We start from the raw sequence: 57,216 nt of genomic DNA, 5'->3' as shown, positions 1-57,216 counted from the left end.
GAAGGCGAGCAGCTGCCAAGCGCGGAAGGCCCGCTGGCGATTCGTGGCACTGAAGGCCTGGTCCTCAGTTACGCCAAGTGCTGCACACCGATCCCGGGCGACCCGATTGTCGGCCACCTGTCTGCGGGCAAAGGCATGGTCGTGCACCTGGACAACTGCCGCAACATCAGCGAAATCCGCCACAACCCGGAAAAATGCATCCAGCTCTCGTGGGCCAAGGATGTCACCGGCGAATTCAATGTCGAGCTGCGCGTCGAGCTGGAACACCAGCGCGGCCTGATCGCTCTGCTGGCCAGCAGCGTCAACGCGGCCGACGGCAATATCGAAAAAATCAGCATGGACGAACGCGATGGTCGCATCAGCGTGGTCCAACTGGTGGTCAGCGTGCACGACCGCGTGCACTTGGCCCGCGTGATCAAGAAACTGCGCGCCCTGACCGGGGTGATTCGCATCACTCGCATGCGTGCGTAAGCCACTCATTACAAGGAGTCATTCATGACCAAAACAGTTATCACCAGCGACAAGGCCCCGGCCGCCATCGGCACTTACTCCCAGGCGATCAAGGCCGGCAACACCGTTTACATGTCGGGTCAAATTCCTCTGGACCCAAAAACCATGGAACTGGTTGAAGGCTTCGAAGCCCAGACAGTCCAGGTGTTCGAGAACCTCAAAGCCGTGGCTGAAGCCGCTGGCGGTACGTTCAAGGACATCGTCAAACTAAACATCTTCCTCACCGACCTGAGCCACTTCGCCAAGGTCAACGAGATCATGGGCAAGTACTTTGACCAGCCTTACCCTGCCCGCGCCGCCATCGGCGTAGCAGCCCTGCCAAAGGGTTCGCAGGTTGAAATGGATGCCATTCTGGTCATCGAGTAATACATCCGGCGCAGCTTTTTGAGGCTGCGCCGACTCCGTTTCTGAAAGGATTCCACCATGCGCCAAGCGCTAGCTCTCTCGCTGGTCGCCCTACTCTTGGGCGGTTGTGCCAGCAACCCTGCCGACCGTGACATCAGCGGCACCTGGATCAATCAAGTGGCGATCGATGCAGCAGCCAAAGGCGGCCCCCTGCGCGAAGCGCTCCAGGCCTATGGTCCGAACCTGGAATGGGACGTCAACACCAAGGCCGGCCAGGCCCGCTACACCAACGGTTTTGAAAATGTCGACGGCAAGCTGCTGGGCGAAGAGTCCGGCGCCTGGAAAATCGACTTTTATGGCAGCTCGGGTAGTGAGTTGAAGCGTGACGGCAAGCAACTGAGCCAGGTCGCCAGCGACAACGAACCAGAACAGGTCTTCGACCGCGCACTGATTCCTGTGCCGGACGGCGCACCGATGGGTGCCAGTTTTGAACGCGCACTGTATTCGGCCTACATGGGCGGTAGCTGGAAAGTCGTCAGCGGTCCCGGTGAAGGCAATACCGTGCAATTCCAGGCTGACGGCCAGGTTGCAGGTCTGCCGGGGGCGGATCGCTATGCCCTGTGCCTGGCCGGTGATTGCGCGTCGATGAGCGGCGGCAATGACAACATGTGGCTACAGGCGAATGGTCAGGGCAACACCTGGATCTTTGCGCGCAAGGGCAAGGAACTGGAAATCCTCCAGGCCGTGAACACCGCACAGGCGGATGAAATGCCGCAGTTCACCCCGGGTGATCGCAAGTGGTTGCTGGAAAAGCAGTAACCCGGCCTTAAAGCCAACGCAAAACCAATGTGGGAGCGAGCTTGCTCGCGATGGCGGGCTAACAGTCAACGATGATGTTGAACGTTAGGGCCTCAATCGCGAGCAAGCTCGCTCCCACATTTGGTTAGCGGGGTCTGGAAGTCAGCAGCGGCCTTCGAGAATCGCCGCATAACCTTCGCGATAGCTTGGGTACTTCGGCGTCCAGCCCAAGGCTTTCGCCCGAGCATTGCTGCATTGCTTACTGCCAGTGCGGCGCACGCTCGCGTCTTCGGCCCATTCGGTCACACCCAGATACTCACGCAACCAGTCCACCACTTCGGCTAGCGGCGCAGGCGCATCGTCCACACCGATGTAGACGTCATCCAGCGCCACACCGCGTCGATCAGCCTCAAGCAAAAACGCCATCAACCCCGCCGCATCGTCGGCGTGAATGCGGTTGCCGTACAACGGTGGATCGACGGCCACGCGATAACCCCGACGAACCTGCGTCAGCAGCCGTTCGCGCCCCGGGCCGTAAATGCCGGTCAAGCGCACGATGCTCGCCGGGATGCCGCTTTGGAGTGCCACTTGCTCCGCCTCTAGCATCAATCGACCCGAATAGCCTGTTGCAACGGTCGGCGAAGTCTCATCGACCCACTCGCCATCCTGCTGGCCATACACACTGCTGCTGGAAACAAACAGCAGGCGATTGGGCACCTGCCCGTAGTCGTTCAGCCAGTCCAGCACATGCTGCAAGCCCTGCACATAAGCAGCGCGATAACCGGCCTCATCGTGATCGGTGGCAGCCGCGCAATACACCAGGTAATCCACCGCACCGACTGGCCAGGTCGCCGGACAGTCTTCATTGAACAAGTCACCGGCAATGCCAATGACCCCCTGGGGCAAGCGTGAGATGTCACGCCTCAGGCCATGAACCTCCCACCCGCAAGCCAGCAATTGCGTAGCCAGACGGCTGCCGACATCACCGCAGCCGGCGATCAAAACAGAGGGCGCGGACATCAGAAAACTCCCATTGGAAAGGCACAGACTAGCGCCGGCAATGGACGAGCGGCTAGCAATGCAGGAAAAAAGATACTCTATTACTTTTGTTAACAAGAATTACTTGCAATAATGCCTGCCACTTTTGTTCTCGGCCTCACGAGGCCTGGAAGAGCATCTACCGTTTTTCTTTCTCAGGTCCGGCCAGCATGACACGCAATCAATTCCCCGCTTCGCCAACCAAACGACCTCGCGCCTGGAGCGCAGTGGCCGCCCTGCTGCTCAGCCTGATGCTGGCGCCGACCGCCGCTTTCGCTGACGCACAAGCGCCAGCCGCTCCAGCAGCCAATGCAGCCAATGCAGCTCCCGCTCCAGCCGATCATGTTACCCCGGCTGCAACCGACCCGGCCCAAGCCGTAGACACCGCCGCCGAAGACGTTCCGGAAGTCCTCGAAGCCGACAACACCCTGGGCATGGCCCACGACCTGTCGCCGTGGGGCATGTACCAGAACGCCGACATCATCGTGAAAATCGTGATGATCGGCCTGGCCATCGCCTCGATCATCACCTGGACCATCTGGATCGCCAAAGGCTTCGAGCTGATGGGCGCCAAGCGTCGTCTGCGCACCGAAATCGTCCACCTGAAAAAAGCCACCACCCTTAAAGAAGCCAGTGTGACAGCCACCAAGCAAGGCACCCTCGCCAATTTGCTGGTGCATGACGCCCTGGAAGAGATGCGTTTGTCGGTCAACAGCCGCGAGAAAGAAGGCATCAAGGAACGCGTCGCCTTCCGCCTCGAGCGCCTGGTTGCAGCCTGCGGTCGCAACATGAGCAGCGGCACCGGCGTGCTCGCCACCATCGGTTCCACCGCGCCGTTCGTCGGCCTGTTCGGTACCGTGTGGGGCATCATGAACAGCTTCATCGGCATCGCCAAAACCCAGACCACCAACCTCGCCGTCGTAGCTCCCGGCATCGCCGAAGCCCTGCTGGCAACCGCGCTGGGTCTGGTTGCCGCGATTCCGGCCGTTGTGATCTACAACGTCTTTGCCCGCTCCATCGCCGGTTACAAGGCGCAGGTGTCCGACGCATCGGCAGAAGTCCTGCTGCTGGTCAGCCGCGACCTCGACCACCTGCCGACCGAGCGCAGCTCGCAACCGCACATGGTGAAAGTGGGGTAATCGGCCATGGGCCTGCATTTGAGAGAAGGCGCAGACGACGATCTGGCCGAGAACCACGAAATCAACGTCACGCCGTTCATCGACGTGATGCTGGTGCTGTTGATCATCTTCATGGTGGCGGCCCCGCTCGCCACCGTAGACATCAAGGTCGATCTGCCCGCTTCCAGCGCCAAACCGGCGCCACGACCAGAGAAACCAGTGTTCCTCAGCGTCAAGGCTGACCAACGCCTGTTCCTCGGCGAAGACGAAGTGAAGGCCGAAGCACTCGGCGCCACCCTCGACGCCAAGACCAAAGGCAAGAAAGACACGACGATCTTCTTCCAGGCCGACAAAGGCGTGGATTACGGCGACCTGATGAGCGTGATGGACAACCTGCGCTCTGCCGGTTACCTGAAGGTGGGTCTGGTCGGACTCGAGACGGCAGTCAAGAAATGATCACGACGCGCCAAAAGCTGACGCGTTACAGCGCGAGCCTGGCCGTGGTGCTGGGCGTCCATGCGCTGGCCATTGCGCTGGCGCTGAACTGGACGTCGCGCCCACCGATCGAGCTGCCGCCGCAGGCGATGATGGTCGAGTTGGCGCCGGTGCCGGCCCCACCACCGCCGGCACCGCCGAAGGTCATAACGCCGCCACAGCCACCCGCCCCGGTGGAAGAACTGCCGATACCGAAGCTGGCTGAAGTGCCGAAGGCCGAGATCGCCGTGCCGAAACCGGTCAAACCCAAGCCAAAGCCTCAACCGCCCAAGCCTGTGGAGAAAAAACCGGAACCGCCTAAAGAGAAGCCGTCCGAGGAAAAACCGAGCGACGCGCAACCGACTCAGGCGCCAACGGAGAAATCCGCTCAGCCGGCACCGGGCCCATCACCGGCGCAGCAAGCGGCCAAGGCCAGTTGGCAAGGCACCCTGCTCGCTCACTTGGCCAAGTACAAGAAGTACCCGGCCAGTGCGCAGGCGCGGGGCAAGGAAGGCATGAACCGTCTGCGCTTCGTGGTGGATGCTGAAGGTAACGTGTTGTCGTTCGAACTGGTGGGCGGTTCCGGCACTGCCGATCTGGACCGGGCCACCCTGGAAATGATCCGCCGCGCCCAGCCGCTGCCAAAGCCACCGGCTGACATGTTGACCAATGGCGCCATCGAAATCGTTGCACCGTTTGTTTACTCGCTGGAAAAACGCCGGCGCTAAAACAGACACCGCCGCTCCCACAGGGTTATCCAGCAGCAGAAAATTCCGTGATCAAGCAAATAAGGCACCCGAAAAGGTGCCTTTTGCATATCCGCCAGCGGCAAACCTGCTTTGCCCTGTGTCACTCAACACACTCAGTCTGATAACGTGCGTCTATCGATTGCAGCCGGTATGCTTGGCCCGCAACTTCATGGACGCTTGCTATGACTCTTACAGAATTACGCTACATCGTTACCCTCGCCCAAGAGCAGCACTTCGGCCACGCGGCCGAGCGTTGCCACGTCAGCCAGCCGACTCTGTCGGTGGGCGTGAAAAAGCTTGAAGACGAACTCGGTGTGCTGATTTTCGAGCGCAGCAAGAGTGCCGTGCGCCTGACCCCGGTCGGTGAAGGCATTGTCGCCCAGGCGCAGAAAGTGCTGGAACAGGCCCAAGGCATCCGCGAACTGGCCCAGGCCGGCAAGAACCAGCTGACTGCCCCGCTGAAAGTCGGCGCGATCTACACCGTCGGCCCGTACCTGTTTCCGCACCTGATTCCACAACTGCACCGGGTCGCCCCGCAGATGCCGTTGTACATCGAAGAAAACTTCACCCACGTGCTGCGCGACAAACTGCGCAACGGCGAGCTCGACGCGATCATCATCGCCCTGCCGTTCAACGAAGCCGACGTGCTGACCCTCCAGCTCTACGACGAACCGTTCTACGTCCTGATGCCGGCCCAGCACCCGTGGACCCAAAAAGAATCCATCGACGCCGCCCTGCTCAACGACAAGAGCCTGCTGCTGCTCGGCGAAGGCCACTGTTTCCGCGACCAAGTGCTGGAAGCCTGCCCGACCCTGGCCAAAGGCAACGACGGCGCCAAGCACACCACGGTGGAATCCAGCTCCCTGGAAACCATCCGCCACATGGTTGCGTCCGGCCTCGGCATCTCGATCCTGCCGCTGTCGGCGGTCGACAGCCATCACTACGCTCCCGGCGTGATCGAAGTGCGTCCACTGACGCCTCCGGTGCCGTTCCGCACCGTGGCCATCGCCTGGCGCGCAAGCTTCCCGCGGCCGAAGGCGATTGAAATCCTCGCTGACTCCATTCGCCTGTGCTCGGTGGCCAAGCCGCAAGCACCGGTGGTTGCGGCCTAAGTCGCTGCCATGACCGAGTTGTCGCAAGTGTCGGTGACGGCACTCAAGGGTGTCGGCGAAGCCATGGCCGAGAAATTGGCCAAGGTCGGCCTGGAGAATCTCCAGGACGTGCTATTCCACCTGCCGCTACGCTATCAGGACCGCACTCGCGTGGTCCCGATCGGCCATTTGCGACCGGGCCAGGACGCCGTGATCGAAGGCACCGTCAGCGGCGCCGACGTGGTCATGGGCCGTCGCCGGAGCCTGGTGGTGCGCTTGCAGGACGGCACTGGCGGGCTCAGCCTGCGTTTCTACCATTTCAGCAACGCCCAGAAAGAAGGCCTCAAACGTGGCACGCGCATTCGCTGCTACGGCGAAGCGCGGCCCGGTGCGTCAGGGCTGGAGATCTATCACCCGGAATACCGCGCCATCACCGGCGACGAGCCGCCGCCGGTGGACGAAACCCTGACCCCGGTTTACCCGCTCACCGAAGGCCTGACCCAGCAGCGCTTGCGCCAGTTGTGCATGCAGACTCTGACGATGCTCGGCCCGACCAGCCTGCCCGACTGGCTGCCGACCGAACTGGCCCGTGACTATCAATTGGCACCGCTGGCCGATGCGATCCGTTACCTGCATCACCCACCCGCCGATGCCGACGTCGACGAACTCGCCCTCGGTCATCACTGGGCGCAGCACCGTCTGGCCTTCGAAGAACTGCTGACGCATCAACTGTCCCAGCAACGCCTGCGCGAGAGCATGCGTTCCCTGCGCGCGCCGGCGATGCCAAATGCCACCCGGTTGCCGGCCCAATATCTGGCCAATCTAGGCTTCGCTCCGACCGGCGCTCAGCAACGGGTCGGCAACGAAATCGCTTACGACCTCAATCAGCACGAACCCATGTTGCGGCTGATTCAGGGCGACGTTGGCGCCGGTAAAACCGTGGTCGCTGCCCTCGCCGCACTCCAGGCCCTGGAGGCCGGTTATCAAGTGGCACTGATGGCGCCCACCGAAATCCTCGCCGAGCAGCATTTCATCACCTTCAAACGCTGGCTCGAACCGCTGGGCATTGAAGTCGCGTGGCTGGCCGGCAAGCTCAAAGGCAAGAACCGCGTGGCCGCACTGGAGCAAATCGCCAGCGGCACGCCGATGGTGGTTGGCACCCACGCGCTGTTCCAGGACGAGGTGAAATTCAAGAACCTGGCCTTGGTGATCATCGACGAACAACACCGCTTTGGCGTGCAACAGCGCCTGGCATTGCGGCAGAAAGGTGTTGGCGGGCGGATGTGTCCGCACCAGCTGATCATGACCGCCACACCGATTCCGCGGACACTGGCCATGAGCGCCTACGCCGACCTCGACACCTCGATCCTCGACGAACTGCCGCCCGGTCGAACCCCGGTGAACACCGTGCTGATCACCGATACCCGGCGCGTCGAAGTCATTGAGCGGGTGCGCGGCGCTTGTGCCGAAGGGCGTCAGGCCTATTGGGTGTGCACGCTGATCGAAGAGTCGGAAGAGCTGACCTGCCAGGCCGCCGAAACCACCTACGAAGATCTCACCGCCGCCCTCGGCGAGTTGAAGGTCGGGCTGATCCACGGTCGCATGAAGCCCGTCGAGAAAGCCGCGGTCATGGCCGAATTCAAGGCCGGCAACCTGCAACTGCTGGTCGCCACCACGGTGATTGAAGTCGGCGTCGACGTGCCCAACGCCAGCCTGATGATCATCGAAAACCCCGAACGCCTCGGCCTCGCGCAGCTACACCAGTTACGCGGTCGAGTCGGTCGAGGCAGCGCCGCCAGCCATTGCGTGCTGCTTTACCATCCGCCGCTGTCACAGATCGGTCGTCAGCGACTGGGCATCATGCGCGAAACCAACGACGGTTTTGTCATCGCCGAAAAAGACCTCGAGCTGCGCGGCCCCGGTGAAATGCTCGGCACGCGTCAGACCGGCCTGCTGCAATTTAAGGTCGCTGACCTGATGCGCGACGCCGATCTGCTGCCCGCCGTGCGCGACGCCGCCCAGGCGCTGCTGGAGCGCTGGCCGGATCACGTCAGCCCGCTGCTCGACCGCTGGCTACGTCATGGGCAGCAATACGGCCAAGTGTGAGCATCGTCGCAGTTTCTGAGCCACCGTTCTGAGCAAGCTGGTTATACTCCTGCCATTGTTTTAAAACGGATACAGACCATGACCGAAGTTGCCCTCGCACCCGCCACCCCGCACGCTCCGTCGGTTATTCGGCTGATGCTGGGCAAACTGGGTATCGCCCACGAAGAAGTCCTCGACCATCACGGCCTGAACGCCGCACGCAAAGTGCAGGCTGTTCTGCTCGATGACGCCGTGGGCACGCTCATGGTGCTGTTCCCGCAGAACCAATTGCTGGACCTCAATAGCCTCGCCGAACTGACGGGCCGCCGCCTCACCGCCGTGTCGACCGAACGCCTGGTAAAAATGCTCGGCAAACACAACCTGAGCCTGCTGCCTGGCATGCCGGCGCTCACCAGTTCACCGTGTTTGTATGAAGAAAGCCTGCTGCGCGAGCCGAAGTTGCTGATCAACTCGGGTGAGCCCGGCGTGCTGCTGGAAGTCACCAGTGAAGACTTCAAGACCATGCTGACCAAGTCCAGCGCCGCCAACTTCGGCGAAGCCCTGACCAGCATCCGTCCGAACCTCGACCGCCCTCACGATGACCGCGAGGAAATCACCCAGGCCGTTCAAGCGTTCACCGCGCGGCGCATCCAGCAGCGCCTGGAAGAGACCATCGAGATTCCGCCGCTGGCCGAGACCGCGCAGAAAATCATCAAACTGCGCGTCGACCCCAACGCCACCATTGACGACATCACCGGCGTCGTCGAAACCGACCCGGCCCTGGCCGCACAAGTCGTGAGCTGGGCAGCGTCGCCGTACTACGCCTCGCCGGGCAAGATTCGTTCAGTGGAAGACGCCATCGTGCGGGTGCTGGGTTTCGACCTGGTGATCAACCTGGCGCTGGGCCTGGCCCTGGGAAAAACCCTGAGCCTGCCCAAAGACCATCCGCAACACACCACGCCGTACTGGCAGCAATCAATCTACACCGCCGCCGTCATCGAAGGCCTGACCCGCGCCATGCCCCGCGCCCAGCGCCCGGAAGCCGGCCTGACCTACCTCGCCGGCCTGCTGCACAACTTCGGCTACTTGCTGCTGGCCCACGTCTTCCCGCCACACTTCTCGCTGATCTGCCGCCACCTGGAGGTCAACCCGCACCTGTGCCACAGCTATGTCGAGCAACACTTGCTGGGCATCAGCCGTGAACAGATCGGCTCGTGGCTGATGCGCTACTGGGACATGCCCGAAGAACTGGCCACCGCGCTTCGCTTCCAGCACGACCCGGGCTACGACGGCGCGTATGCCGAGTACCCGAACCTTGTGTGCCTGGCGGTGCGTTTGTTGCGTAGCCGTGGCGTCGGCTCCGGGCCGGATGAAGACATTCCCGACGCCCTGCTCGAACGCGTAGGCCTTACGCGTGACAAGGCCAACGATGTGGTCAGCAAAGTGCTTGAAGCTGAAGTGCTGCTGCGCGAACTGGCTTCGCAATTCACCCAGGCCTAAAAGCATCGCGGGCAAGCCACGCTCCCACAAGGATCACCTAAATCCTGTGGGAGCGTGGCTTGCCCGCGATGAATCCAACTCGGTCTAACTGACAGACCTCAAGCCTTGGCTTTAGCCTTCGCCTTCCTCGGCTTCAAATACTTGGTCAACCCCTGAAACCAGATCACCAGCGCCGGGTTGCCCTTGATCTGAATCGACTTGTCCTGAATCCCCGTCATAAACGCCAACTGCTTGTTCTTCGCCTGCATCGTGGCAAAGCCATACGCCGCGTCTTTAAAGGCAATCGCAAACGCAGGTTCGGCATATACGCCGGACTTGCTGGTGATGCGCTGATCCTTCACAAAGAAATGCCGCGCCACTTTCCCGTCCAGGGTCTGTAATTGGAATACAAGCTCCTTGTCACCCAACTGCTGCTGAAACGCAGGATTAGTCCGACTGGCCTTACCCATCAACAAACCCAGCATCCACAGAAGAAAACGAAATTTCATGCGTACAGCCTCAAAAGGAAAATGAACGGCCGGAGCAGTGTAGCGGCTTCAGACGATAACGACACTATTGGCTTGTGTTTGCAGAAGATGATGCAGTTTTTGGCGTCAATGACTACCAAGTCACGCTTTTCAACTGACGAAGCAACGCCTATTTAGCCCACGTTCAACGATTGATGGGCAACTGAAAACGCATGCGCTGCCCACAGAACTCCAGATCTTCTCGAAACAGACCGAGGGCCATTTCACAGTGGCCATCCACGTAATGCTGCCAAATCGGGTCAACCAACGCCTCGCCTCCCAACCGTTCCGCCGCTGCCTCCAGCGTCATGGCGTTGTCTTTGCCCACCATCGCCTGCATCGCGTTGTAGAAACCATCGTTGGTCATCCCCGTCTGCAAATACATCAATTCGCTCAGCCGGCCATTGGTGGTGTGCAGCAGGCAGGACCACTTTTTGAGTGCCGCCTCCTCACCGTCCCCGGCTTTTTGATAGAGCGTTTCGCAGTATCCCTCCTTGAACCTCACCCAACTGCGCTGAACATCCACCAACAATTGCTTGTCGTCCGGGGACAAGCTGGCCAGCGCTTTTTTGTATTGAGCATTCAATGCCACGTCGAGTGAATCGAAAGTCTGCTGGCTGCACATCAGCAAATCAGGCGTTTCCAAACTGTCGAGATTGCAGTTGGGCTGGGCGAAAACCGGGGCCATGGCCGCAGCCAGGACCACGCCCGCGAAAATCAAAAACAGCTTCTTGCGTTCGTTCACTCCACCACTCCATTGCTACGCTCAGCCACTCGCGCGGGAATCTTCGATACCTTGCCCGCGTCGGTCATCAACGAGGCGTACCGCTTGTAAGCCTGCGCCGCCGGCGCTTTATTGTTCAGGCCCCAGTAACTGTCTGCGAGGTTCAGATAGGCCACGGTTCGGGTGGGGTTTCTGGCAATTACCGCGTTCAACAGCTCAGTGGACTCTGCGTAATAGCCGGTTTCACCGAATAGAAACCCCAGGTCGTTGGACCAGCCCGGCGATTGGGCGAAGTCATACTTTTGCGCGATGTAGCTGTCCGGATAACAGTGACCGCTGCCTCCATCCATCAGGAAATTCGCCATCACCGTCGAAACGGCCTCGGTCTGCCCTTTTCGATACAGCGCCAACGCCTTGTCGAGCTGTTCCACGACGTCAGTCATCATTAATTTTTTGTAATCGCTGGCAGCTTTAATGCGCAAGTCAGACAACTGCTCAAACACTTTGCGTCCATCGAAAAACGCCAAAGACATTTCACCGATCAGGCTTTTGGGTACTTCTTCGACACTGACAACCGAGTGATCACAGAACTCGTTGTTGACGACCTGTAATACATTTTTCAGCTCAAACTGCCTGGAGCTTTTGTTGTAGCGAAACACCAGGTTGAAGTTATAAACGGCGTTATCTTCTTCGCTGCTGACCAGCACAAGGGCGTTTCCGGCTTCGGCAGAAGACTGCTTGACCGACACGGACTCGCCTTGCATATCGATGACCTTCAGCACGCCAGCCGGGTTGTTGATTATGTTGACGCTGAAGATATCGCTCATGGCCGACGAGTATTGGCTCTTGATCAACGGCAATGCCTTGGAGGTATCCAGCAGGATGTCGTCACCGGTGCCGTGTTCAGGTGTGATCTGCAGGCGGCGGAAGTCTGCCCCAGCATCACCGGACAGCACAGACACGTTTTGACGGGATGCATCACCCAATAAACTGGCCTGTTGCTGTTTGATCACCGTTGGCTGATGGGCGCTGGAACTCGGCTGCGCGACCTCTCCCGTACTCAGCGAAACTGTTTCTTTCAAGGGAAGCGCGCAGCCGGACTCACACGCCATCTTCAGAAACTCGGGCTCGTCAGTCCCCTCGAACACATAAGTTGCCGCGCCATTGCGTTGCCCGTCGCTGTACACCGGGACACTGACCGCCAACGAACCGGTGGACGAAGATGCAGGGGGTTGATCCGCAACCGTTACCACGCTGGCTTCAACGTCCTTGCAAAGGGTGTTGATGGCGGAATCCAGAAGCCCCTGCCCCGCGCCAGCAACCAACTTCGCATTGGCCGGACGGCAGTCATAGCCATGCCAGTACGGGCCAATCTGTGTAGAGATATCCAAGGAAAAAATATAGATATGGTTCAGGACGATCTCTTTACCGTCATAGCTGAAAACCACCCAACGGCGCGATTTAGCCGAAGAGTAATTCTCACTGTCCAGGATGTACTGCCTTCCGGATCGGTACAGCGCGTTGGTAAACATCGCGCCGGTATATTCCGCGTCGTCGAACAGTCGCTTTCCTGAGCTGGCATCTAAAATATAGCCGTCTGCATTCAAGGCAACGGCACAACTGCCGGGCGTCTTGCCGTAAGGCTCACAGATCGTTGCGTGTGGAAAAACAAACTCAGCGGCGCCAGCGCCAAAACTCAATAGCGCCATCAGGAACATTGAAATCTTCAAGGTATACAGCTTCACCACTGACACCCCTTCTCGGTAGAAGACTCAATCTGCGGGTGATGCTCAAACCCATAGTGTTTCTTGCTTTTGGCATTGGTGTACGCCATGCCGTAAATCAGCGCCCCTTGACGGACCATGACATATTCGCCCGTCACTGCGCCGCCAACGACCTCGACCCACGTGGTGGTAGTGGTGGATTGAAAAGGTCGGCCGTCGGACATTACTTCTTGCTCGGTACTTTTGAATACCAGCGGGATCGACTCTTTGGACGTCCCATACTTGACCCCCGCCCCGCTCCACTTGGCGACCTGATCACTGTAGATCCTGAACTCCAACTTTATGTCCTTGCCTTCCTGGGATCGAAAACAGGAAATTTCCGTTTCCACTTCACTGTGAGCGAATGCGGGGAAGGCCAACAACATCAGCATCACTAACTTTTTCAAAGACAACTCCCTTTGCCAAATCGCTTATGAATCGGTGATTTTCAACAGCCGGAATTCGTTGTTCACAAACTCGTAATAGCGAGTTCGGTCGCGGTTCTTCAGCCGTTTACCCTTCATGTCTTCTTCGGTATTGGCGGTGATGCCGGAGACGATGATCAAGTTGCTGTCGGGCTGGTAAGACAGCGTCAGCAAGTTGCCGTAGTAGGCATTGGGCAGACCCGTCGCGACCTCGCCCGTCTGCGCGTCCAGCACCTCGACACACATCGTGCTGCCACCACAGCCCACCCTGTGCAGAACGTAGTGCCCGGCGAAATTGACCTTGCCGGCGAGGGCTTGTGCTCGCGCTTCATCCATCCATTGGTTGCTGTTTTCCTGGGGCGCCAGGGCATGGTTTGAACCAGCAAACACTTCGGTGACGGCGAAGTCCGTGAAGGATGGATCGGCGGCGAAAGATAATGAGGCTGAACCGGCCAGGATGCAGCCCAATAAAATCGACAGTCCTTTCATGTTGTAACTCCTGAGCAAACCGATTATTCCCATTGGCAGCCTTTCTCCAAAGAGACTTCGGTGGCTGTATAAAAAAACCCGTATTCCTTGCCACTCGACTTATTCGTGTAGCTCATCGAAACGATCATCCCACCCTGGCTCACCATTTCGTATGTACCCGTCACCTTTCCCTCAAGCACTTCAGTCCATATTCTTGTGAGCTCCCATGGCCTATCCGGGCTCACTTCTTCAGATTGGCTGTCGGTTAAAACCAGAGGAATCGGCACACCGGATGACGCGTATTTAACAAAGCCACCCTCCAACTTGTTCGTAGTGTCGTAGTAGGTTCGAAGCTCGAATTTCACCGGGCTCCCGTCACCCATTTCAAAACACAGATTCTCCGACACAACCTCGCAGTGAGCCGTCAACGGCAGCACGCCAATCACCAACAGCAGCAATCTTTTCACTTCAAATCCCTTGAAATAACCCGCCATTCAAATCGAGAAATCCTGCACTTCATCCAGTCCCCAACACCCATCAAAACTGAACCGGTACAGGACTTGATAACCCGTATCCGGCTTTTGCAGTTTCACCGTCGCCGACGTGTCGCTCTTGTCCGTGATCTGTAGCGTCAGCCCTTGGGTCTCGCGCGTCTTCGCCTCGGGGATCAGCGGGAATACCAGTTCACTGCGATCCAGCAACGTGCTGACCTGCTTTGGTTCAGGCTCGGCATCCACCGTAATCAGCTTCTTCATCGGGACACGGGTGAATGCCTGTTGAATGGCTGGGCTTTCCCGATAGTCGGCGAAAACCGCTTCGAAATCCTTCGAGGGGCAGGCCAACGCCTGGGCGTGCTCGGCAGGTTCCGGCATCAGGCATGGCTTGGCCGGGTCAACCTGTATGCCTTGAGCGCTCAATTGCTCTGCGGTGGTGCGCGAATCTTCCAGCCCCATGTTGGCCGCCGCCAGGTAACAGGCCAGTGCTCGTTGCGAATCCTGAATGCCCAGCGTGCCACGTTGAAAGGCACTGCCAAGGTTGCTGAGCGCATAGGGCGCACCTTGCGCGGCAGACCTTTTCAGCGCTGCCAGGGATTTTGCAGGGTCGGCGCAAGGGCGAGGGTCGCCATACTCGCCTTCGTCGCAATAAAACCCGGCAAGCGCATGACTGGCCTGCGCGAGCGTTCGGGAACCCTGGCTCAAAAGCTCGAGGATTTTGCTGTTGTCCAGGCGCGGCGCCTGTCCCGAGAGGCTGACTGACGCGGCGGCATAGGCAGCCTGGTCGTTACCCTGGGCGGCACCGTCCAGGTAACTGTCCAGGGACGAAACATACAATTGCACATCGGCCGGATAACCCGACTCGTTCGTCAGCGCGTCATACAGTGCGCCTCTCTTGAGGGCGCGAGCACCCGGCGCAGCGCGCAGCTCCCCTTGTTGCGCGGACAGCACCTTTTCCAGTGACCAGTCTTCGACCCGCACCAGTTTCCAGCAGTCGCCGAACTTGAACGTGAAGACCTTCAGCACCTCGCCTTTGCGGTCGCGGACGAATACATAGTTGGGCAACTGAACCTCCAGGCTCAGCCCGGATTTGGCGATGTAGTCCGCAGACAGTTCGGCCAATGATCGCGGCACCAGTGTCGGCACCTGCCGTTGCACCACCCGGGGTTTCGACCCGGTGGAGACAACCGACAACTCCATCACCGGCGAAGCGACAAAGGCTGGCTGAGTGTCCGCATTCGTCGTGAACGCGGTGATGAACTCCGCAAACTGGGTGCTTGGGCACTGCGCAGCACCCGGCTCTATCGCGAACGCAGCCGACGACATCACTAGCGCCAACAACGCCAGACACCCACGTTTCAAACCCGCCACAAGAGAATTCCTTTTCATCAAAAGCTACTTCACCAACGTCAATTCACCATCGCGATACAACACCTCACACCCCAGCCACGCCACATCGACTTGAGGCAGCACCGCCGAAGGTTTACGCAACTCACGCAACAAGGTCGAGCCGTGGGACAAGCGCCCGCCCATTCGCGCGATCACTGCTCGGGCGCTTTGGTAATGCGCGTGGCGGCCTGGGTCGAGTGTGTCTTCGAGCAAGATGTCGTCGCCCAGAATGCCTTGCACCTGCCCCGGATAAATCATGAAACCCGTCGCTTGCTCGGTGCCTTCGCGGCCGTCCTGCCAGAAGCTGCCGTCGCGGGCCCGAATGTCTGGATGCGGTGCAAACCAATGCGCTCGATCAGCCATCGGCATGGCGTGGTGCAGGCGGAAGAACACCCGCATCAGGTTGTCGCGGTACCACTCGCGCACTTGCAGGTAGTAACCGCGTAGGCCCGGCAGACCGGTCGAATGGGCCACACGGATAAGCCCCGACCATTGGGGGAAGGCCTGTAACGGCAGATCAGTTGGGGCCGGGCGTGGCGTGGCTGGATCGGTTTCCCAGGGCAGACGATGCGGGCTGTGTTCAAGGTCGTCATAAGCCGTCGGCGGCCGGCCCAGCAGGTCGCCGCCACTGCTCGCCAGCGAGGTGGCGATACACAAGTTGCCTTGCACCACGAACACATAGAACCGGGTGAACCAGTCGGCCAGTTGTTGGCCGTCGGCGCCTTGGGCGATCAGCTCGGACAGTTCTTCGTCGAAGCAGCGCAAACGCTTTTCCAACGTCAGCAAATGCCCGCGCGCGATACGCTGCATACGAAGGAACAGTGGCAGCGATCGCATTAGACGAAGCGGTCGCCATCGCAGATGCGGGGTCGCGCCGCCGACTTCACCAGCGTAGCTGCTGGCAGAGATTCCCCAGTCGGCCAATCGGGCGAGAAACAGATCATTATTGATGTACGACGCGCCGCCAAACACCGCGGTGAACGGCTCGTTATCCTGCAACACCCGCGAATCCCAACGCGCCATGATCGCCGGAATACTCGCCGCCGCACGTCGCTGGGCGTACTCCACGAAAACGCTTGGTTGTGGCGGCAGGATTTCGGCGATGTTGGCGGCCGTCAGGTGACGACGCCAGCCGTAGTCGCTGATCGGCCGGTATTGCAACAGCCACAGTTGCGTACCGTCCCAGGCCCATTCAACGTCGCCAGGCACGTAGTGAAAGACCCGCAAAACGTCTTGTAGAAAGCGCCACAGCAGGTCAGCGGTCAAACCGTGTGAAGGCTTGAAAGTGTCGCTGCTCCAGGAGTCGCCAAGGCGGGAAATGATTGCGCGCTCGGGACTCACCTGACCGTCAGCCAGCGACTCGAGATGCCCTTCCACCCATTCCAGTTCCACCGACAGGTGCCGCACGAAAGCGATCCCGGACAGCTGCGGTGTGATGAAGCGCTGCACCACCACTTCTTCAACACCCGCCGCGCTCAACTCGGCAATACGCGCCGGCACGTTGTGCGTTGGTTCACGCAGGAATGTGGTGCTCAAACCGGCATTCGCCGCATCGGCCTGATCCTCACCATAGCTGGAGGAACGCACCGCCCACGTGGCGCCCGGTTGGCTGGCGAGAAACGCCGACAAACGCGGATCGTAGCAATCGTTGAGTGACAGCGCTGGCGGCACCGCTTGCCCGGCCAACTCGGCCAGACGCAACCGCCCACCCTTAGTGTGAGCAACGAATCCGCGCTCGCCCGACTCCAGCCACCCGGCGAATTCGGCCGGCGAGTCGATCCACGGGTAATGCCCCCAACCGGTTTTCAAGCAGATGCTCAGATCAGCACGGGCCAGAATCGCCGACCAAGCGGCAGCCTGCGCGATGCCCAGCACGTTGTCCTGATCCCCCCAGACCAACTCGACCGGGTCGGTGATCCACTCCAACAGCGGCAACGCGGTGTCGGCGCGCACCAGGTCCCAGTGCGGCACAAACGCGCGGCAACGTGCATACCCGGCACCCATGCGCTGGTACTGCGCGGGCGTCCAGGTCAGGTTGGAAAACTTGTGCGCAAACAGCGCGGGCTTGTTCGACAGCAGCCAGTGAATGGTCTTGCGAATGGGCAGCGGCGACATCAACGCCGGCAGCCGTCGTTGCCACAGAAACGCCCCGACCGGCGCCAACAAAACACTGCGGCAAAAGTGGCCGGGCTGGCGTTGCAGCGCATGCAACACCAGCAACGCATTCACCCCGACCGCCATGATCGCGCTGCCTTTGACGGTCGCGGTCAACAACGCCTGGGCGTAAGCGCTGAGGTCTTCGCACGGTGCCCGTGGATTGCTGCCGAAGCCCGGCAGTTCCAGCGGCACCACCTGATAGCACTGAAAATGCGGCAATGCGTCATCCCACCAATCGGCGGCACCACCGTTGCCGGCCAGCAGGTACATCAAGGGCTTGCTCATGGGTGGTCCTCAGGCCAGATCGCGCAGGGCAGCGTCGAGGGTCGGGTAACGGAACGTATAACCCGCCTCAGTCAGGCGGCTGGGCACCACGCGCTGACCGTCGAAGAACAACTGCGCCATTTCGCCGGCCAGTGCGCGTACCGGCGTGGCCGGGATGTGGAACCACACCGGGCGCTTCAAGGCCTTGCCGACACGCTCGGCGAACACCGCCTGACTGACCGCGTCCGGCGCCACCAGATTGTAGGTGCCGCTCAGATTGTCGTCGGCGAATGCACGGGCGATCACTTGAATCACATCGTCGCGGTGCACCCAACTCATGATCTGTTGGCCATCGCCCATCCGCCCGCCGACCCCCAGGCGAAACGGAATCAGCAACGGCAACAACGCGCCGCCCGGGCCGAACACCACACCCAGACGCAGCACCACCTGACGCACGCCCAACTCAGTGGCCGGTTGCGCGGCGGCTTCCCACTTGGCACACAACTCAGCCATGAACCCGTCGCCCTTGCTGGCGCGTTCATCAAGGCTTTCGCTGGCATCGCGCACGCCGTAAAAACCGATGGCCGAGGCTTGAACCCACAGCGCCGGTTTATGCCGCGCGTTCTTCAGCCAGCTCATCAATGCTTCAGTGGTGTTGATCCGACTGGCGATCAGTTGCGCCTGGCGCTTGGCATTCCAGCGCGGCCCCGCCACCGGCGCACCCGCCAGATTGATCACCACGTCGAAGGTTTCGTTGTAGCCCAGTTTGCTCAACGAACGCAGGCACCGGGCGCGACCGTCAAACAGGTACGCCGCTTTCAACGGATCGCGAGCCAGCACACTGACCGTGTGGCCGGCGTCGAGCAACTGATTGACCAGCACTTCACCGATAAACCCGGTGCCACCGGTCACCAGCACGCGCTTATAAGCGCCGCCCGCGAACGGGTTCGACGGTTTGCCTTCGCGCTGCATGCGCAACGCCGCCAACCCGTCGCGAATACCCGAGGCCGTCACGCCGACAGCGAACAGCGTCAGCAACCAGCCACGCCAGCCGAAATCAATCGCGGTCAGGCCCGTCGGCAGGCTCGCCCACTGCGCCAGTTGCGTGCCGTACAACGCGAAAAACGCCCCGCCGTTCACCGCCAACACGGTGTGCATGATGCGTTCGATGGCCGGCAGTTTGCGGCTGCGATCTTCGACCACGAAGTCCCACAGCGTCAGGCCGATCTCCAGCGCGAACAGCAACGCAATCACAATCGCCCACGTGCCCTGAAACGCCAGATGCGCCATGCCCAAAAACAGAATCCCGTAGAAACACGAACGCAGCGCATGGATCGACAACTCCAGCCGTGCGCTGTGCCGATAGGGCAACGCGACAGTGAGTTCGTGGTGATAGAGGGTATCCAGCGCCCCAAGAATGGCCTGGGCAATCAGCAGCGCGACCGCCCAATCCAGGAGAGAAAAATCAGGCATGGTTGGCGTCACTCGGTGTGTTGTTTGACGGGTTTGCGCGACGGTCGTGGCGGTAGAGCCAGAACAGCGGCGGCAGTAAGGTGAGCAGTGCGAAGCTGTCGAACCACAGGTGTGACCAGACGCGAGCCTGGGCGGAGATCCACATGTCTTGCGGCGCCCACAGCACGATGCCGGCGATCAACCAGCCCCACGCCATGGGACTTCTCAGTCGATGGCCGATGCGCACGAGGGCGAGCATGTAGAGGGAGTAGCTTTGCAGCGTGGCGCCGAATAAGGCGAGCCACCAGACTTGTTGGGCACGGGCGGCGATGGGTACGGCGTCGGTTGCCCAGAAGGCTTGTTCGATGGTTTGTAGGTAGCCGTCGAGCAATCCCGAATGGCCAGCCCAGGTCAGGACGAGGCTGACGAGCAGATGCACCAGGGCGGCGGCGTACAGCCAAACCACCAGCGCAGAACGAAGGGTATTAGAGGGGACTGACATTCCGTGTCCTGAGCGCTTCCTTGAGGGTGGCAAGTCTAAAGGAAAAGGAGGCGGGTTTATTGATTAATGGACGATGCCGGCGCGAAATAAATCCGCCCTCCCACTGACGAAATAACCCTCCTGTAGGAACTGCCGAAGGCTGCGATCTTTTGATCTTAATCCCCTCAATCCTCTCGGACATTTCCTTCAACACGCCGGGCTTTCCGTGAACTAGGCAGTCTTCGGTATCACCGATAGTCTCTGGTGGTCGCCGCAAATCGGTGACACGGATGTGCAAGTCCGTAACCGGGAGAGAATTTATTAACTCCGAGGATTTACACCTATGACCAATCCAACAGCTAACTCGCCCGAAAACGAAGCCACATCTCCCTACGAATCCCTCGATTCAAAAAAACTCCACGCAGCCGCCGATCGCGCCCTCGATCTTCACCTCGGCACACCTGCGGATAAAAAACCTAAACGTCGTAAAGACTACCTCTTCATCGTCGCTCCCGACCTCCACACCGAAACCCTCCTGGCTAACGCCTCAGAAGACCTGCTCTCCATCAGCGCCATCGCCGCTGACCTGGCCGACGGTGTGGAAGGCTCACGTCGATCAGTCGCCTTGGCACTCAGCAGGATGGCGGACGGCGTACATCTGTTAGTGGAACGAGCGCTGGATCACATTGATTCACCGAATCCGACGGAGTATCGGGCGAAGGTGTAGCAGAACCGCGAATAAAAAAAGGGGACCTAAAGTCCCCTTTCTTGGCAACAGCGTCAAACATAGCCTTTTCAAAAATCACAGCGATTTCATTGTTTTTAAGGTTCTGCGCATTTTATATTTTTGATGTCGCCTCCCTGGATCGGAATCACACATTCGCGACGCTCCTCGCCATTGCCACGAAGCTCGGAAAGGCTGAGTGTCACATGCAATCCGTCAGCAGCAAACGCATGGTTTTCAAACCCGGCATAGGAATAACCATCCCAAAACGACTTATCATCAAAACTGCAAAACTCGGCGGTTGACATCACTCGCCAACCACCGTCAGGCGCCAGGAGTTGGACGTTGAGGCAAGGGCTACCAAAGGTCGTCACATAGCGAACCACGACATCGCCGTAACGTTGGGCGCCGGCCTTGGAAATCTTATTGGGATCAATCACGCCACCCTCCCCATCCGGCGCGATCCCGTCCAGATAAGCCGCACGCTCCACACTCATTCTGGCGATGCAGTTGTTGATCGTCATGGTATGCGCCGCGACACCGGGCTCGGTATTCGTGGCTTCGAGAGGGCAAGTACTGTCCCGCAACTTGATCCAGGCGCGCTGGGCGTCTTTTGCCATGGCCATGAATACCCTGCCCTGATCGGGATCATGTTTTTGCTGGAGCTCAAACCTCGCCAGAAGCCTTTTGTAGCTGTGATTGAGCGACACATCGGCTGTCTTGCGGGTCATTTCCGCGCATTGATGAACCTGCGCACTCGAGGTAATCACCTTGCAATTGTCCTGCGCTAAGGTTGAAGCGGGCAGGAATGCAATCAGCAATACTACGGATCTTTTAAACATTTTCATTTCTTCAATTTCTGATTTAGAGAAACTATTTCCCAGGGTTAGAGCGAATAATCCTTAACCTTACTAAGCACCAAACACTGCCCACGCACAAACCGGTACTCTACTTACCTTTTAACCGGGAAGGGTGGAAAAGGGGACGAGTTTATTTATCGACAGATAATGGCTAATCCTATCCAACAAATAAATCTGTCTCCTTTTCTTTTATAGATAACGAACAAACCACTATCGATAAATAAATCCGCCCCCTTTCGCTGTAGTAACAAAGTTTCGTGCATAGTCAACCAAGTCCTTAGGGTAGACCATGTGCTCGATTGCTCTGTCATCAATGCCGTACAGATATGCTATAGCGCCTGCCTCAACAGCCCAATAGCCTACATAACTCCCTTTCTCTCCCATCAAATGAGTATCGTGCCACGGTGCCTGTTCAAAGGAGGGGTACCAGTTGTTGCAATACTCTTCGAGCAGTGCAGAAGCCTCTTCTCCATCTTCCTCATAAATAGCATGAACCAGAGGAGTATAGGTCTCGTGGTTCCATTCATCCACGTCGTGACGATTCGGAAGGACTTTACTCAGCAAATCCTCATAAAGTGTATCGTCACCGGCATAACCTGCGTTATCAAACATCGCAACGAAGGGAGCCAGTAAATCTATTCTATGAAGCAATATGCATAGGCTGATGACCTGCACACATTCTTCATATTCGTAAAGCAGACCTAGATCCAGCGGTGGGATATTGGGTGAATTTTCATAGGTAGCGAGGGCTTTTTGGCTATCTTGATATTGCTCGACAAGCTTTTCCAGTAGAGGAGCCAGACTGTCAATCGCGTCCCCAGCTGTGTAACGAACCAATATTTCATCCAGGGCGAGCTCTTGAAAATAACGAGCTCTGAGAGATTTTTCCTGCTCAGGCGAATCAGCTTCAAACAGATTCTCCTTTGCGAACTCAAGGTCAGAATCTTTGACGTTAAAGAAATTTGAAAGCCTTTCGCCACTCAAAAATTATTGTCGTTTACTCATCGTTACTACACTTCATTAACTAGGGTTTCAAAGCGCCGTGCTTAGCATCTCAAAGATGCTTTACGTTTATTAACAACCGCTTTACCTCAAGAAAAAATGGCAGTAAAAAAGGGGCGGATTTATTTACTGATGAGAGCCCCACAAAACGGCGAAGTCCATTAAATAAATCCGCCCCTTTTCCTTTTCTTAGTCCCCTTTCCCCTTTTGAGTGTTTTCCAGGTTGGATACAACGGGGACGGGGTTATTTATGCCTGCCCCGCAAAAACAAAACCGTCCCCTAGCGCTACAAATTCTATTCTCCTGACCAGTACCAAATGGTATCACCCCATCGCGAATCATCTACATTCGGCATAATTTCGCCCTGTTTGAAGTATTGCCGAGAGTTCGCCTGTGCAGGAGTAAACCAATAGCCTTGTTTACTACATGGCTGCCCCGAGTCAACGCGACCAACTTGTGAAATGCTCGAACCGGTATAATTTCTAGCATATTCAACCAAGTCCTTCGGATAAACCATGTGATCTATTTTGCTATCATCAATCCCATAAAGAAATGCAATTGCACCTGCTTCAAAGGCCCAATACCCAAAGTAGCTACCATCATCACCATCAATACTTAAATGCGAGTCATGCCAGCTCGCCTGGAGTTCACCAAAAGATTCATACCACTGACCGCAATATTCATTCAAAAGCTTAGATGCCTCAGCCTTGCTAGAGGCATAAACCGATCTGATCAGCTTCGTATATACTGGATGAAACCATTCATCTATATCAGTCCTTCCTGCTAAGTTTTTACGTAGCAAATCTTCGTACAGCGTATCCTCACTATTAAAACCCGCCGCATCTGTCAAATGTACAAATCTGGCCAAAAGATCATTTCGATGCAACAGGATGCACACGCTGGCCACCTGAACAAACTCCTCAAAATCGGCTGGAGAGTCTTCAAGATCTAGTGGCGATATATTCGGCACACCCTCATACTCAGCCAAGGCCTTTTGATACACCTCGAAATTTCGCACGACTCTTTCAAGCGGTTCATACAGCTCTGAAATAGATTCACCAGCTGTATATTTGATTATCAAAGCGCCGAGAGAATCCTGTTTAACCTCAAAGGCTTTCAAAGAAGCCTCCTGACCCGGAAAATCCTCTTCCAGATTGTGCGTACTCCAATACGATTCCGAAGAATCATAAAACCCGACAAGGTTTTTATAATAAGCCTCAGTGATAAACGGCTGTCTTCTCTTCATTTTTATTTAAGCCTCAAGCCGCAAAGAGTCTAGTGCACCATGTTTTTTCGCCAGAGCTCTTTTTCGATTATTCACAGCTTTCTTTACCTCATCCTCACCATAGTGAAATGCGGCATGCTTTGCATGGCTAGATTCAGGGGATCCACTAATAAGTGCTGCAGCATGCTCCTCCGGGCTTCCCGAAAGATGATACAACGGAGAAAAAAACAGATGCCTTGAGTAAGAATCAAGAATTTCTCTAGTCATCGTAACTCCCACAGCGTCCCTCAGATTTTTTGATATCCACTCTTTACTCATCTGAACCATTAAGTCGTTTTTTCGGCCCTTAGAGGGTTTCGCGGCCTTCACAGATGCATTATCAGTGGAATGTTTACCAGCTACCTTTGATCGATTTTTTCCGGTAGCTTTTCCCGTAGAACCATTATCACCTTTGACCTCCTCAATAGGCTCTAAAAGATCGCTCAATTGAGGTTCACCGGAAACACCCAACTTTGAATTAATGCTCGGCTGACGAGTGTTATTGGGCTTTCTCAAAAACTTCGGAGCATCCTCATTCTTGCTTGCTTTCGCCTCGACAATGGCAAATTTTTTCCCTCTGTTCGTCGCGGGATCTGCTCTCCACACAGCGTCAATGCCCGTACCGTTAGCGGGGTCCGACAACTTATAAAGGATATTGTGACTTTTCGGACTCCCACCTTTCGAGAGCTTACCCAACTTACTTGCGCTTGGTTTCCCTTCTAACCATTTTCCGTCAGATCCCTTATCGTGGCCATCCCAATCCTTCCCCCAATTAAATTCCATTGCACATATGTAATCGGCAATATGTTCTCCGCTTACACCCAAGCCTTCGTTTGAAATATGATATGTCACTCTCCCGGGGTTTGACTTGTCGCCCGTATTAGAGTGAGTTCCGCTCGCTCCATTTTTCCCTTGCGTCGCAACGACGGGATCTTTACCCGCCGGCTTCTTACCTTTCGCAGGCTTACTGGTGCCCGAAGACATAGCCGAACTATTGCGCTGCATTCCCTTCCACTTGAGCAAACGTCGCTCAACGATACCGATCATCTCCGGCATATTGTCGCGGGCAGTAGCGAGCACAGTGACAACGGTTGACTGGGTCCAGTTGGGCAGGCTTTGGAAGGTGGAAGAACCTTTTACTCCGCTGATAATGTCGTCCAGTTCAGCACGCAGCTTAGAGGCGTCAAAAATTTGTTCGAGCAGTTCTTCGGGGCTGGTATTGATGCCACATTCTTGCAGCACAAAGCGCAGAAGGTCGAACAGCACAGGCGCGAAACGCTGAGGGTCGCGGTTGACTATGCGCAAGCTTTTCTTCAGGCCGTCGCCCGGGCCTGGGATCCAGCCAATGACAGCCATCAGCAGGTCAAATTTGGCATCTTCCTTCCCATCTGCAGATTCGGCGTTGTAAAGCACGATGGATGACTCCACCGTATCGTAGGCATCAATGGCCTGGCCGAGGAACGGCACGGCGCCCAGAGCAATGCCCTTGGCCAATTCGACAGCCGCTTCTTGGTAGGCGGCCTTGCGGTCTGCCTCGCCTGCGGCATCAGCGGTTTGTACATCGTCGCTCATATCAGCCTCCCTGCGGCTTGCTCAATCAGTGCTTGTAAATCGACTTGGCCCGGGTCCAGCCCAAGTTTGCGAAGGTCTGCGTTGACCTTGTCATCGGAGCTCTCCACCACCTTGACCGATTCGCGGTCGAAAGGTCTTGGGTCTTCGCCGTAATAAACTTCAGCCGGCCCTTGCGGCACATCTTCCAGCCGAGCGAAGCCCTTGGCATCGAGAACACCTTCACGGCTCGAACCATCGGCGAACTCAACACGGTACGAAGCTCCCGGGACTGGCTCAAGGTTGCTGTAGTGCAGATTCAACTCGAGCCAGGTCGGGTTGGCTTTCGCCGCCTCTAACACCGCACCGGCCTTGGCTGCATCAGCCAGTCCTGGCAAACCTGGAATCTTGATTCCGATCCCCGTCCCACTCCCCGCAGACCCACCGGCATTAATCTTCACCACCGGCCCAACAACTGTGATGCCGCCGGCGTCGAGCTTGATAAAACTCCCACCCGCCTTCACGGTGAGCTCCATCCCAGCCTCGATAACAATCTTGTCCCCAGCCTTCAGATGAATCTCTTTCCCAACACTAGTCAGCTGCGCAGTCCCCAACTTCACATGCTGGTTCTGCCCAATCGTCAGGTGATCATCCATCCGCGCTTCAGTCTTGCGATCCGCAATCGTGGTGCGATGCTCTTCCGCCTTCAGCTCGGTGTAGGTGTTCTTCTCCACCGTGTCATGCCGTTCATTCCCCACACGAATCTTCTGATCATGCTCAATGTTTTCATCCCAATCCCGCTGGGCATGGATGAAGATCTGTTCCGCACCTTTCTTGTCTTCAATCCGCAGTTCATTAAACCCACCGCCCCCCGGTGAGCTGAGGGTTTTGAAGACAGTGCGGGTTTTGTTCGCCGGCAAGTCGTAGGGAACCTGGTTTTCCTTGTGGTACAGGCAACCGGTCACCAACGGCTGATCGGGATCGCCTTCGAGGAAGGTCACCAGCACTTCCATACCGATGCGCGGGATGGCGACGGCGCCATAACGGTCGCCGGCCCAACTCGAAGAGACGCGCATCCAGCAGCTAGTTTTGTCATCAGCCAACCCTTCGCGGTCCCAGTGGAATTGCACTTTGATGCGGCCGTACTGGTCGCAGTGGATCTCTTCGCCTTTGGGGCCGGTGACCATGGCAGTCTGACTGCCGAGCACGCGAGGTTTCGGGTGTTCCAGCGCTGGGCGGTAGAACACGTCCCACGGGGTGGCGAGGAAGCGGTTGCGGTAGCCCTGGTGGAAGTCGTCCTTTTTGTCGGTGGTGTCGCTGGTCACTGACTCTTCGAGGACTTGCGGCTGTTTGCCTTCGTGGACGATTTCGGTGAGCAGCCAGAGGTCGTTCCACTCGGTGCGCGGGTGGTCGGACATTTCCAGGAAGTGGCCGCTGACCAGGGTGGTCTGATCGCTTTTGCCTTCGGCCTGGCGGTAGTCGGCGCGGTGGCGTTCGAGGGCTCGCTGGCTGAGGAATTTGCCGCGCGCACGGTCGAGGAAGCGACCGGGGTAGTCGTAGTCTTCGAGGTCCGGCGCGTCGCTTTGCGCCTCGGGTTTGTAAGCGGATTCGAGTTGCAGGCGCGGTTTTTCGAAGTCGTAGTCGCGGCGGGTGACGCGGCCGGTGCGGGTTTCCAGGCGCAGCTTGAAGCCTTTGATCACCGGCTCGTCGGCGACCATGCCGCTGCCTTGCACATACGCCGTTGGCTGACCGAGTTTCGGAAACACGGTCTGGTCGTCGCCGAAGACCAACAGATGGGCTTTTTCGCTGTGCTGGAAGTGGTAGTGAATGCCTTCTTCTTCGCACAGGCGTTGGACGAAGTGCAGGTCGGTTTCGTCGTACTGCACGCAGTAGTCGCGGTCCGGGCACGGTTGGCTGAGCTGGAAGTTGTAAGCGTTGCCCTTGATGCCATGCTCGTCGAGGATCAGCGCGATGATTTTCGGCGCGGACATCTGCTGGTAGATGCGCTGGTTGGTGCGGTGATGCAGGTATTGCAGTTGCGGCACCAGGGAGATTTTGTAGCGGGTCAGGCGCTTGCCAGCATCGCCTTGGGCGACGCGGTAGATCTGGCCGTGGATGCCACTACCCTGCGGATCGAGTGCCAGAAAAGCCTGTTTGTGCAGGAGCTTTTCCAGGTCCAGATCGGGGTTTTCGCTGACCAGTTCCAGATCGAAGCGATACGGCTGGCTGATGCCTTCGGTGCCGGTGAACGACAGCACTTGCAGGTCGCCGACGTAGTCTTCAACGGTCAGGCTGAAGTGGGTTTCGTTAGCTGGGTTGAACATTGCTTGCTCCCTGTTCGGTAGTCATCCGTTACGCCCGCAGTCGCAGGCGTTGCAGCAAAGACGAAGTGGCGCCCAAGGCGTCACGCAATTGGGCGGCGGTGGTAGTGCGCTTGGCCGCATCGAAAGCCAGCGCCGTTCGCAGGGCTGGCCAGCAGTGTTTCGGAAGATTCCTGGGGGCGTGCAGCTCGCGTTCGAGGTGGCCGTCACGGGCCTCGGTCGAGGGCAAGCGGCGGAACGGGTGTTTGCCGCCCGCCAATTCGTAGAGCACGCAGGCCACGCCGTAGACATCTGCACTGGCCGACAGCGGTTGGCCTTCGAGCAGTTCGGGGGCGGCGTAGCCGGGGGTCCAGGCGTTGAAGCGGTTGCGGCTCAGGTGTGGCAAGCCGGGCAAGATGCCCTCCTCGGCCTGGCCCAGACCGAAGTCGAACAGGCGCACGCCTTCTTCGCTGAGCATCACGTTGCTCGGTTTCATGTCACCGTGTAGTACGCCGCGAGCGTGGGCGAAGGCCAGCGCGTCAAGCAGCGGCAGCGCGATGTCGCGCAGTTCTTTCCACGGCAGGCCCAGCGGCCGCTCGCAGAGTAATTTGTCCAGGGTCAGCCCACGCATGAGTTCCATGGTGATGAAGGCGCGCTGGCAATCGGTGTCCACTTCAAAGCTGTGCAAACGCAGCACGTTGTCGTGGCGCAGTCGTCGGGTCAGGGCGAACTCGCTGTAGAGCAAGGCACTGGCGTCCGGCGATTCGGCAAATTCTTCGCTGAGGATTTTCAGCGCGATGTAAGGGTCGGGATCGCCGAACTGCTCACTCAGCAGATCCCGTGCGCGGTAAACCGCGCCCATGCCGCCAGCACCGAGCAGACGCTCGATGCGGTAACGGCCTGCGAGTACGTCCGGCATTTCGCCGACGCTGGCCTTGGTCGGCGCCAGCGCAGGTTCAGCCTGATGGGATTTGGCAAACGCAAAGTAAGTCAGGTTATTGGCTTCCTCGTCAGTCACCAGCAGGTCATCGAGCGGCGGCATGAGTTGAGTCATTGTCGGATCACCACAGCAGTCAAGTTGTCCCGGGCCGAGCCACGCAAAGCGCCATCGAACAAACGCTCCAGCGCAACGTGCGGCGCGGTCAGGCTCAGGGCGTTGCCCAAGGCATCGGTGCTCAGCCCCTGGTACAAACCATCGCTGCACAACAGAAACGTATCGCCGGGGTAAACCTCGAGTTCGAGCACGTCCAGAGTCAGCACATCGGCTGCCCCGACCGCACGGGTCAGGGCATGGGCCGAAGGATGCGCACGGGCGTCCTCGATGCTCATGTGTTGCTCGTCGATGAGTTGCTGTTGCAGCGAATGATCCTTGGACAGCTGATACAAACGCTGGCCGCGCCACAGATAGCAACGGCTGTCGCCGGCCCAGATGCAGGCCGCGCGATTACCTTCCACCAGCAGCGCCACCACGGTGCTGCCCATGATGCTGTCGTGGCGCCCGGCCGTGACGGTCAACTCCTGACCCAAGCGACGGTTGAGCCAGTGCAGGCACTGGCGTATGCCTTTGAGTCGTTCGTCGAAGTCGTCCTGCACCGGCAACTCCGCCAGGCTGGCGACGATCAACTGGCTGGCGATGTCGCCACCCTGATGACCGCCCATGCCGTCCGCGACCACCCACAGCCCCTGCTGCGGGCAGTCGAGAAAAGCATCTTCGTTGCGCGCCCGAACCTTGCCCGGATCGGTACGCGCAGCGCTGCGCCAGGGACTGGCAACCAGCATCAGAGCTGCACCGGCATACGGAAGGTACGCAGCACGCCCATGTCGAACGGGTTTGGTGTGCGCTGGCTCGACAGCAAGTAGTTGGCGCGCAGGCCACCCACGTCAGCCTTGAGCACCAGCACATCGCGACCGCTCAGGTACTCGGTCTGCATCAGGTCGAACAGACGGAACAGCGACCATGGGCCGGTGTTCTTTTCGATACCGATCGGGCGGCCGGCCATTTTGTCGAGGACCAGGCTGGTGCGACCGTCTTCAGCATCGGTCGGCCATTTGAACGACACCGGCACAATCGGGCCGTGGCGGTATTCGATGGTCTTGTCGCCAAACTTGAACTCGGAACGGCTGACGGCCGGGTCGAGGGTGTACGGCTCCAGTTTGAATTGCACTTGCGGTTCGGCCGGGTTGATCGAGAAGAAGCTCTGGCGAATCACTTGTGCCGCGGCCATCTGGTCGAGGTAGACCTTGGAGATCGGCATGCTGTGACCGTCGATGCTGCGCAGACGGTAGTTGCCTGGATCGCCACTCACGAACGGACGCATGTAGGTTTCAAAGAAGCGATCGTTGATGCCCTGCGCCTTGAAGAACTCGCGGAAGTCGCTGATCGCAACGTCGCTGGTGCTGTGGGCGCTGAACGGGTAACGCTTGTTGATCGCCTTGCCATAGAAGCTGTACAGCTCGCTCTGGTAACGCTGGTTCAGGTACTGGTAGGAATCGTTCAGCACCAGGCGCCAGGTGTCTTCAGCCAGGACGTTGAACCACACGCTGACCGGACGCGGCAGACGGTTGGAGGCATTGCGCAAGTTGCTCAGCGCATCACGCTGGCCGCTCATGCGGGTCTTGGCCATTTCGAACGCAGCCTGTTCCGGCGCACTGGCACGCGCCAGGCTCGCCAGTTGCAGTTGTAGGTCGTTGAGCGCCGTCAGGGCCGGGGTCAAATCAGCGGCCGGGCCGTTGTTGTCATCCAGCAAACGGTGCAGCGGTTCGAAGCGACGTTGCAGGGATTTTTTTGCGGTGTCTGGCAGGTTTTTGATCGCAGCCATGTCCGAGGCCTGGTCCGCTGCGGCAGACGCCAGTTTGCCCAGCTTGCCCAACTTGCCTTTCTGATCGGCCAGTGCTCCAGCGGCATCAGCCGCTTGATCAACCGGTTCGGCTTCCGCCGGGAACCGGGTGTTCTCGCGCACTTCCACCAGCAGTTGCAGCACTGGGGAGTTAGCGGAAGTCAGGCCCGCCAGTTGCTCGGCGCCCTCGCCCGCATCGTTGATCGGTGGCAGGGCAACCTGGCCGACCGCTTCGCTCCAGAAGTTGGCGTAGTCGCGGAAGTACAGTTGCTCCAGTTCGACCATCAGGCGACGCAAGTCCATGCCGCTGATGCCCGAGCCTTCGCCCAGCACCCAGTTGTCACGCAGGATATCGGTGACCAGCGCACTGCCCTGAACCGAGAAGTACTGCTGATAACCCTGTTGGGTGTAGAAACCCGGGATCACGTATTCGGTGCCGACAAACAGTGAAGCCTGCGGCCCCATGTGTTGGCTTAAACGGTATTCCGGGAGGTTGCGGGCCTGCTCGCGGAGCATCCGGTAAACCACGTTGGCCAGCGATTCGCTGCGCAGTACCTGACGCGCTTGCGCTACCAGTTGATCGTTCAGCGGATAGATAAACGGCTGCTTGAGCAAACGCTCGAAGTGCGTGTTCAAACCGTTCTGCACCGCGGTGTTGCCGGCGTAACGCTGGGACCAGTCAGTGGCGACCCAATCCTTGAGCCATGCGGCGTCGCGGCGATCTTTCATGTTCAGCATCAGGTACGCACGCAGGCTGTTGAGCAGGCGTTCGCGGTCCTTCATGTTGGCGCGGATCTGCCCTTCCAGCAGAGTCGCAACCTTCGGCAGCAGTTGCGCTTCGAGCTCACGCTCGTAGGCCTCCTTGACCACCGGATTGACCTCTTCGCCTTGGTACAGACCACCACGTTCGTGGTACGACACGTCACCTTTTTTCGGGAAGACCTGAGTCGCCGCGTAACTGGTGTCGAGGGTCTTGAGCACCGCCATGGAGTCATCACGCGCGGTCAGTGCCGAGCGCTGTTGAGTCCAGTTTTGCGCCAGGTTACGCAGGTTTTCCAGACGTTCGTAGTTAGCGGAGAAACCGCCGGCCCAGAGCATGCCGAACAGTGCCAGCGCCGCCAATGCGCCCACGTACAACGCGCGCTGGCCCCAATGAATGCGGCTGCGTTCGCGCTTGTCCAGACCGGCCAGATCGGCCTCGGGGAAAATCACCCGGCTAAGCAAGTGGTGAATGAACCGGGAACGGCCGCTGCGCAGGGTCGGCAACACGCCGGCGTCGATGCCCAGGTTGGCGCCGATGCCGGCGGTGGTCTGGTCCATTTCCTTGGTCAGGTGCGGTGCGCTGGTCAGGTAGAAACCGCGCAATTGGCTGACACGCTGGTAACGGTTGCCGGTGAACGCCATGTCGACGAACAGGCACAGGCGCTCGCCGATCTGCCCCAGTTGATGCGGGAAGTCGAGGATGCGGCCACGACGCTGGGTGTCGCGCTCCTGGTGCATACGCATGATCACCTGGCTGTTCAGGCGACGCAGCAGCTCTTCGAACTCGGCGCGCAGGACGGCGACGTCGGTGCCGCTCTGTTCTTTGCGGAAACTGGTGCCGAGCACCTGATCGCTTTCTTCGCGGGTCAGTTGATCGAAGAACTCGTCGAAACCGAGCAGCTTGTCAGCCTTGCTCAGGACCAGATAAATCGGCACATCGACGTGCAGTTTCTGATGCACGTCTTGCAAACGCGCACGCACTTGGCGGGCCAGGGTGTCGAGCTCTTGCTCGCTGCCACCCAGCAGTGTTTCTACTGGAATGGTTACCAGCACGCCGTTCAACGGACGGTTGCGGCGACGCTTGCGCAGCAGGTCGAGCAAGGTGCTCCAGGCGCTGCCATCGACTTCGCCATCCGGCTGGGTCAAGTAACGCCCGGCGGTGTCGATCAGCACACCGTGGTCGGCGAAGTACCAGTCGCAATGCTGAGTGCCGAGGGTGTCGCGGGTCAGTTTGCGGTCGATCTTGTTGATCGGAAACTCAAGGCCCGAAAAGTCCAGCAGACTGGTCTTGCCGCTGCCCTGCGGGCCGATCAGCAAATACCACGGCAAATCACTGCGCCAGCGTTCGCTGCGACCGCGATAGAGGCTCGAGGTCTTCAGGGTTTTCAACGCATCCTTGAAGCGTACGCGAAGCTCTTTCTGCTCTTCGTCGATCAACTCTTCACGGCGGATACGATCCTGGCCGTCTTCGGTGTCTTCGATAGCCTTTTTGCGTACGCCAGCGCGCCAGCTGACGAAGACCATGGTCAGGCCCCAGATCAAGAACAGCACACTGATGGTCAGCAGGCGGGAGGTCGAACCTTCCCAGAACTTGTAGTCATTGACCGCCAGCAGTGGCCCGACGAACCACACCAGCAGTGCGACGAACAGCACCAGCAGCAAGGTCCAGACCCAGGTCTGGCGCAAGAATGCGCCGACTTTCTTGAAAAACTTTTTCATCACACGTCCCTGTTTACGGCTGCGACTGCGGCTGGACCGCGGCCGGATCTAGCTGCTGATAAGGTTGCAGAACGGTTTCGCGTTGCTCGCCCAATACCCAGGCGAAGCCCGAATACATCACCACCAGGCAAACCACGGTGAACAGCACCACCATCCACGCCGGCACAATGCGTACCAGGCTGCGGCGCTGATCGTTCAAGCCTTCCCAATGGGGCGACAGTTCGCGAGGCACGTCGCCGCGCAACTGACGAATCTGACGATACAAGGCGTCGCGGATGCCTTCGAGCTCGAGCATGCCGCGGGCTTGCACGCGGTACTTGCCTTCGAAGCCCAGCGACAGGCACAGGTACATCAGCTCCAGCATCGGCAGGTGCTTGACCGGGTTTTTCGACAGGCGATCCAGCAGCTGGAAAAACTTCTCGCCGCCGAAGGTTTCGTTGTGGAAGCTGCTGAGCAGGCTCATCTGCGACCACTCGCTTTCGTTGCCCCACGGCGTGGTCACGACGGCTTCGTCGACCACGGTGCAGAGCACGTAACGCGCGGCCATCACCTGGCTGCTTTCGGCGCCGTTGTGCAGCGCCCGCACTTCAAACAGTTTGAGCCCGGCGGTCAGTCGCTCGTTGAGCGCGTACATGTCTTCGCGGGTGTCGCTGTGCTTGAGTCGCACCACTTCCGACAACAAGTCGGAGGCGGCGGCGACCAGCGAATTGAGGCTGATGTTGAACGCTTCGGCCGGGCGCAAACGCGCGGCGTAGATCATCCGTTCTTCGAGCTGTTCAAAGCGCGGCGGTGCGGCGAAATCTGTCAGCGGACTCTGCGCCGGGCCGTGGCCCTGGCGGTCGAGCAGGACGGTTTTATCGTCCTGGTTGTGTTCCATGTCCTTGATCATGTCGGTCAGTTCCTGATGGCCCAGAATTTCAGTTCAAGCTCGGCAAATTCGCCGGACACGTGGAACGCGAAGCCGCCGGAGCGCTCGAGTTGTGCCAGGTCTTCGGAACTGAGTTCGAGAATGAAATAGGTTTTGTTGGAGTGGAACGCGATCTGCCGCGGGGCCACCGGCAACGGTTTGACCTTGATGCCCGGCAGATGCAGGTTGACCAGTTGGCGAATGCGCTCCACCGGGCCGACCTTGAGGTGCGCCGGCAAGCGATGGCGCAGTTCTTCGGAGTCGCAGTTGGCACTGGCGGCGAGCACGAACGAGGCCGAGCCCAGCAGTTTGTGGTCGTGCAACGGCGAGACGATGATCCCGTACTGGCGCGCTTGCAGGACCAGTTCGATGGCGTGCTGTTCAAGCACCATCGACAGCACCTGACGAATCGCTTCCATCAGTTTGCGGAAACTCGCGCCCTGGTCGCTGTGCTGGTAACGGCTGTCCAGACGCGGACGTTTGCTGTCGCTGGAGAAGGTCGCCAGATCGCCGAGCATGGTCAGCAGCGTGCGGTACAACTCTTCCGGGTGAACCTGTTCCAGGCCGAGGTAGTGGCGCAGCAGCAGTTCGGTGCGGTTGATCAGTTGCAGCATCATGAAGTCGCCGACTTCCGCGCCACCGACTTTGCCATTCGAGCGGATGCGCTCGGCGATGGTGTCGCCACGGTGGCCGAGCATGCTGATCACTTCTTTCAGACACGACAGCAGGTAGCTGGACGAATGCGCCTGAATGTAGGTCGGCACGAAATCCGGGTCGAGGCTGATCACGCCGTCGGGCGTGGTGTCGAGCACTTCGCAGATCTTCAGTTTCACGTAAGCCTGGTCGCTCTGCTGCTCGCCGAGCAACAGTTTGAAGTCCGGGCGGCCGCAGCTGACCTGGCTGGCAGAATCGTCGCCGGCGTTGGAATCGGCGACTTCTGCTTCGTACGCGGTGTAGCGCGCCAGCACGTCGGACTGCTCCGGACGACGCGACTCGATGTGGTTACCGGTGACCAGCGGCAGCGCCAGGTAGATCGGCGTATGACCGGTGTTCGGCGGCACGTCGAGCGCCAACGGTTCGGTGTTGCCGCCGAGTTCGAACAGGCTGCCGTCCGGCAGAATCCCCGAGGCCTGGCTGATCACCAGTTTGCCCATGTTGAGGAACTGCAAGTCGATGTCCAGGTTCAGGAAGCCCCAGGTGTAGCTGCCCAGCAACTGAGTGCGGGTCTTCATCTGGTGGTCGTAGTAGCGATCGTTGTGCTGGAAGTGCTGCGGGCGCAGCAGCATGCCTTCCTGCCAAATCACTTTATGGGAATTCATGATCAGTCATCCGCCTTGGCGAGCGTTTCGTTGCTGTTGCGAATACCGGCCTGGTCGAGGGTCAGATCAGCGTCGGTGACTTCCACCGGGGTGACTTGCACCGTGTAGCGCCATTTGGTTTCCGGCAGATCGCGGTAGGCGGCGAGGATGCCGACGTAGCGACTGCCCTCCTCCACGCTGAGTTTCATCTCCACGGTTTCACCTGGACGCAGTTCAATTTCTTCGCTGGCCACCAGGTCCGGGGCCAGGGATTCCTTGGCGCGCTCGTACAGGCTGAAGAAATCAGCGTTCTCGAACGTCACCGGATGCTTGAGCTCGAACAAACGCACAACGATCGGCGATGGACGCCCGTTGAGGTCCGGGTTCAGTTGATCGCTGGCGGTCAGCTTCAGGTTGAGCTTGGTGACATGGGAATACGGCGACAGTGACGAGCAACCGGCCAGCAGCACCAGGGCCGCGAACGCCATCAGCGTCTTGAAAAAAGCGGTCGAGCAGCGAGACATGCGCATCATCCTTGGTGGTCGGTGTGAAGGGTGGAAATCAGGCGGATCTGTTCTTCGTAGGCCTGAGCGAAGTCGCGGGCCAGCAGGCGCTCGCTCCAGTCATCGTCCTGACGCAGGGCCTGGTGATAACGACCGTAAGCTCTCCAGCGACTGCCAGACGTTGCGAGCAACGGCTTGTTGTCGCGCTCGAATCGCAGGGTCAATTGCTGTGGCGAGAAGTGCTCCAGCGTGCCGCGAACCGCCGCACGGCTAGCGGTCAACAGAGCGACCTGATGCGCCTGCAAATCGCGGAATGCACGGGAGATCGCCTGCTCGGCCGGCAACTGGCCCGGCTTGTTCGGCTGCAACAAAATGCCCAGCGCTTCGCCGGCATCGACGGCAAATTTCAGCGGGTTTTTGTTAGTGCCTTGCACGGTGGTCTGGGCCAGACGCAGTTCGTTTTTCAGTTCGCTGCGGGTGCGCAGGCTCTGCTGCAAGCCGCCGACGCTCTGCTTGAGCAGGCGTGCCGCATTCAGCGCCAGGGCTTCGCGGGCGTCGTGGTCGAGGCCTTTGAGGTCCACGCCCAGTGCCGCGCCGAAGTGCTCCCAGAAACCTTCACTCTGACGCTCGACCGCTTTCGGCGGTGGCGCGGGGGCTGGCTCTGCCGGGGCGTTGATCAGCTCCGGCACCATCAGGCTTTCCATGTCGATGCGCGCATAGTCGGCGCGCTGACGGGTGTCTGAGAGGGTCGTGCTCGGGGAGATCAGTTCGTCGATTTCCGAATACACGCGCTCTTGCTGATCGAGGGCATTGAGCGGGTCGAGATCGAGAAACGCATCGTCCGGAATGATGCTGCCCGCCGCTTGCGGACGGCCGACTTCGACATCGAAGGTCGCCGGGTCGCGCACCAGCCGCGCACGGATCTCGAAGTCACCCAGCACGTAGACACTGCCGTGCTCGATGCGCATCGCTTCGCCCTTGCGCAGGCGTGCGCCGCTTTCGCTGTCCTGGATACCGTTGCTGCTGGTATCGGTCAGGAAAAACGTGCCTTCGCGGTAGCTGATCAACGCGTGATGGTTGGACAGGTGACGCTTGCGGTCCGGGATGATCCAGTCGCAATCCTCACCCCGACCGATCACGCCACCGGCCTGTTTGAAGGTCTTCTGGCACAAATCCGTGGGCACGAACTGCTTGGTGTTGAGCATTTCGAAAACCAGTTCCATGGTGATACTCCTTGCGGTCACTTGCCGCGATTGACCGCCTGCGGATCACCCAATGGGCGATAGGTGTTGTCGTTGTATTTGTAATTGCCGCTACAGCCGCCGAGGCCGCATAGAACGACGAGGGTCAGCAGGACGGCTTGCCAGTGACGAACAGACATCAGAGGGTCTCCAGGGGTAGACAAAGTACAAAGCGCCGACCCGTTTGGGCGGCGCTGCTAGAAGCGGATGAGGTGAAGTCGACGGTCGTTTGCCTAGCCATCGAAATCACCCAAGTTGATATTCAGGCGCCCGAGGCGGTACAGCAGCGTGCGGCGTGGCAGCCCGAGTTCGCGGGCGGCGAGGGTCTGGTTGCCGTCGTTTTTGCGCAGGCAATCGAGCAACATTCTGCGTTCGACATGCTCCAGGCGTTCGCGCAGGTTCAGGCCGCTGCTGTCATCCGGCATGGCTTCCATGCGCAGAGAGAAATGTTCGGCCAACAACTCACCGCCCTCGCACAGCAACACCGCGCGTTCGACCAGGCCTTTGAGTTCACGCACGTTGCCGGGGAAGGTGTAACCGGACAGATGATCCAGCGCCGCATCGGACCAGCACACCGCATCGCGCTGCAAGAACGAGCACGCCTTGTCGGCGAAGTGCCGGGCCAGGTCGAGAATGTCGCCTTCGCGCTGACGCAAGGCCGGCAACTCGATCGGGAATTGCGCGAGGCGGTAGTACAAGTCCTCGCGGAATTTGCCTTCGCTGACCAGCACCGCCAAATCACGGTGAGTCGCGGCGATGATGCGCACGTCGATCTTGTGGGTGTCGTTGGAACCCAGTGGGCGAATCTCGCCCTCCTGCAGAACCCGCAACAGCTTGGCTTGCAGGGACAACGGCATGTCGCCGATTTCATCGAGCAGCAAGGTGCCGCCGTTGGCCGCATCGAACAGCCCGGCGCGGTCGCGATCAGCACCGGTGAACGCACCTTTGCGGTAGCCGAACAGTTCGCTTTCCAGCAGGTTTTCGGGGAACGCCGCGCAGTTCTGCACGATGAACGCCTGAGAACGACGCGGGCCGCAATCGTGAATCGCCCGCGCCACCACTTCCTTGCCGGTGCCGGTTTCGCCGCGCAGCAGCACGGTATACGGGCTGTGCAGGACTTTGCTGATCAGCGAATAGGTCTGGCGCATGGCCGAACTCTTGCCGATCAAACCGTAACCGCTGGCGCTCGGGACGCTGGCCTTCACTGGTCGCGCATCACCGGTTGGCTGACGCAAGCGTTGCAGCAAATGCAGCTGGCCGAGCACGAACGAACCCAGTTGCCCGAGGGAATCGGCGAAGCCTTGCAGGTCGATGTGCCGGCGACTGGCGCACAGCAGCAAGCCCTCGACGGCCTTCTGCTGATTGACCAGCGGCACGCACAGCAGCGACTGCCAAGGCGTGGCCTGGGGCGGCAGGAAACTGGTTTCGTGCAGGCTGCCGCTCAGCTCGCTGAGACACACCACGCGGTTCTGGCACAGGGCGAATTGCAGCAGTTGTTCACCGTTGTAATCCGCCGGCAGGCTCGCCGCTTCCCGCGGTTGCAGGATGCCGTTGAGGCATTCGGCGTTCATCCCCAGGCACGTGTGAGTCGCGTCCAGCAGGTACAGCTGCGTCAACTCGCAACCGCTGAGCTCGGCCAACCCGCGCACGAAGTCACCCAGCAGCGCAGCACCGTCCGCCGCGCGCGACAAGCTGGCGAATTGCGCCAGCAAGGCTTCGGCATAGACCAGCGGTTGCGGCACTTGAGTGAACATCACACCCACCTCAGGCGAACTCGCACGTCACGCTGGCGTTGCCGTCGAGCGTCGCGTGGACACGCTTGAGGCTTTCGCCCGTGGCCATCGCATCGAGCAAGCGGTCGGCCACCAGCGGCAGCACGTGCAGGTCGAGCAAATGGTCGATCAGGCGCGCGCCACTGTCGCTCTGGGTGCAGCGTTCGGCCAGGTGATCGACGAGGTCTTGCGAGTAAGTGAAATCCAACTGACGACGGTTCAGGCGCTCGCCCAAACGACCGAGTTTGATTTCGATCAGCTCGCGCAGCACCGGGCCGCCGACCGGGTAGTAAGGCACGACGCGCATGCGCGCCAGCAGCGCCGGTTTGAAGTGTTTGCTCAGCACCGGGCGGATGGTTTCTTCAAGAACTTCGGCCGACGGCCGCGCGCCGTTTTCACAGAGCTCGGCGATACGGTCGCTGCCCAGGTTTGAAGTCATGAGGATCAGCGTGTTGCGGAAATCGATCTCGCGCCCTTCGCCGTCGTTGGCCACGCCTTTGTCGAAGATTTGGTAGAACAGATTCAGCACGTCCGGGTCGGCTTTCTCGACTTCATCGAGCAGAACCACCGAGTACGGCTTCTGCCGCACGGCTTCGGTGAGCATGCCGCCCTCGCCATAACCGACGTAGCCCGGCGGCGCGCCGATCAGGCGCGAGACGGTGTGCTTCTCCTGGAACTCGGACATGTTGATGGTGGTGATGAAACGATCACCGCCGTACAGCAAGTCCGCCAGGGCCAGCGCGGTTTCGGTCTTGCCGACGCCGCTCGGGCCGACCAGCAGGAACACGCCGACCGGCGCATCGGGTTTGTTCAGGCCGGCAGCGGTGGCGCGCATCGAGCGGTCCAGTGCGTGAACGGCTTGTTCCTGACCACGGATGCGGGTGCGCAAGTCGGTGGCGAAGCTCGCGACCTTGGCGTTGTGCTCACGGGCCAGTTGGGCCAATGGCACGCCGGTCCAGGCGCTGATCACTTCCGCCACCAGACGCGGGCAGACTTCGAAGCTCACCAGACGCTCTTTGACTTGCAGCTCGGTCAGGGCGCGGTGGGTTTCGTGCAGCGCTGCCTCAAGGGATGCGACATCGTTCGCAGGCACTTCGAGAGTTTCGATCACGGTGCCTTCGGCATCTTCTTCAACCGTGACAGTGGGCTCGACTGCGGCAGCTTCGCGCGCCTTGGCCAATTGCTGACGCAGATCCAGCAGGCGCTCGGCCAGTTCTTTCTGCTCGGTCCAGAGGGTTTCGAGGGCGACCATTTCATCTTCGGCGGCAGCCAGGCGATCTTCCAAAGCGTCCAGCGCTTCGTGATCGATCAGCAGACCGGCCTCGGCATCACGGCGCAGAGCCTGACGCTGACGACCACCTTCAGCCAGTTCGCCACGCAGGCGTTCGAGGCTTTCCGGGGCAGCGGCGAGGCTGATGCGCACGCGAGCGCAGGCGGTGTCGAGCACGTCGACGGCTTTGTCCGGCAGCTGACGGCCCGCGAGATAGCGAGCAGACAACTCGGCCGCCGCTACCACCGCGTCATCGCGCAGGTAGATGCCGTGGCTCTTCTCGTAGACCTGAGCCAGGCCACGCAGGATGGTCACCGCTTCGCTGACGGTCGGTTCGTGCAGTTGCACCGGTTGGAAACGACGGGCCAGGGCCGGGTCTTTTTCGAAGTACTTCTTGTACTCCGCCCAGGTGGTGGCGGCGATGGTGCGCAACTCGCCACGGGCCAGGGCTGGCTTGAGCAGGTTGGCCGCGTCGGAACCGCCGGCGTTGCCACCCGCGCCGATCAGTGTGTGGGCTTCGTCGATGAACAGGATGATTGGTTTCGGCGAGGCTTTGACTTCATCGATCACGCCTTTGAGGCGACGCTCGAATTCACCTTTGACGCTGGCGCCGGCCTGCAACAGGCCCATGTCCAGCGACAGAAGCTCAACGCCTTTCAATACTTGCGGCACTTCACCGGCCGCAATGCGCGAGGCCAGGCCTTCGACGATGGCGGTTTTACCGACGCCAGCTTCACCAACCACAATCGGGTTGTTCTTGCGGCGACGGGCGAGGATGTCGACCATCTGACGGATCGCGCCATCGCGGCATAACACCGGGTCAAGTTTGCCGTCGCGGGCCTGTTGGGTCAGGTTGTGGGTGAAGCGCTCCAGCAGCGATTCGCCGGGCACGGCCGGCTTACCCGAGGCCGGCTGTTCTTTCTGCGACAGGGCGAATTCTTTCAGGCGTTCGATGTTCAGCTTGGCCAGCAACGACTGGTAGCGGCTGCCGGCGTAGCGCATCGGATTGCGTAGCAACGCGAGGATCAACGCGGCTTGCTCGACCTGGCTTTGGCCCAGTTCAAGGTTGGCCACCAGCAACGCGTCTTGCAGCCACTGCACCAGTTCCGGGGCGAACACCGGGTTGCGCGAAGCGCTGTGCTCGACCCGCGATTGCAACGCGGCGCTCAGCTCACCGGCATCCACTTCGGCGTCTTGCAGCGCGCGTGCGAGCAAGCCTTGCGGGCGCTCCAGCAAGCCCAGCAGCAAGTCTTCGACGAGGATCTTGCTGCCGCCACGGGCGACGCAGCGTTCGGCCGAACTTTCCAGGTCACGACGGGTTTCGGCGTCCAGCGCCTGGATAAGTTGTTGCAGGTCTACGTTGATCATAGGTCTCACGTCCTTAATGAATTTTGCTGCCCAGGGTCACCACGCCGTCCGCTTTTTCGCGGCCGAGCCAACTGGTCCATCCCAGGCGACAGGCGTTCTGCTCACCGATGCGCAGTTCGCGGATTTCTTCCTGGCGTAGCACCAGGCGAATGTCGTAATCGAGCGGGTCACGCAGGGTGAACCGCACCAGCGCGCAGAGCGGCTGGTAGCCGAAACCAATCGGCAGGAATTCGTGGAAGCGTTGCCAGTCGAGTTCGCGGATATGGATGCGGAACTTGCCGCTGCGGTCGCGCACGTGTTCGCCCAGCACCAGGTCTTCGCCGAGCAGGCTGTTGGCGCGGCCCAAACGATTGCGCTGCTCGTCGAGGATTTCGACGCGGCGCTCGATGCACTGCTCGATGGTCAATTCGGCATGCTTGAAGTAGTAACGCAGCACCGCTTCGATCAGCGCCGCCGAGTGCGCCCGCAAGCTGAGCAAGCCGAGGTACGGCAGCAGGCGTTTCCAGTTCAGTTCCTGGGCCCTGCGGATCTCTTCGCCACCGAGGCCGATCAACGCAAACAGCTGCGACGAAAACGGGTCGAGGGCGCCGCTCTGGAAGCTTGCTCGGTAGCGGTATTTTTTCCAGATCGGCAGCATCAGCCGTTGCAGGCGATGGTGGAACAGGTCGAGGAAGTTGCGGGTCGGGTTGCCGTCTTCGCTATCGCCCAGGGCCTGTTCGCCGTAGAACGCCGGCAGCGGCGAGCCGGAACCGACCAGGCCGATCAGGTTGAAACGCAGACGCGCGCGCATCTGCCCGTGCTCTTCGAAAAACTCCACGCGATCGACGTCACTGCCGGGGAAACCCAGGCTCGGATTGGCCTGGAATTCCAGCTGGTCGTACAGATCGTCTTCGCTCAGGTACGGGTGCGCCTCGCGCAGCCGGTCAACTACCAACAGCACGGCCTGAAACAGCGAGTACTCGCGTATTACCCGGGTCAGCCCGCTTAAAGCAGGGGTTGCAGACCCATACGTGGTGTCCATTGGTACACCTCTCCCTGTGTGCTTTTTACCCGCAGCTCGTGGTACGAGTTGAGACTGGCGTAGAGCGCGAAAAACTCGTTAAGAACCGAAGCGAAAACGAACAGGTCGCCCTCGCCGATATACCCTTCCGGGTCGATGGTCAGCTCGGTGCGCAACCCGCGTACCGGCAACCCTCGGTGCAAGCGGTCGACGTGTTGGTGCTTGATCGACTTGAGCCCGCCCAGCAGGCGCTTGCTGACTTTTTCAGCGTGTTGGTCGTAGTAGCGCGGCAGGTCGTAGGTTTCGAGAATCACCTTCAACGCATTGACGTCGGCCAGCGACAGATAGTTAAGCGACATGTTGCTGATCAGCTTCCAGAGGAAGTCACGGTTCAGCGGCGGCGCATAACTGGGCGTGGCCGGGGTGATATTGCGGAAACTGAGGAACTCCGGCGTCTCTTCGCAGGCCATGCAGATGTCGCCGAGCTTGAGCTTGCGCGGCAGGTTCTGGTTGGTGCACATCAGCTCGATCGACAGGGTTTCGTGGGCTTCGGTGTGACGGATGCCGAAGCTCAGGTAAGTGTCGAGGCCGTCGTGCAACGAGGACGAACGCTGGCGAATGCTGTAGTGCGGACGGCTGTTAGGCACGTCGAAACTCGGGTCGTGCTCAAACGATTCGAACGGCACGTACTCCTGATAACCGAGGCCGCCGGGTTTCCAGCCGGTTACGGTTTCCACCGAAAACACACCGCAGTTTTCCAGGTCGTATTCGGCGGGCAGCAGCAGGTATTCGTCCTGTTTTCCATCGAGGCGGATCGGCAGTGCGTCGTGCTTGAACAGGTTGACGATGGGCGTGCAGTACAGCTTCACGTTGTCCAGCGTCGGACGCATGCGCATGATGCCGCTCTTGCGAATATCGAAGCGCAACTCGAGGCCGCGCATCTGCTTCAGCGTGTCTTCCGGCAGGGCTTTGAGCAGGTCCAGACCGTTGACATCGACGAACAGGAATTTGTCCTGGAAGGCGAAATATTCCTGCAGGTAGCGGTAGCCACGGAAGGTGTTCAGCGGATACGGGATCAGCGCTTCTTCTTCGGCAAACCCCACCGGTTGCACACGGTCGCCCGGCATCTTGAACGCCATCGGCATGCCGTTGACGCCATTAATGGGCTTGCCGGCGCCGTCCAGAGGGATCAGCTCGATGCCTTCCAGGTTGCGCAACAGGCTCAGGTACAGCATCTGACTGATGTAGCGCTCACCGGCGAAGTGCAGACGCAGACAACTCAGCTCCAGCTCACCGAGGTGGCCGTCAGCGCTCATCTCCAGACGCAGGCTCAACAGCGAACCATCGCCTTTCACCGAATACGTCAGAGCAGCCAGATCCAGCGGCAAGACTTCGGTCGGGTAGCAGGTACGGAAACGGCAACGCACGTCATCGATCGGCACACTCTCAACCGGTGTGTCGCGCTCGACCATCAACGCAGGCCCCGATCGCTTCAACGGATCGAACTGCAAAATACTGAACGCCGGCAGCGGGCGCATGTAGTTGGGCCACAGCAGGTGCATCAGCGAATGGCTGAGCTCTGGCAACTCGTCGTCGAGCTTCTGACGCAAGCGGCCGGTCAGAAACGCAAAGCCTTCCAGCAACCGCTCCACGTCCGGATCCCGCCCGGCCTGACCCAGGAAAGGCGCCAACGCCGGGCTACGCTCGGCGAATCGACGACCTAACTGGCGAAGTGCGGTGAGTTCGCTTTGGTAGTAGTGGTTAAACGACACGGGTTACCTGCCTGGTATTGAATCTCATGAAAAAAACGTCCTGTAGAGCGCAACCGTCAGACCCGCACAGACGTAGCCGCCGATCAGGAGGTACGGCACGATCAGGATCCAGCCGTAGGCCATGTAAGAGTCACTGAGCTGCCCGGCGACCAGACTGAACAAGCCATAAAGCATCCATGGCACGGCGTAGAACGGAATGAACTTCAACGGCGCCAACCAGACCATCCGCAGCGCTTGTTGCTCGTTTCGGCTCTTGGCGGATCGAGAAGTCCACAGCGAAAACATCAACAGCCCGGGGATGCCCCACCACAACAGGTACACCCAATGAGTCTCGGATGAATCGAACGTGGAGTACTCGCCAATCCACAGGCCATAGGAAAAAATCGCCAGCACCGCCAGCAATGGCCACCACAAGGCAACCATGAAGAAACTCAGTTGCGCGCGGCTAAGCATGGTCGGCCCCCGACGCGAGCTTCGAGGCTTTGGCGCCTGCAAACTTGCGCTTGTACCAGCCATCCAGCCCGGTGCCGAGAAGGATCGCCGTCAAGGTGAATGTCCCTTGGCCAATGCCATAGAGCAGCGCCCGCAACGGATGATCCGGCAGCATCCACAAGAGAATCAGCCCCACCCAGATCGCCCACAGGATCAACTTCACACGTAGCACAGGAATCAGCGCCAGCACCGCGTTGAAGACGAGAAAAAACTCGTAGAGGAATTTGCTGGCAAGACGAATGTTCACGCCACGGGAGGTCAAGCCGCCGTAGGTCGAGATGTACCAGTCGGCCGCGAAGTTATTCAGAAACGTGTAACCCACACAGAAAACACTGTGGATCAACAGGCAGCAGATGATGCGCGCCGGCATGTTCATGCGGGAGGCACCGATGAGTAGCAACTGCCGGCGATTTCGATGGCCACCAGCGATATCAGGACCATGAAAGTCAGCGCGCGATGCAGCCATGATTGGCGCAGTCGCTTGCTGATTGCCGTAACAATCAGCAGAAAACTCAAGATCGCGATGCCGCCGAACAGATTGCTGTCGGCGATGAACATCAGGTACATGCGCATCTCGTCCGATACATCGATCATGGGCAAAAGGCTCCATCCTTGAGGGTCATGCGAGCGCGAATTTTCACTGAACACGCCCTCCCTTGCTCGCGGTGATCGGCACGAATGAATCGATGAACAGGTAATCGCTGTCGGCGCCGCTCACCCGATTCATCGTCAACGGCTTGTCGTCAGGGGTAGAGAAGCGAGTCCAGCCTTCTCTGAGGAGACTGCCGCTCTCGTACCGCACCTGGACGAAGTAGTCCGGCGGCATCGACTGGGTGATCTCGATGAAGTAGCCGCCATCCTGCGCACCGCGCCACACCGCATCGGGGTGATCGGGCAATACCGGCGTCGAGTTGCCCCAGCTCGAACCGATCCAGAACGTCACGACCACGATGACGGCCAACGCACCGATCAGGCTCAGCAGATGATTGAGCCATTTCCACACCCGCAACCACGGCATCATGGTGTGCACCATGTACGCACATCCCGCTTGTCGAAGCCTGCGCACTGATTGTCTTTGGCGATCAGCCGGTAAGGTGTTTCGGGGGTGTAGGCGAAGTAGTAATAGTTGGACCGGTCCTCACCGTAGAGCCAGTACGACGAGGAGCTCTGGTTGATTTCATAAGGTTCGAAGGTCCAGATCGACGACTGCGCCGGGATGAAATTCTCCCGGTCCATAAGCAACATCAGTGCGCTGGAAAACACAGGCGTCGTCCAGGCAAGAAGCGCGACTGCCGACAGGAGCACAGCCAGCACTTTGCTCAGAGGCTGTTTGATGTGGATCACGACCTGGCCACTCCCTGTTTCCCACGCCAGCGGGTGAAGGCTGCGTCGATGGCGCGTGTTACCAGGATCGCGGAAACTGTCAAACCACCCGCAAGCGCGCAATACGCCATGCCGCGAACGGGATACTGCGGCAGCATGTAAAACAGGATCGACAGCATCATGAAAATCGCCACGCCAAACTTGATGGCCAGGCGACGGATGAAGACCAAAACAAAATTCAAAAAAACGAAAAAGTAAAAAATAAAGTACATGCCCATGCCGATGGCGACACCACGAGACGTCAGCCCGCCGACGAGCTGTTTGTAGACAGGCACGGCATAGCCATTCATGACGATATAGAGCACGCAGGCCATCCCATGGACGACCAACCCGATCAGTCGTTGGCTATTCATGCTCAAGCGCCGCCACACAATTCTTCGCTACGATCAATCACTCAAAATCCCTCTTCCCTTTCATCCTGTAAAAAAATTCATCAGCACCGCGTCTGTTCAGCCTTGGCCCTGTCGGCACTCAGCACCTTGCCGCGCCATTTCGCGTTGGGGTACTCGCTCAAAACCCGGGGCTCATCCTTTGAAAAATCCATCCGGAAAACCACCAACACACTGGCGATGCAGGCCAGAAATCCCACCACCATGAGGAAGCGTTTTACCCAGATCACTGCGATGCCCCGTTTGGGCAAAACGAACGGTCTTCAATCGTCCATGCACGTACTGTGTTGTCTTCGACCTTCTCAACCCTCGCCAACGCCGCCCGCAACGTCTGCGCATCAATGGTTTTGACGGCGCTGGTGGTTTTGATCGACAAGCTGTACCCACCGCTTATCTGCCCCGCAACGTCCTTTCCTGCCGACGTGTAGTTGGCGATGGAACGGCGCTCGCCTGGACCCAACGTGAAGCGGCGAGGCTGGTCGTCGTAGTTGGAGTCATGGGACAGCTCCAGCGGCCTAACAACCAATGCAGCGGCAAGCATCGTGTATTTATTCGCAATGAAACTAACAACGGGTCGAGCGCCCACTTTTACACTCCGTACCTGCGACGTTTAAGTACAATCATTAGACCCTAGGGTGCGTCAAGTAATACAAACCCAGCAGGTACATTACCGGGATCGCCATAACACATAAAAAATTCAAAACTTTATAGTATTTTCTAGCCCTAACACTTGGAACAAGCCCGACAATTCCAACTACAAAACAGAAAATCGCCAACAAACCAAAATAATTATTATCCACCATTCCAGCAAAGTAGCCTTCCATGCTCACTCCTTATTAAAGCCGACAAAATTCCAGCGATAAAACTCAAACGCCTTGAGAAAATCTGCTCTGACGACTCCTCTGCCTGGATTATAGTAAGTCCAGCCAGATACATCCTTGGTGAAGTAGCCTTTTTCAATAGGAAGGCCTACGTATCCACCACTTTGGGGATCGGCCATATTCTCTCCTTTGAATCTCACCGCCCAAGTAAACGGCCACACAATAGCTGCATCAGTATTTCCCTGGCATATATCTATGCGGTCACCGGTTACGGACACTGCCATTTGAATATGGTGGGCAGTTGTCATCATCGGTCGGTCAAGCGCTTGAGCAAGGATGTCGCCAGGCTTCAGATCGTCGACACTTGCTACTGCCGTGGTGTTTTCTACCGTGTTTTGCATCTCACGGGCACCGTAGGTAAACATAACCATTTCTGCGAAACCATACATATTCGAGGCATATCGGTCATGCACCGCCGGGCTATAGCTTTCCATATTCTTATAAGTTCTGACTCCGGTTTTAAGTTTTACCGGCAGCCCCCGCTTACTGGAAAATTCCACCAAAACGCGTATCGCAAAATCTTCACAGGTAAACCTGTAATCACTTACCTCACCGTCTTTATTCCAATACCTCTCATTAATCAGCCTTTCCGCAATCATCGGAGCTTCATTCTGATAGGCTGCAATTTCAACTTCTGACCACAAGGTCGTAGTTGGCCAAAAGACCTTTAAAACTACTTCTTTTCCAAGAGGGTCAGCTTTTGGAGTTAAAGCCACCGAGGAGACATACAAACTTGAGAGAACTTCCGCGGTCATAGCAAAACCCCGTCGATAGCCGGATGAAAATCAAAGCTCTCGCCTTCCTTACCTCCAACCATTTGCGTTCTTCCCATCGCATCTGTTTGCCCCGAAACAACTTCTCCCTTGGCATTCTTGATGTGATACGGAATACCCTGTAATGGATTACCGTCCTGGTCCTTCATCACAACATGCTGGCAATGAGAAAAAAGCATTAGTGGAATCGGCGGAACAAACGGCACCGCCGAATGCGAATTCCCGATAATCACCGTCCCGGACCCGGCCGTAACCTTGTTGCCATGGGTCCCGACGGAATCCACCGTCGCAGCCGGTTTCCCGTTGATCAAAACCGTCGTCGCCAACCCGCCCGACATCGCACCACCACACGCCGAGGCATCGCCTTGGCGGGCGGCCGCGAGGCCGTCGAAGAACACGTCGCCGGAACCGGCGACAATCGGGTTGGTGCCGTGACCGGGGAGCGGGCAAGCGGTGGGGTCGGATACACGTGCTGCGGGTTTGCCGGACATACGAATCTCCTTAGTTGACCTTGACCTGACCGCTGCCATCCAGGCGCGCGGCGAAACTGACCTGACGCTTGAAACCATCAACTTCCAGCAAGCCTTCGATGCTGAAGGACAGGCGAAGCTGATCGTGGTCACGCGGCAGGGAAATGACACGCACATTGCTCAGGCGTGGCTCGTAGGCTTCGATGAAATTTTCGATGGCCAAACGGGCCTGACTCAGGGAGTCGTGCAGGCTCAGACGCATGTCATTGAGATCGGGTAGCCCGTAATCGGACAGCGTTTGCACGCTGCCCGCACGGGTGCTGAGCATCTTGGCCAGATGGGCAGCCACGGACGCCATGGCGGAGACCTCGCGGCTCCAGCCGACGCGTTTGTCCGCGTCGCCACCCAGGCGTTCGAAAAGGCTGCCGTATCCAGTCATGAGTTAGGCTCCGCTTACTCTTTGTCCAGCTTGCCAACCAGCGACAGGGTGAAATCGGCACCCATGTACTTGAAGTGCGGGCGCACGTTCAGGCTGACGCGGTACCAGCCAGGCTCGCCTTCAACATCGCTGACGATGATCTGGGCAGCGCGCAGTGGACGACGGCCACGGACTTCGGCACTTGGGTTTTCCTGGTCGGCCACGTACTGGCGAATCCACTTGTTGAGTTCCAGCTCGAGGTCGGTACGTTCTTTCCACGAACCGAGTTGCTCGCGCTGCAGCACTTTCAAGTAGTGAGCCAGGCGGTTGACGATCATCATGTACGGCAGTTGGGTGCCGAGCTTGTAGTTCAGCTCTGCCGCCTTGCCTTCAGCGCTGATGCCGAAGAACTTCGGCTTCTGCACCGAGCTTGCGGAGAAGAACGCCGCGTTGTCGGAGCCTTTACGCATGGTCAGGGAAATGAAGCCTTCCTCGGCCAGTTCGTATTCACGACGGTCGCTAACCAGAACCTCGGTAGGAATCTTGGTTTCGATTTCGCCCATGCTTTCGAAATGGTGCAACGGCAGGTCTTCAACCGCGCCACCGCTCTGCGGGCCGATGATGTTCGGGCACCAGCGGAATTTGGCGAAACTGTCGGTCAGCTTGGTACCGAACGCGTAGGCAGTGTTGCCCCACAGGTAGTGCTCGTGGCTGTTGGCGACGGTTTCTTTGTACACGAACGATTTGACCGGGTTTTCTTCCGGGTCGTACGGGTTACGCAGCAGGAAGCGCGGCACGGTCAGGCCAACGTAACGGGAGTCTTCCGACTGGCGGAAGCTCTGCCATTTGGCGAATTGCGGGCCTTCGAAGTGATCCTTCAGATCCTTCAGGTCCGGCAGACCGGTGAAGCTTTCCAGACCGAAGAATTTCGGGCCGGCCGCGGCGATGAACGGCGCGTGTGACATGCAGGCAACGCTGGACACGTACTGCATCAGTTTCACGTCCGGCGAGCTTGGGGACATGAAGTAGTTGGCGATGATCGCGCCAACCGGCTGACCACCGAACTGACCGTATTCAGCGGTGTAGATGTGCTTGTACAGGCCAGCCTGCATCACTTCCGGCGAATCTTCGAAATCGTCCAGCAGGTCTTCTTTGGAGACGTTGAGGATTTCGATCTTGATGTTTTCGCGGAAGTTGGTGCGGTCGACCAGCAACTGCAGACCACGCCACGACGACTCCAGGGACTGGAACGCCGGGTGGTGCAGGATTTCGTCCATCTGACGGCTGAGCTTGGCATCGATCTCGGCGATCATGCGGTCAACCATGGCCTTCTTGACCGGCTCACCGTTGTTCTGCGGCTTGAGCAACTCTTCGATGAAGGCCGATACACCGCGCTTGGCGATGTCGTAGGCTTCGTCGTCCGGCGTCAGGCGGGTTTCGGCGATGATGCTGTCGAGAATGCTGTATTCGCCGTTCTCTTTGTTCTTTTGCTGTGCTGCGCTAGTGCTCATTGTGTTGGCTTCCTTGGCTGATGGAGACTCAGGCGTCCTGGGCTGCGGCGTTCAAGCCCAGCTCACCCAGTACGCGACCGCGGGATTCGTCGTCGGCGAGAACGCCTTCGATGGCTTTGCGGAACGCAGGCGCGTTACCCAGCGGGCCTTTGAGGGCCACCAGCGCGTCGCGCAGTTCCATCAGTTTTTTCAGCTCAGGCACTTGCTCGACCAGGCTGGCCGGGTTGAAGTCCTTCATCGAGTTGACGCGCAGTTGCACGCCCAGCTCTTCAGTGCTGCCCTCTTCCTGAAGGCGGTTCGGCACGTTCAACGTCAGGGTCAGCTCTTGCTTGGCCAGCACTTCGTCGAAGGTCATCTTGTCGATGCTGATCGGCTTGCGATCTTCGACTTTACGTTCGTCCTTGCGGTGGGTGTAGTCACCGATTGCCAGTAGTTTCAACGGCAGTTCAATCTCTTCCTGAGCACCACCGGTGGCAGGTTTGAAAGTGACGTTGATGCGTTCCTTGGGGGCTACCGAGCCTTCTTTGGCCATGGCTATTCTCCTTGCGGTTGTGGCCCTGGGGCCTATTCGAGTACCACTTCGAGATCGAGGTGGCACAGCCTGCGATAAATCTCTTCCTTGCGTTCACGTACGGCATGGTTCTGCGGCAACAACTCGCAGCAGCTATGCAGTAAATGCAGCACTTCCAGCGCAAGATCGGGCTCCCAGGCGTTCAGGCCTGAGTCCTGTAATGTTTGGTCTAGGGTTTCGAGCTGGGTCCTGGCCAGTTCGTATTTCTTGGCCATGAAGCACAGCCGCGCGAGGGCGAACTGCCAGAAGAATCGGACGCGTCCGCCGTGGGCGCTTTGCAGGCCTTGCTTGAGGATCTGCACGGCGGCCTTGAGGCCGTCCTTGCGCAGGATCGGCAGGACTTCTTCCAGGGCCACTTCCCAGGCTGGCTGACTGTCGGCGACTTCGACCTTGCGCGGCGCACTGGCGCTTTGCAGATGTGGCATGACGTGGGCGCTGACCCAGGCGCGGGTGGCCGGATCGGCAAACGGGGCGCCGTCGTGGAAACGCAATTCGATGATGCCGGGCAGGCGCTGAATCAAAAGCGCGAAGTGGATTTCCACTTCGCGCATTGCCATCTCGGCGTTGAGCCCCTGGAGGCACTCCCAAACCATTCGCTGGCCATCGAACCAGAACGGCGCCTTCGCCAGGCTCGCCTCCAGTTCCACCAGCAGATCGGCGTATTTGGCCTGGTCGTAACGGTCCTGGTAGGCCTTGAGCTTGTCGGCTGGCAAACCGCGCAGAACGGTGATCTGCTCGGCGTTGCGCTCGGGCACCGCGTCGATCGGTAGCCACAACAATGTGCGATTGAGGCGCAGGGCGCGCAGGTCGGTGGCTTTCTGCTTGAGCCACCAGGCACACAGCGGACGGGCGTTTTCCTGCTGGGCGCGCAGGGCCTTGTGGGCTTCTTTCTCGTTGTCGATCGGTGCGCCGGGGGTGAACAGCTGCGTGGCGGCTTGTTTGACCTGGGCCACCGCGGCACCCACTACACCCGGTTCGGGCTGGTTGTCGGCGGCGCGCTGAACCATGTTTTTCAAGCGGCGGGAGATCGGTAGCAGCAACGGCGCATCGTCGCCCAAGTGCTCGGTGCAAGCGGCATCGAGACCTTCAAGGTGTTCGACCAGCCGCCGGAACATCGGCAACTGCTCTTTGATCGCGACGTTTTCGGTCAGCACCTGCTCAAGACGCGGTACCAACCAACTGATGGCAGCGGAGCGGGTGCGGGCCTTATTGGGATGAACCTCGGCCCAGTGGTTCTCGCACAGGTGGTGCAGAAGTCCAAGGCCGGCCAGCAGCCCCTGGAAGGATTCGCGCTGGTACAGGGCCCAGGTCAGCCAGGCACCAACCCGCAAGTCCTTGGACTGGGTGCGCAGCAGGTTTTCACTGTTTTCGCGGATTTTCAGCCAGTCGATCTGACCGCTTTCGTGCATGGATTGGGCTTTGCCCAGCTCGCTTTCCAATGCCTCATATTCGCTCGAAAAGCGAACGTCCTCGCCCGCGAAATTCTCTTTGGAAACAGAGGCTTTTGCGAGTTCGAGGTAATGAGCGGAAAGTTTGCTTGAGTAGGACATCCATGGCCTTTAATTAGGATTACAGTCATACGCCCATTGGAGTTCCAATGACGCGAGACAGAATCAAAGAGCTGCGATGAGTCTCATCCAATTGAGTTCGTGCTCTTTCAAGTGCGCGCATCGTAATCACAATGATGGCCACTAGCAAGCATCTGATTAAACAACAAGACGAAGTGTGTTTTTATCTCGTAGGAGATGTCCCTATATGTAGCAGGGGGATCCCTGATATCCGTTTAACAATTCATCGCTCGACCTAATGGCCTGAAACCACTGAGATAGAGCCATCAGCCCCTCCACCTTAATAAATGCCGTATTCATTGTCGATTCGCTCCCTGAGGCGGACGCGAATCATGCCAAAAATACAAAATGATGAATGTAGGAGCATTCCGAAATGTTACCGATATCCATGAATTAAACGACGCGCGACAACAGCCAATAAGAAAAGTGCCATCATTGTGATGGCATTTTTATGTTTCAAACAAAGTTCCAAAATGGAACTTTCGGTATCGCGGAAATTTCATACCGGGCTTCAAGACCCCTCCTACATCAATACTTTGGATGCCTTGTTAGCGTGCACGGCATTTTGGCGATCTGCTCGGGCCAGGCACTGCTCGGGCATCGCGATTTTTCTCTCTCAGCTTAAGGACGAGCTAAAAAAGCAAAAGGATAAGCGCGTGTTCGCATCTGCTAATGCCCCTCAATTCACCCTCGTAATCCCGACGGTGCGCAACGACTTTAAAGTGCTGGCCTTTGAAGGCACTGAAACCATCAGCGCGTTGTACTCAATCAGCGTCGATCTGGTCAGCGAGTACCCGGATATCGATCTGGAGACACTGCTTCACCAACCTGCATTTCTGCAATTCGGCCTGGACGGCGAAGGTATTCACGGACACATCGAAGGTGTGTCCGCAGGTGATGCTGGTAAACGCCTGACCCGCTATCGCGTGAACCTGGTGCCGGCACTGCATTATTTGCAGTTCAGCCAGGATCAGAGAATTTTCCAGGGTCAGACGGTGCCGCAAATCATCGATCAGGTCCTCAAGGGGCACGGCATTCAGGCCGATGCCTTTACCTTCCACGTCAAAACAGGTCCCGCGCGCGAATACTGCACTCAATACCGGGAAAATGATTTGGAGTTCGTCCAGCGGCTCTGCGCCGAGGAAGGCATTACGTGGCATCACCAGCATTCCCTGGAAGGCCATGTACTGGTGTTTACCGATGACCAGACATACTTCCCCAAACTGGGCGAAACGCCGTATCAGCAAGACTCCGGCATGGTGGCAGAGCATCCGGTCGTCAGCCAGTTTTCCATGGGTTTCAAAACCCGCCCCAGCGTGGTGACCCGCCGTGACTACGACCTGAAACGTCCGAACGCGTTGCTGGAAAGTCGCTTTACTGCTGAGTTCGACCCCAAGCTCGAAGACTATAGTTACCCGCTGCCATTAGAGAGCGAAAAGCGCGGCAAAGAACTTGCCCGGCAGGCACTGGAACGGCACCGAGTCGATTATCAGTTGGCGGAAGGCAAAAGCGACCAGCCCACGCTGCGCAGCGGCCACTTTTTCGACCTGACGAAATGCCCACACGAAACGCACAACGATCTATGGCTGCTGCTAAGCGTGACCCACTCCGGGAAGCAGCCTCAAGTGCTCCAGGAGTTCGCCACCAGTGCGACCGAACCTGAGGAAGGCTTTGTTCAGGGCTACCGCAACAGCTTCAGTGCAATTCCCTGGGATGTGTTTTATCGGCCACCGATGCCGGCACCAAGGCTCCTGCTGAATTGCCAGACCGCCCGCGTCACCGGGCCTGTCGGTGAAGAGATTTACTGCGACGAATACGGGCGCGTGAAAGTCAAATTTTTCTGGGACCGGTCTAAACGCAACAACGAAAACAGCAGTTGCTGGCTGCGGGTAGCGTCCAGCTGGGCGGGCGATAACTTTGGCACGGTGATCATTCCGCGTATCGGGATGGAAGTCCTCGTTACCTACATCGAGGGCAATCCCGATAATCCATTGATAACCGGTTGCCTGATCAACAAGGTCACGCCACCGCCCTACTCATTGCCTGAAAATAAAACCAAAACCGTACTTCGAACCCACAGCTCCCCCACTACGGGTGGCTACAACGAACTGTCGATGGAAGATCGCGCTGGCGATGAGTTGATCCACCTGCGTGCTCAGCGGGATATGGAGCAGGAGGTTGGAAACGACAGCCGGCTGGAAGTGGGCAATGAGAGTCGAGTCACCATCAAGGGCGACCGTATTACGGTGCTGGGATCTGAAGAGCACCTCACTATCACGTCGGATCGAAAAATCCGGGTAAGCGGCAACGACTACCTGCATGTCTCTGGCGACAGCCACATAAAATCTGAGAAAACGCTGGTTATCGAAGCCGGTCAGCACATGCACATCAAGGCAGGCGCGCACCTTGTGATAGATGCGGGTGAGAGCCTTTCCATAAAGGTCGGCGATCAACACATCGTGCTCAACTCCGACGGTATTTTCAGTAGTAGCGCGATTGAGGTCGGCGGTTCTCCAGCGCCGGGTACGGCTGCACATACATTACTGCAGGGGGCTGCGGCGGGCTTGTTGGTGTCCGTCGCGCCTGAGCCATCAAAAGAAAATGAATCGGATGAGCTGGAGGAAGAGGAGGAAGAAGTCGAAGAGGAAGGGATTACTTTGCGGATTGGCGTGTTTTTTGATGGCACCGGGAACAACCGATCCAACAGTGAGATGGTTGCTGGGTGCTATGCGCGGGATGTGAATCTGCTGGAGGAGGCTGAGGATATTCGGCAGTTTTGTCAGGTGCATGGGTATGACGCTCAGGGGAACACGCCGGACAGCAGTTATGGGAATGACACGAGTAATGTGGCGAAGCTGTATGAGCTGTACACCAATGACAGTGAGCGACTATTGGCTGATGGCGAAATCATAGGGTACATCCCGGTTTATCTGGATGGCATCGGTACCAGCAGTGGTGAACAGGATTCACCTTTTTCACTAGCAACCGGCGTGGGTGCACACGGTGTATTGGCAAGAGTTAAGCAAAGTCCTTCACTCATTCTTGAAGGGATAGAAAGGTTTCAACGAATGAATCCTGACCGAAAAGTTGAGCGTATTGAATTCGATATTTTCGGCTTCAGTAGGGGGGCCGCAGCTGCGCGGCACTTTGCCAATGAAGTACAGAAAGGAGAGAGGAGTCCATTGGCAGCGCTGCTACCCGCCAATGCGATGTTGTTTGCCGAGGAGTTTTCCTGGCGCACCAACACCGATGTCTCCATCAACTTTATCGGCATTTTCGACACCGCTGCCGCAATAGGCAGCATGGCTGACGGTGACTTTAGCGTCCACGACGCCAACAACCCCGGTGTTAACTTGTATCTGGCGCCCGATGTGGCAAAAAAGGTCGTGCATTTGGTGGCGCGGGATGAGCGTCGCCATAACTTCTCACTCAATAGCGCCGGGGTTGCGGATACTGTGCTGCCCGGCGTTCACTCTGACTTGGGTGGCGGATATCTTCCGAACATCGTTGAACGAGTTCTGCTTAGCAAGCCGCGCTGTAGCCGCGACATGGAACTTCACGTGCCTTCCACAGCGTCAACCGCCTATCGTTGGGCTGAGCAAGAGCTAGGTCGCCTTCAGGATCAACTCAATCTGTATGGGCTAACACTGGAGGTGAAAACCTGGGCGGTGGAGATGACTGGCAACGTAAAAGGCGACAGATCCAAATCGAAAAATGCTTATGCAGCGGTCCACAGCGAGCGGACTGTCCGCAACGATCTGGCGTTGGTTTACCTGCGAATCATGCGCGAGTTGGGGGCCAGGCACGACGTCCCGTTCAAGGTTATTGACGAAGAGGATCAAACGTACGCATTACCGACGGAGCTGAAATCGATTGCCGAAAAACTGATGGCTTACGCGTTAGGCGCCACTCGCCGCACGAGCCTGAGCCTCGACGAAGAGGAGTTGCTCTACCGCCGCTACATCCATCTGTCTGCCAACTGGAATGCTGCCAAAGGCTGGAACAACAGCGATCTGAACGTCGTGTTTATTAATCGACCTGCCGAAAACTTTAAGCGTATGGTGCATCCCAATGCATAGGTGCTCACCCTTGTTTAAGTCCGGCTTTGCGCTGCTATTTGTGTTGTTGGGAGGATGTGCCTCTGTCGGGAGCAGATCACTACCTTATGACGCGTGGAGCCTCAATTTTTTTTCGCCTGACTATATGGAAGTCTGGATCGAAACGGCCAGTGTCGTTGATATCAATGAGCGCGTGTTCCTTCGCGCGGGCAGCGGTGTACCGGCTACGGGGTATCCACGCGCAATGAGCAAAGGCATACCGGCTCACTTCAAGGGCGATGCAAAAGGATGGTTTAAAGATCCAACAGGAAAGGGGCGATATGTAACGGGGGCTGACCTGCCTCGTTTGGTCTATGTACGTTGGCAGTCCATGGCAGAACCGCAGACCTACGGAGCCTACATCGAGATCCCCGAATCTGCGCGGGACACCATGCTCAAGGGTGAAACAGCTTATTGCGGTGCGGTAGGCAAATGGAAAACCGATTACCGAAAGTTTTTGACTATCGGCCTGGCGCCAGGAGGAATCGCCAAGGTGTGGTTGGGAGGGCCTTGTCTTAAATCGACCGAAGTCACCCGAGTCCAAGGCACGATCCATCCCAAAGGCCCCTACGGGGGCACATCCAACGGGAAACACCGCCCGCTTTCAGAAGAGTCCAAAGCCTACATCGACAAATTCGGCATCCCGTTCGAAAGCTGGTAAGGAGAGAGAATCAAATGGATTTAA

At 58.4% G+C, this 57,216-nt stretch carries 56 protein-coding genes (2 of these 56 cut by a window edge); 13 read left to right on the top strand and 43 right to left on the bottom strand.

What is annotated here, in order from left to right:
• The 3 genes in view from spoT to ACIQU2_RS17640 are tightly spaced (at most 57 nt apart) and all read left to right on the top strand, a layout consistent with a single transcriptional unit that may run on beyond the window.
• Positions 1-471, top strand: the final stretch of a protein-coding gene (gene spoT, locus ACIQU2_RS17650) for a bifunctional GTP diphosphokinase/guanosine-3',5'-bis pyrophosphate 3'-pyrophosphohydrolase (RefSeq protein WP_033059343.1). The gene continues 1,635 nt to the left of window position 1, outside the view; 471 of the gene's 2,106 nt are visible here — the last part of the coding sequence; its start codon lies off the left edge, out of view; it ends in the stop codon at positions 469-471.
• Positions 472-495: 24 nt separating this feature from the next.
• Positions 496-876 (top strand): RidA family protein, encoded by a 381-nt coding sequence (locus ACIQU2_RS17645; RefSeq protein WP_221730900.1) that lies wholly within the window; start codon positions 496-498, stop codon positions 874-876.
• A gap of 57 nt (positions 877-933) precedes the next feature.
• Positions 934-1,674 carry a hypothetical protein gene (locus ACIQU2_RS17640; protein WP_347802594.1) on the top strand — a complete coding sequence of 247 codons (741 nt, stop codon included), beginning with the start codon at positions 934-936 and terminating at the stop codon, positions 1,672-1,674.
• Between the two features lie 141 nt (positions 1,675-1,815).
• Here the strand turns inward: ACIQU2_RS17640 and ACIQU2_RS17635 are convergent, their stop codons facing one another.
• Complete coding sequence (locus ACIQU2_RS17635; protein WP_347802593.1) at positions 1,816-2,673, bottom strand: SDR family oxidoreductase; 858 nt, start codon at positions 2,671-2,673, stop codon at positions 1,816-1,818.
• A gap of 188 nt (positions 2,674-2,861) precedes the next feature.
• Here ACIQU2_RS17635 and exbB point away from each other — a divergent pair, with 188 nt between their 5' ends.
• The 6 genes from exbB (at position 2,862) to ACIQU2_RS17605 (ending at position 9,708) form a co-directional block, all read left to right on the top strand.
• Positions 2,862-3,830, top strand: a complete 969-nt coding sequence (exbB, locus tag ACIQU2_RS17630; protein WP_403142913.1) for a tonB-system energizer ExbB — start codon at positions 2,862-2,864, stop codon at positions 3,828-3,830.
• Positions 3,831-3,836: 6 nt separating this feature from the next.
• A complete protein-coding gene (gene exbD / locus ACIQU2_RS17625) occupies positions 3,837-4,265 on the top strand; it encodes a TonB system transport protein ExbD (RefSeq protein ID WP_149630664.1) in 429 nt (142 codons plus the stop codon).
• A complete protein-coding gene (locus tag ACIQU2_RS17620; RefSeq protein ID WP_008150128.1) occupies positions 4,262-5,011 on the top strand; it encodes an energy transducer TonB in 750 nt (249 codons plus the stop codon). The genes exbD and ACIQU2_RS17620 overlap by 4 nt, the downstream gene beginning before the upstream one ends.
• Before the next feature lie 203 nt (positions 5,012-5,214).
• Positions 5,215-6,144 (top strand): hydrogen peroxide-inducible genes activator, encoded by a 930-nt coding sequence (locus ACIQU2_RS17615; protein ID WP_008150125.1) that lies wholly within the window; start codon positions 5,215-5,217, stop codon positions 6,142-6,144.
• A 9-nt stretch (positions 6,145-6,153) separates the two neighbouring features.
• Positions 6,154-8,229, top strand: coding sequence for an ATP-dependent DNA helicase RecG (gene recG / locus ACIQU2_RS17610; protein ID WP_403142908.1), 2,076 nt, complete (start codon positions 6,154-6,156; stop codon positions 8,227-8,229).
• A 78-nt stretch (positions 8,230-8,307) separates the two neighbouring features.
• Positions 8,308-9,708, top strand: coding sequence for an aminoacyl-tRNA deacylase and HDOD domain-containing protein (locus ACIQU2_RS17605; RefSeq protein ID WP_403142905.1), 1,401 nt, complete (start codon positions 8,308-8,310; stop codon positions 9,706-9,708).
• 98 nt (positions 9,709-9,806) lie between these two features.
• Here ACIQU2_RS17605 and ACIQU2_RS17600 read toward each other — a convergent pair whose 3' ends face one another.
• The 10 genes from ACIQU2_RS17600 to ACIQU2_RS17555 form a co-directional block, all read right to left on the bottom strand.
• Positions 9,807-10,196 carry a hypothetical protein gene (locus ACIQU2_RS17600; RefSeq protein WP_008150118.1) on the bottom strand — a complete coding sequence of 130 codons (390 nt, stop codon included), beginning with the start codon at positions 10,194-10,196 and terminating at the stop codon, positions 9,807-9,809.
• 163 nt (positions 10,197-10,359) lie between these two features.
• On the bottom strand, positions 10,360-10,959 hold the full coding sequence (locus ACIQU2_RS17595; protein WP_403142901.1) for a lysozyme inhibitor LprI family protein: 600 nt from the start codon (positions 10,957-10,959) through the stop codon (positions 10,360-10,362).
• A complete protein-coding gene (locus ACIQU2_RS17590) occupies positions 10,956-12,683 on the bottom strand; it encodes a tetratricopeptide repeat protein (RefSeq protein WP_403142899.1) in 1,728 nt (575 codons plus the stop codon). The genes ACIQU2_RS17595 and ACIQU2_RS17590 overlap by 4 nt, the downstream gene beginning before the upstream one ends.
• On the bottom strand, positions 12,680-13,108 hold the full coding sequence (locus tag ACIQU2_RS17585) for a hypothetical protein (protein WP_403142897.1): 429 nt from the start codon (positions 13,106-13,108) through the stop codon (positions 12,680-12,682). The genes ACIQU2_RS17590 and ACIQU2_RS17585 overlap by 4 nt, the downstream gene beginning before the upstream one ends.
• A 24-nt stretch (positions 13,109-13,132) precedes the next feature.
• Positions 13,133-13,615: a hypothetical protein gene (locus tag ACIQU2_RS17580; protein ID WP_403142894.1), complete on the bottom strand. Its 483-nt coding sequence runs from the start codon at positions 13,613-13,615 to the stop codon at positions 13,133-13,135.
• Positions 13,616-13,638: 23 nt separating this feature from the next.
• Complete coding sequence (locus tag ACIQU2_RS17575) at positions 13,639-14,088, bottom strand: hypothetical protein (protein WP_403142891.1); 450 nt, start codon at positions 14,086-14,088, stop codon at positions 13,639-13,641.
• Positions 14,089-15,459, bottom strand: a complete 1,371-nt coding sequence (locus ACIQU2_RS17570) for a hypothetical protein (RefSeq protein ID WP_403142888.1) — start codon at positions 15,457-15,459, stop codon at positions 14,089-14,091.
• A 24-nt stretch (positions 15,460-15,483) separates the two neighbouring features.
• The gene (locus ACIQU2_RS17565; protein ID WP_403142886.1) at positions 15,484-17,919 is read right to left on the bottom strand and encodes an alpha/beta hydrolase; all 2,436 of its coding nucleotides are present in this window, start codon (positions 17,917-17,919) and stop codon (positions 15,484-15,486) included.
• A gap of 9 nt (positions 17,920-17,928) precedes the next feature.
• Entirely contained in the window at positions 17,929-19,371 is a 1,443-nt protein-coding gene (locus ACIQU2_RS17560; RefSeq protein ID WP_403142883.1) for a TIGR01777 family oxidoreductase, read from the bottom strand.
• Positions 19,364-19,852, bottom strand: a complete 489-nt coding sequence (locus ACIQU2_RS17555; RefSeq protein WP_403142880.1) for a cell division protein — start codon at positions 19,850-19,852, stop codon at positions 19,364-19,366. Before ACIQU2_RS17555 ends, ACIQU2_RS17560 begins: the two co-directional genes overlap by 8 nt.
• A 322-nt stretch (positions 19,853-20,174) precedes the next feature.
• Between ACIQU2_RS17555 and ACIQU2_RS17550 the strand changes: the two genes are divergently transcribed.
• Positions 20,175-20,558: a DUF6124 family protein gene (locus ACIQU2_RS17550; RefSeq protein ID WP_403142878.1), complete on the top strand. Its 384-nt coding sequence runs from the start codon at positions 20,175-20,177 to the stop codon at positions 20,556-20,558.
• 95 nt (positions 20,559-20,653) lie between these two features.
• Here the strand turns inward: ACIQU2_RS17550 and ACIQU2_RS17545 are convergent, their stop codons facing one another.
• The 32 genes from ACIQU2_RS17545 to tssA all read right to left on the bottom strand — a co-directional run bounded on the left by ACIQU2_RS17545 (position 20,654) and on the right by tssA (position 52,416).
• Positions 20,654-21,403, bottom strand: a complete 750-nt coding sequence (locus tag ACIQU2_RS17545; protein ID WP_403142875.1) for a lysozyme inhibitor LprI family protein — start codon at positions 21,401-21,403, stop codon at positions 20,654-20,656.
• A 222-nt stretch (positions 21,404-21,625) separates the two neighbouring features.
• Positions 21,626-22,399: a PoNe immunity protein domain-containing protein gene (locus ACIQU2_RS17540; protein ID WP_403142872.1), complete on the bottom strand. Its 774-nt coding sequence runs from the start codon at positions 22,397-22,399 to the stop codon at positions 21,626-21,628.
• A 313-nt stretch (positions 22,400-22,712) separates the two neighbouring features.
• Complete coding sequence (locus ACIQU2_RS17535; protein WP_403142869.1) at positions 22,713-23,663, bottom strand: PoNe immunity protein domain-containing protein; 951 nt, start codon at positions 23,661-23,663, stop codon at positions 22,713-22,715.
• Between the two features lie 6 nt (positions 23,664-23,669).
• Positions 23,670-25,253, bottom strand: coding sequence for a hypothetical protein (locus ACIQU2_RS17530; protein WP_403142866.1), 1,584 nt, complete (start codon positions 25,251-25,253; stop codon positions 23,670-23,672).
• A complete protein-coding gene (tssI, locus tag ACIQU2_RS17525) occupies positions 25,250-27,553 on the bottom strand; it encodes a type VI secretion system tip protein TssI/VgrG (protein ID WP_403142863.1) in 2,304 nt (767 codons plus the stop codon). Before tssI (ACIQU2_RS17525) ends, ACIQU2_RS17530 begins: the two co-directional genes overlap by 4 nt.
• 28 nt (positions 27,554-27,581) lie before the next feature.
• On the bottom strand, positions 27,582-28,583 hold the full coding sequence (locus ACIQU2_RS17520) for a serine/threonine-protein kinase (protein WP_403142861.1): 1,002 nt from the start codon (positions 28,581-28,583) through the stop codon (positions 27,582-27,584).
• Positions 28,580-29,308: a PP2C family protein-serine/threonine phosphatase gene (locus ACIQU2_RS17515; protein WP_403142859.1), complete on the bottom strand. Its 729-nt coding sequence runs from the start codon at positions 29,306-29,308 to the stop codon at positions 28,580-28,582. Before ACIQU2_RS17515 ends, ACIQU2_RS17520 begins: the two co-directional genes overlap by 4 nt.
• Entirely contained in the window at positions 29,308-32,847 is a 3,540-nt protein-coding gene (tssM, locus tag ACIQU2_RS17510; RefSeq protein ID WP_403142856.1) for a type VI secretion system membrane subunit TssM, read from the bottom strand. The genes ACIQU2_RS17515 and tssM overlap by 1 nt, the downstream gene beginning before the upstream one ends.
• A 13-nt stretch (positions 32,848-32,860) precedes the next feature.
• Complete coding sequence (icmH, locus tag ACIQU2_RS17505; RefSeq protein WP_149631550.1) at positions 32,861-33,736, bottom strand: type IVB secretion system protein IcmH/DotU; 876 nt, start codon at positions 33,734-33,736, stop codon at positions 32,861-32,863.
• 5 nt (positions 33,737-33,741) lie between these two features.
• The gene (tssK, locus tag ACIQU2_RS17500; protein WP_046053871.1) at positions 33,742-35,073 is read right to left on the bottom strand and encodes a type VI secretion system baseplate subunit TssK; all 1,332 of its coding nucleotides are present in this window, start codon (positions 35,071-35,073) and stop codon (positions 33,742-33,744) included.
• A 2-nt stretch (positions 35,074-35,075) separates the two neighbouring features.
• Positions 35,076-35,576 (bottom strand): type VI secretion system lipoprotein TssJ, encoded by a 501-nt coding sequence (tssJ, locus tag ACIQU2_RS17495; protein ID WP_201184650.1) that lies wholly within the window; start codon positions 35,574-35,576, stop codon positions 35,076-35,078.
• Between the two features lie 5 nt (positions 35,577-35,581).
• Positions 35,582-36,778 carry a type VI secretion system-associated FHA domain protein TagH gene (gene tagH, locus ACIQU2_RS17490; protein WP_403142851.1) on the bottom strand — a complete coding sequence of 399 codons (1,197 nt, stop codon included), beginning with the start codon at positions 36,776-36,778 and terminating at the stop codon, positions 35,582-35,584.
• Between the two features lie 17 nt (positions 36,779-36,795).
• Entirely contained in the window at positions 36,796-36,936 is a 141-nt protein-coding gene (locus ACIQU2_RS17485; protein WP_008150087.1) for a hypothetical protein, read from the bottom strand.
• 93 nt (positions 36,937-37,029) lie between these two features.
• Positions 37,030-38,550 carry a sigma-54 interaction domain-containing protein gene (locus ACIQU2_RS17480; RefSeq protein ID WP_403142848.1) on the bottom strand — a complete coding sequence of 507 codons (1,521 nt, stop codon included), beginning with the start codon at positions 38,548-38,550 and terminating at the stop codon, positions 37,030-37,032.
• Between the two features lie 10 nt (positions 38,551-38,560).
• Positions 38,561-41,206 carry a type VI secretion system ATPase TssH gene (gene tssH / locus ACIQU2_RS17475; protein WP_403142845.1) on the bottom strand — a complete coding sequence of 882 codons (2,646 nt, stop codon included), beginning with the start codon at positions 41,204-41,206 and terminating at the stop codon, positions 38,561-38,563.
• A gap of 13 nt (positions 41,207-41,219) precedes the next feature.
• On the bottom strand, positions 41,220-42,227 hold the full coding sequence (gene tssG / locus ACIQU2_RS17470; protein ID WP_033059313.1) for a type VI secretion system baseplate subunit TssG: 1,008 nt from the start codon (positions 42,225-42,227) through the stop codon (positions 41,220-41,222).
• Positions 42,191-43,978, bottom strand: coding sequence for a type VI secretion system baseplate subunit TssF (tssF, locus tag ACIQU2_RS17465; protein ID WP_403142842.1), 1,788 nt, complete (start codon positions 43,976-43,978; stop codon positions 42,191-42,193). The genes tssG and tssF overlap by 37 nt, the downstream gene beginning before the upstream one ends.
• A gap of 24 nt (positions 43,979-44,002) precedes the next feature.
• Complete coding sequence (locus ACIQU2_RS17460) at positions 44,003-44,431, bottom strand: hypothetical protein (RefSeq protein WP_283182218.1); 429 nt, start codon at positions 44,429-44,431, stop codon at positions 44,003-44,005.
• Positions 44,424-44,846 carry a hypothetical protein gene (locus ACIQU2_RS17455; protein WP_283182219.1) on the bottom strand — a complete coding sequence of 141 codons (423 nt, stop codon included), beginning with the start codon at positions 44,844-44,846 and terminating at the stop codon, positions 44,424-44,426. The genes ACIQU2_RS17460 and ACIQU2_RS17455 overlap by 8 nt, the downstream gene beginning before the upstream one ends.
• Positions 44,843-45,064 carry a hypothetical protein gene (locus ACIQU2_RS17450; protein ID WP_258698151.1) on the bottom strand — a complete coding sequence of 74 codons (222 nt, stop codon included), beginning with the start codon at positions 45,062-45,064 and terminating at the stop codon, positions 44,843-44,845. The genes ACIQU2_RS17455 and ACIQU2_RS17450 overlap by 4 nt, the downstream gene beginning before the upstream one ends.
• A 43-nt stretch (positions 45,065-45,107) precedes the next feature.
• On the bottom strand, positions 45,108-45,503 hold the full coding sequence (locus ACIQU2_RS17445; RefSeq protein ID WP_403142837.1) for a hypothetical protein: 396 nt from the start codon (positions 45,501-45,503) through the stop codon (positions 45,108-45,110).
• A complete protein-coding gene (locus ACIQU2_RS17440) occupies positions 45,488-45,814 on the bottom strand; it encodes a hypothetical protein (RefSeq protein WP_403142835.1) in 327 nt (108 codons plus the stop codon). The genes ACIQU2_RS17445 and ACIQU2_RS17440 overlap by 16 nt, the downstream gene beginning before the upstream one ends.
• The gene (locus ACIQU2_RS17435; protein ID WP_283182221.1) at positions 45,811-46,206 is read right to left on the bottom strand and encodes a hypothetical protein; all 396 of its coding nucleotides are present in this window, start codon (positions 46,204-46,206) and stop codon (positions 45,811-45,813) included. Before ACIQU2_RS17435 ends, ACIQU2_RS17440 begins: the two co-directional genes overlap by 4 nt.
• Before the next feature lie 80 nt (positions 46,207-46,286).
• Positions 46,287-46,472: a hypothetical protein gene (locus ACIQU2_RS17430; RefSeq protein WP_283182222.1), complete on the bottom strand. Its 186-nt coding sequence runs from the start codon at positions 46,470-46,472 to the stop codon at positions 46,287-46,289.
• Positions 46,469-46,828, bottom strand: a complete 360-nt coding sequence (locus ACIQU2_RS17425; protein ID WP_283182223.1) for a hypothetical protein — start codon at positions 46,826-46,828, stop codon at positions 46,469-46,471. The genes ACIQU2_RS17430 and ACIQU2_RS17425 overlap by 4 nt, the downstream gene beginning before the upstream one ends.
• Positions 46,829-46,865: 37 nt before the next feature.
• Positions 46,866-47,066, bottom strand: a complete 201-nt coding sequence (locus ACIQU2_RS17420) for a hypothetical protein (protein WP_283182224.1) — start codon at positions 47,064-47,066, stop codon at positions 46,866-46,868.
• A 2-nt stretch (positions 47,067-47,068) separates the two neighbouring features.
• Positions 47,069-47,878 (bottom strand): hypothetical protein, encoded by an 810-nt coding sequence (locus ACIQU2_RS17415; RefSeq protein ID WP_283182225.1) that lies wholly within the window; start codon positions 47,876-47,878, stop codon positions 47,069-47,071.
• Positions 47,875-48,387: a PAAR domain-containing protein gene (locus ACIQU2_RS17410; RefSeq protein WP_283182226.1), complete on the bottom strand. Its 513-nt coding sequence runs from the start codon at positions 48,385-48,387 to the stop codon at positions 47,875-47,877. The genes ACIQU2_RS17415 and ACIQU2_RS17410 overlap by 4 nt, the downstream gene beginning before the upstream one ends.
• A gap of 10 nt (positions 48,388-48,397) precedes the next feature.
• A complete protein-coding gene (tssE, locus tag ACIQU2_RS17405) occupies positions 48,398-48,805 on the bottom strand; it encodes a type VI secretion system baseplate subunit TssE (RefSeq protein WP_008150080.1) in 408 nt (135 codons plus the stop codon).
• A gap of 14 nt (positions 48,806-48,819) precedes the next feature.
• Positions 48,820-50,295 carry a type VI secretion system contractile sheath large subunit gene (gene tssC, locus ACIQU2_RS17400; RefSeq protein ID WP_403142829.1) on the bottom strand — a complete coding sequence of 492 codons (1,476 nt, stop codon included), beginning with the start codon at positions 50,293-50,295 and terminating at the stop codon, positions 48,820-48,822.
• A 28-nt stretch (positions 50,296-50,323) separates the two neighbouring features.
• On the bottom strand, positions 50,324-50,827 hold the full coding sequence (tssB, locus tag ACIQU2_RS17395; RefSeq protein WP_008150078.1) for a type VI secretion system contractile sheath small subunit: 504 nt from the start codon (positions 50,825-50,827) through the stop codon (positions 50,324-50,326).
• 32 nt (positions 50,828-50,859) lie between these two features.
• The gene (gene tssA / locus ACIQU2_RS17390) at positions 50,860-52,416 is read right to left on the bottom strand and encodes a type VI secretion system protein TssA (protein ID WP_403142826.1); all 1,557 of its coding nucleotides are present in this window, start codon (positions 52,414-52,416) and stop codon (positions 50,860-50,862) included.
• A 674-nt stretch (positions 52,417-53,090) separates the two neighbouring features.
• On the opposite strand from tssA, the gene tssI (ACIQU2_RS17385) reads away from it, so the two are divergent.
• The 3 genes in view from tssI (ACIQU2_RS17385) to ACIQU2_RS17375 are tightly spaced (at most 14 nt apart) and all read left to right on the top strand, a layout consistent with a single transcriptional unit that may run on beyond the window.
• Complete coding sequence (gene tssI / locus ACIQU2_RS17385) at positions 53,091-56,513, top strand: type VI secretion system tip protein TssI/VgrG (protein WP_403143011.1); 3,423 nt, start codon at positions 53,091-53,093, stop codon at positions 56,511-56,513.
• Complete coding sequence (locus ACIQU2_RS17380) at positions 56,506-57,192, top strand: DUF2931 family protein (protein ID WP_403142823.1); 687 nt, start codon at positions 56,506-56,508, stop codon at positions 57,190-57,192. Before tssI (ACIQU2_RS17385) ends, ACIQU2_RS17380 begins: the two co-directional genes overlap by 8 nt.
• 14 nt (positions 57,193-57,206) lie before the next feature.
• A protein-coding gene (locus ACIQU2_RS17375) for a hypothetical protein (protein ID WP_403142821.1) crosses the window boundary here: on the top strand, positions 57,207-57,216 show its 5' end (the start). 1,097 nt of this gene lie beyond the right edge of the window; the window shows 10 of its 1,107 coding nt (coding positions 1-10); the start codon lies at positions 57,207-57,209; the stop codon falls past the right edge of the window.

Origin of the sequence: Pseudomonas sp. NPDC098740 (genome assembly GCF_044760065.1) — a bacterium.
GTDB classification, from domain to species: Bacteria; Pseudomonadota; Gammaproteobacteria; order Pseudomonadales; family Pseudomonadaceae; genus Aquipseudomonas; species Aquipseudomonas rossensis.
The sequence above is the reverse complement of the archived record's forward strand: the minus strand, read 5'-3'. Positions and strand labels throughout refer to the sequence as shown.

Bases quoted from the DNA above. Each gene is read 5' to 3' on its own strand.
- ACIQU2_RS17645 (WP_221730900.1), top strand. From the start codon at position 496: ATGACCAAAACAGTTATCACCAGCGACAAGGCCCCGGCCGCCATCGGC.
- ACIQU2_RS17640 (WP_347802594.1), top strand. From the start codon at position 934: ATGCGCCAAGCGCTAGCTCTCTCGCTGGTCGCCCTACTCTTGGGCGGT.
- ACIQU2_RS17635 (WP_347802593.1), bottom strand. From the start codon at position 2,673: ATGTCCGCGCCCTCTGTTTTGATCGCCGGCTGCGGTGATGTCGGCAGC.
- exbB (WP_403142913.1), top strand. From the start codon at position 2,862: ATGACACGCAATCAATTCCCCGCTTCGCCAACCAAACGACCTCGCGCC.
- exbD (WP_149630664.1), top strand. From the start codon at position 3,837: ATGGGCCTGCATTTGAGAGAAGGCGCAGACGACGATCTGGCCGAGAAC.
- ACIQU2_RS17620 (WP_008150128.1), top strand. From the start codon at position 4,262: ATGATCACGACGCGCCAAAAGCTGACGCGTTACAGCGCGAGCCTGGCC.
- ACIQU2_RS17615 (WP_008150125.1), top strand. From the start codon at position 5,215: ATGACTCTTACAGAATTACGCTACATCGTTACCCTCGCCCAAGAGCAG.
- recG (WP_403142908.1), top strand. From the start codon at position 6,154: ATGACCGAGTTGTCGCAAGTGTCGGTGACGGCACTCAAGGGTGTCGGC.
- ACIQU2_RS17605 (WP_403142905.1), top strand. From the start codon at position 8,308: ATGACCGAAGTTGCCCTCGCACCCGCCACCCCGCACGCTCCGTCGGTT.
- ACIQU2_RS17600 (WP_008150118.1), bottom strand. From the start codon at position 10,196: ATGAAATTTCGTTTTCTTCTGTGGATGCTGGGTTTGTTGATGGGTAAG.
- ACIQU2_RS17580 (WP_403142894.1), bottom strand. From the start codon at position 13,615: ATGAAAGGACTGTCGATTTTATTGGGCTGCATCCTGGCCGGTTCAGCC.
- ACIQU2_RS17575 (WP_403142891.1), bottom strand. From the start codon at position 14,088: ATGGCGGGTTATTTCAAGGGATTTGAAGTGAAAAGATTGCTGCTGTTG.
- ACIQU2_RS17565 (WP_403142886.1), bottom strand. From the start codon at position 17,919: ATGAGCAAGCCCTTGATGTACCTGCTGGCCGGCAACGGTGGTGCCGCC.
- ACIQU2_RS17560 (WP_403142883.1), bottom strand. From the start codon at position 19,371: ATGCCTGATTTTTCTCTCCTGGATTGGGCGGTCGCGCTGCTGATTGCC.
- ACIQU2_RS17555 (WP_403142880.1), bottom strand. From the start codon at position 19,852: ATGTCAGTCCCCTCTAATACCCTTCGTTCTGCGCTGGTGGTTTGGCTG.
- ACIQU2_RS17550 (WP_403142878.1), top strand. From the start codon at position 20,175: ATGACCAATCCAACAGCTAACTCGCCCGAAAACGAAGCCACATCTCCC.
- ACIQU2_RS17545 (WP_403142875.1), bottom strand. From the start codon at position 21,403: ATGAAAATGTTTAAAAGATCCGTAGTATTGCTGATTGCATTCCTGCCC.
- ACIQU2_RS17535 (WP_403142869.1), bottom strand. From the start codon at position 23,663: ATGAAGAGAAGACAGCCGTTTATCACTGAGGCTTATTATAAAAACCTT.
- ACIQU2_RS17530 (WP_403142866.1), bottom strand. From the start codon at position 25,253: ATGAGCGACGATGTACAAACCGCTGATGCCGCAGGCGAGGCAGACCGC.
- tssI (WP_403142863.1), bottom strand. From the start codon at position 27,553: ATGTTCAACCCAGCTAACGAAACCCACTTCAGCCTGACCGTTGAAGAC.
- ACIQU2_RS17520 (WP_403142861.1), bottom strand. From the start codon at position 28,583: ATGACTCAACTCATGCCGCCGCTCGATGACCTGCTGGTGACTGACGAG.
- ACIQU2_RS17515 (WP_403142859.1), bottom strand. From the start codon at position 29,308: ATGCTGGTTGCCAGTCCCTGGCGCAGCGCTGCGCGTACCGATCCGGGC.
- tssM (WP_403142856.1), bottom strand. From the start codon at position 32,847: ATGAAAAAGTTTTTCAAGAAAGTCGGCGCATTCTTGCGCCAGACCTGG.
- icmH (WP_149631550.1), bottom strand. From the start codon at position 33,736: ATGATCAAGGACATGGAACACAACCAGGACGATAAAACCGTCCTGCTC.
- tssK (WP_046053871.1), bottom strand. From the start codon at position 35,073: ATGAATTCCCATAAAGTGATTTGGCAGGAAGGCATGCTGCTGCGCCCG.
- tssJ (WP_201184650.1), bottom strand. From the start codon at position 35,576: ATGTCTCGCTGCTCGACCGCTTTTTTCAAGACGCTGATGGCGTTCGCG.
- tagH (WP_403142851.1), bottom strand. From the start codon at position 36,778: ATGGAACTGGTTTTCGAAATGCTCAACACCAAGCAGTTCGTGCCCACG.
- ACIQU2_RS17485 (WP_008150087.1), bottom strand. From the start codon at position 36,936: ATGTCTGTTCGTCACTGGCAAGCCGTCCTGCTGACCCTCGTCGTTCTA.
- ACIQU2_RS17480 (WP_403142848.1), bottom strand. From the start codon at position 38,550: ATGTTCACTCAAGTGCCGCAACCGCTGGTCTATGCCGAAGCCTTGCTG.
- tssH (WP_403142845.1), bottom strand. From the start codon at position 41,206: ATGATCAACGTAGACCTGCAACAACTTATCCAGGCGCTGGACGCCGAA.
- tssG (WP_033059313.1), bottom strand. From the start codon at position 42,227: ATGGACACCACGTATGGGTCTGCAACCCCTGCTTTAAGCGGGCTGACC.
- ACIQU2_RS17460 (WP_283182218.1), bottom strand. From the start codon at position 44,431: ATGCTTAGCCGCGCGCAACTGAGTTTCTTCATGGTTGCCTTGTGGTGG.
- ACIQU2_RS17455 (WP_283182219.1), bottom strand. From the start codon at position 44,846: ATGAACATGCCGGCGCGCATCATCTGCTGCCTGTTGATCCACAGTGTT.
- ACIQU2_RS17450 (WP_258698151.1), bottom strand. From the start codon at position 45,064: ATGATCGATGTATCGGACGAGATGCGCATGTACCTGATGTTCATCGCC.
- ACIQU2_RS17445 (WP_403142837.1), bottom strand. From the start codon at position 45,503: ATGGTGCACACCATGATGCCGTGGTTGCGGGTGTGGAAATGGCTCAAT.
- ACIQU2_RS17435 (WP_283182221.1), bottom strand. From the start codon at position 46,206: ATGAATAGCCAACGACTGATCGGGTTGGTCGTCCATGGGATGGCCTGC.
- ACIQU2_RS17420 (WP_283182224.1), bottom strand. From the start codon at position 47,066: ATGGAAGGCTACTTTGCTGGAATGGTGGATAATAATTATTTTGGTTTG.
- ACIQU2_RS17415 (WP_283182225.1), bottom strand. From the start codon at position 47,878: ATGACCGCGGAAGTTCTCTCAAGTTTGTATGTCTCCTCGGTGGCTTTA.
- ACIQU2_RS17410 (WP_283182226.1), bottom strand. From the start codon at position 48,387: ATGTCCGGCAAACCCGCAGCACGTGTATCCGACCCCACCGCTTGCCCG.
- tssE (WP_008150080.1), bottom strand. From the start codon at position 48,805: ATGACTGGATACGGCAGCCTTTTCGAACGCCTGGGTGGCGACGCGGAC.
- tssC (WP_403142829.1), bottom strand. From the start codon at position 50,295: ATGAGCACTAGCGCAGCACAGCAAAAGAACAAAGAGAACGGCGAATAC.
- tssB (WP_008150078.1), bottom strand. From the start codon at position 50,827: ATGGCCAAAGAAGGCTCGGTAGCCCCCAAGGAACGCATCAACGTCACT.
- tssA (WP_403142826.1), bottom strand. From the start codon at position 52,416: ATGTCCTACTCAAGCAAACTTTCCGCTCATTACCTCGAACTCGCAAAA.
- ACIQU2_RS17380 (WP_403142823.1), top strand. From the start codon at position 56,506: ATGCATAGGTGCTCACCCTTGTTTAAGTCCGGCTTTGCGCTGCTATTT.